The organism is Nonomuraea sp. NPDC049607 (genome assembly GCF_040675375.1).
In the GTDB taxonomy this organism is placed as follows: domain Bacteria; phylum Actinomycetota; class Actinomycetes; order Streptosporangiales; family Streptosporangiaceae; genus Nonomuraea.
Genome location: NZ_JBFAOV010000004.1, coordinates 393,621 through 450,449, shown reverse-complemented (window position 1 = coordinate 450,449; position 56,829 = coordinate 393,621). Strand labels below are relative to the sequence as shown.

Below are 56,829 nucleotides of genomic sequence, written 5' to 3'. Positions count from 1 at the left end.
GCAGGCAGGCGTTCAGCAGCTCCTCCATGCCGGTGCGCAGTTTCCTGTCGCTGCGCAGCTCGCCCATGCGCCTGCACAGGGGCGTCGCCTCGACGGAGACCAGCGTGCGGGCCTGCTCGGGCCAGTCGGTGGCGACGAACTCGGCCCAGAATCGGCGGTGCGTCATCTCCTCGGGCGCGAACTGCCGGGAGGTGGAGTCCTTCCAGTACTTGTCGGCTCGTGCACCGGCGCGGATGTCGCTCTCGACGTCCGCGGCCGTCAGGCCGTCGAACCCGGTCCTGGCCAGCATGGTGTGCACCTCGGCGGCCAGTTCGGCCGCCCAGGACGGTCGCTTGGCGGTCTCGACGATCACGCCCCCGAAGTCCAGGAGCAGCGCCTTGGGACGGATCACGCGGTCACCCCCGCCCGGTCCCAGGAGGAGAGGCGGGCGCCGTCCGCGCCGAAGAGGTGGAGCTGCTCGGTCCAGCAGGGCAGCACGTCGCCGGGCGCGGCCCGCACCGGCGTGTACGACAGGGCGAACAGCTCGGTGTCCAGGACGCGCAGCCGTACCGTCCAGGAGGAGCCGGCCGGCAGCACGGCCTCGACCAGCGCGTCCTCGCTCCAGGCGGCGGCGGGCGGCGCGCCGAGCCGCAGCGCCTCGGGCCGGATGCCGACGGCGGACGGGGTGACCTCCGGGTCGCGCGCCGCCACGAACCGCAGCAGTGACCCGGCCAGCCCGCCGGGCGCGGGCCCGGTGTCCACGATGGCCATCGGCGGGCTGCCGACGAACTCCGCGACGAACCGGTTGGCGGGCCGCTCGTACATCTCCATGGGAGCGGCGAGCTGCTGCAGCTCGCCCTCGTTCATGACGGCGACGTCGGTGGCCATGGTGAGGGCTTCGAGCTGGTCGTGGGTGACGAAGACGATCGTCGCGCCGGACTCCTCGTGGATGCGCTTGAGCTCGGCCCGCATCTCCAGGCGCAGCCGGGCGTCGAGGTTGGACAGCGGCTCGTCCAGCAGCAGCACGGACGGGTTGACCGCGAGCATCCTGGCCAGGGCGACGCGCTGCTGCTGGCCGCCGGACAGCTGGGAGGGGTAACGGTCCATGGCGGCGTCGACGTGCACCATCTTCAGCGCCGCCTCGGCCCGCGCGCGCCGCTCGGGGCCCGGGACCTTGCGCATGCGCAGCCCGAATTCCACGTTGTCGCGCACCGACAGGTGCGGCCAGAGCGCGTAGTTCTGGAAGACCAGCCCCATGGCCCGCTTCTCGGGCGGGACGTAGACCCCCTGCTCGACCGAGTCCAGGACGCGGTCGCCGACGGCGATGCTGCCCGCGGTGGGCTGTTCAAGGCCGGCGATCATGCGCAACGTGGTGGTCTTGCCGCAGCCGGAGGGGCCGAGCAGGCACATGAAGGCGCCGTCGGGGACCACGAGGTCGAGGTTCTTCACCGCGTGGTCGCCGCCGCCGTAGCTCTTGGAGACTGCGCTCAAGGTGATGTTCGGCATCTATCCTCCTAGGCCGGACGCCAGGCTGCTCTTGGTCAGCCGCTGGGTCAGGGAAGTCATGGTGAAGGAGAGCAAAGCGATCATGAGGACGACGCCGTTGGCGAGCTGCGTGTATCCGTAGTCGACCAGGCCGATGGAGAGCGTCGTGAGGAGCTGGGTGCCGGTGGTGGTCAGCATCACGACGATGCTGAGCTCCTTCAGCCCCGAGATGAACGGCAACACGATCCCGGTGACCAGGGCGCCCTTTTGGATCGGGAAGATGATCCGCCGCATCCGGTGCCACCAGGACGCCCCGGCGATCTGCGCGGCCTCCTCCGGCTCCCGGCCGAGCTGCATCATCGCCGCGATGCCCGAGCGCGAGCTGTACGGAAGATGCGTGACCGCCATGACCAGGATCAGCAGGAACGTCGTCCCGTACAGCGCCGGGACGGGCCCGCGGGCGACCGCGAACAGCGACAGCGAGGCGGCCGCGAAGGCGATGCCGGGGATGAGGTACGGCAGGAACGACACCTGGCGCAGGAACCCGGCGATGCGCGGGGCGGTGCCGCGGACCACCACGTACCCGATGAGCAGGCCGGCGACCGCGCAGATCAGCGAGGCCAGGCCGACGATGCGCAACGAGTTCCAGGCGGCCTGCCACAGCTCGGAGCCGCGCAGGATGCCGTGCGGGAACCCGACCGCGCCGGGGAGCCGGTCGGCGATCCAGTAGTCGAGCGTCAGGGTGGACAGGTCCAGCGGCGTGCGGGTGAGCGTGGACAGCAGCAACGTGAGCACCGGGATCAGCACGCTGACCACGAACACCACCGCGCCCAGCGCGAACGCCGGCCAGCGCCAGCCGCGCAGGTCGCCCAGCCGGTCCATCGCGCCCTTGCCGCCCACGGTGACGAACCTGCGCTGCTCGCGCATCAGCCGCATGTCGGTGAAGACGATCAGCACGCCGATGATCACGATGACGGTGGCGAGCACGGAGGCCACGCCGGTGCTGCGGTCCCTGATCGACTGGAACAGCCCGGTGGACAGCACCTGGTAGTCGGCGGGCAGGCCGAGCACGTACGGGGTGCCGAACGTGCCGAGCACCCGGCCGACCACGAGCAGCACGGCCGAGGAGAGCGCGGGCAGCATCAGCGGCACCACGATCCGCCGCACGACGACGCGCCGCGGCGCCCCGAGGATCCGGGCCGAGTCCTCAAGCTGGACGTCGATCCTGCGCAGCGCGTTGCCGACCAGCAGCAGCACGAACGGGTAGTAGTGCAGCCCCAGCGTGACGATGATCGGCAGCGGTCCGTAGGCCAGCCAGTCGGGGGTGCGCACGCCGGCCGACTCCAGGAAGCCCACCTGCCCGCCGGCCCGCGCGTTCTTGAACAGCGTCAACCAGGCCAGCGAGAACGTCCACGACGGCAGCATGTACGGCACCACCAGCGCCCCGGCCAGCCACTTGCGGCCGGGCACGTTGGTGCGGGTCACCAGCCAGGCCATCCCGCCGCCGAGCAGCAGCGCGAACAGGACGGTGCCGACCGCGACCACCAGCGTGTTGACCAGCGGCCCCCAGAACAGCAGACCGCTGATCTGCGAGCGGAAGACCCGCCACAGGTAGTAGCCCGTCCACTCCCCCGGCTGCTGGCCGGCGTGCAACTCGTCGCCGAACTGGAGGCGGACGGCGTCCGACAGGACCGCGATCAGAGGGGCGACGACGAGGTAGGCGAGCAGGACGACGAGGATCAGGCCGAGCGCGGCGGTCGGGTCGTGCCGCAGGACCTGGAGGCGGTAGCGGAGTCGGCGCCGTCTCGGCGGGCGAGGCGGCGGTTCCGTCTTGGTCAGAACAGCCATGGGTCTTCCTTCGGGGGGTCTTCAGTGGCTTCGTTTGAGCATGGCGTCGGCGAGGGCGTCGGCGGCCTCGCCGAGCCGCCGGCCCACGGCGTCGAGTCGGGAGAGCAGTTCGCGTTCGCGCAAGGTGTCCATGTCCAGCGGGCCGGCGAACAGCTCGGTGAGCCGGGCCTGGTGGAGCTGGCGGACGCGGCTGCGGGACTTGCGGGTGGCGAGCACGGCCACGGTGACCGAGCCGGGGTCGCCGGTGATCTTCAGCAGGGCGCGGTCCAGCTGGTCCAGGCCGTCGATGACGGCGCCCAGCGGCTCGGTGGCGAAGGTGAGGTCGGCGGGCCCGAACAGGTCCGCCTCGCGCACGAAGTCGCGTAGCTGGTCCAGCACGTCGTCGATCGAGCGGGAGAGCCGGAACAGGTCCTCCCTGTCGATGGGGGTGGCCAGGACCCGTCTCAGCGCCCGGACGAGCTCGGCCCGCGCCGCGTCGCCCTCGTGCTCGACCTCGGCCATCCGGGCGCGGGCGGCGGCCTGACCGGTCGCGCCCGAGGCGGCCGAGCAGGCCAGCACGGCTCCCTCCCTGGCCACGGCGACCTGGCCGCGGACGAGGTCGATCACCCGGCGTCCCGACCGGCCGCGCAGGTCGTCCCAGACGCGGGCGAGCCGGCGGCTCCTCCCGCTGCTCACAGCAGCCTCAGGCCGAGCCCGGCCAGGGCGCCCAGGGCCATGGACGACGGCAGCGTGACCAGCCACGCCGTACCCATGTTCAGCACTCCCTGCCATCGCACCCTCCTGCTTCCTTCGCTTGCCACCACGCCGACGACTCCGGCCGTCACGGACTGGGTCATGCTGACCGGGCTGCCCAGGGCCGAGCTGCCGAGGACGGCGCCGGTGGCCGCCGTCTCGGCCGACAGCACGTGCAGCGGCCGGGTGACGACCAGGCCACGGCCGACCCGCTCACCCACCCGGGGCAGCGTGGTGAGCGCCCCGGCGAGGAACAGCGCCACCAGCACGGCCATCCACCCCGGCGCGACCTGCACGGGCCCGACCCGGCCGAGTCCGTTGCGGCCCACGTCCACGGCGACGCTCACGACGGCGATCATCTTCTGGCCGTCGTTGACGGCGTAGGCCAGGCATTGGGCCGCGTAGGCCACCAGGTGGGCGGCCAGCACCAGCCCCGGCATCCGGCGCGAGGACGGCACCCGCCTGGACGCGGTCCCCAGCAGGTAACCGAGCCCCAGCCCGACCAGCGGCGCGCACGCCCCGATCGCCAGGACCGTGACCAGCCCTGCCCAGGCCACCGGCAGCCCCGCGCCGAGCCCGGCGCCCGCGATCCCGCCGATCACCGCCAGCGTCAGGCTGGTGGGCAGCCCCTTGCCGGTCAGCACCGCCACCACCACGACGGCGATCGCCACGCCGGCCAGGAACACGGCCGCGCCGCTCCTGGAGTCGAGCCCCGCGAGCCCCTCGGTGAAGGTCCGCGCGACCGCGACGCCCAGCACGTACGGCCCGGCGAACAGGACCACGACGAGCAGCGCGGCGGCCGCCCAGCCGGGCGTGCGCGGGAAGCGCAGGCCGAGGCCGATCAGCGTGGCGCCGTCGTTGGCCCCGCTGATCAGCACGAACAGGGTGGCCACCGCGGCGAAGGCCAGCGTCCAGCCCATCAGAGGTAGGGCCGCTGGTCGCGCTTGGCCTCGTCGTAGCGCTCGCGCGCGGCCCGGACGTCGGGCAGCCCGGACACCTCCGCGACCGGCACGTCCCACCACGCCTGCGCGCCGGGGCCGCCGCCGGGGACGGGCTCCACGTACACGACGGTGGTCCTGGCCGACTCCTTGGCCTTGACCAGGGCGGCCCGCAGTGACTCGTGGCCGTCGGCGCGCAGCACGTCGGCGCCCAGGCTGGCGGCGTTGGCGGCGAGGTCCACCGGCAGCGGCTCGCCGTCGAGGTCGCCGCCGGGCCCGCGGGTCCGGTACGCGGTGCCGAGCCGCCGCGCGCCCACCGACTCGCTGAGGTTGCCGATGGAGGCGAACCCCCGGTTGTCCACCAGGACGATCACCAGCTTGATCCGCTCCTGCACGGCGGTCGCGATCTCCTGCGCCATCATCAGGTACGACCCGTCGCCGACCAGCACGAACACCTCGCGTTCCGGCGCGGCCAGCTTCACCCCGAGGCCGCCGGCGATCTCGTAGCCCATGCACGAGTAGCCGTACTCGACGTGGTACTGCTCGGGGTCGGCGGGCCGCCAGAGGCGGTGCAGGTCGCCCGGCATCGAGCCGGCCGCGTTGACCACCACGCCGCCCTCGGCGACCTCGTTGAGGATGCCGAGCATGACGGGCTGGGTGAGCTCGGGGCCCGCGTAGGTGTGGCCGATCTCCGACTGCCAGGCGGCGGCCAGGGCGGCGGCCCGGTGGGTCCATTCGGGGTCGGCCCGCCAGTCCGTCTCGTCGAGGGCGCGCAGGGCCTCGCGGGCGTCGGCGACGAGCGTGGCGCCCGCGTTCTTGGCCGCGTCGAAGGCGGTGACGTTGACGTTGAGGAAGGCGGCCTGGCCGAACAGGGTCCTGGAGGCGGTGGTGAAGTCGGTGTAGCGGGTGCCGACGCCGATGACCAGGTCGGCCTCACGGGCCAGGGTGTTGGCCGCGTCGGTGCCGGTGTGGCCGATCGCGCCGGCCGCGCAGGGGTGGTCGTACGGCAGCGCGCCCTTGCCCGCCTGGGTCTCGCCCACCGGCACGCCGTGGTTCTCGGCGAAGCGGGTCAGCTCCGCCCACGCCCGGCTGTACCTGACCCCGCCGCCGGCCACGATCAGCGGCCTGCGGGAGCCGCGCAGCAACTGCTCGGCCCTGGCCAGCGCGGCCGGCTCGGGCACCGGCCGGGCGACGTGCCACACCCGGCGGGCGAACAGCTCCTCGGGCCAGTCGTACGCCTCGGCCTGCACGTCCTGGGGCAGCGCCAGCGTGACCGCGCCCGTCTCGGCGGGGTCGGTCAGCACCCGCATCGCCGCCAGCAGCGCGGACGGGAGCTGCTCGGGCCGGTTGATCCGGTCGAAGAAGCGCGACACCGGGCGCAGCGAGTCGTTGACCGACACGTCGTAGGACCGGGGGTCCTCCAGCTCCTGCAGCACCGGGCCGGGGGCGCGGGTGGCGAAGACGTCACCGGGCAGCAGCAGGACCGGCACCCGGTTGATCGTCGCCAGCGCCGCGCCGGTGACCAGGTTGGTGGCGCCGGGCCCGATGGACGTCGTGCAGGCGAAGGTGGACAGCCGCGCACGGGTACGGGCGTAGCCGACGGCCGTGTGGACCATGGCCTGCTCGTTGCGGGCCAGGTAGTACGGCAGCGGGTCGCGCGTGCCCGCGCCCTGCTCGGCCAGCGCCTGGCCGATGCCCGCGACGTTGCCGTGGCCGAAGATCCCGAGCACGCCGGCGATCAGCCGCTGCTCGACGCCGTCGCGCTCCGACCACTGGTTGGCGAGGAAGCGGGTCAGCGCCTGAGCGGTGGTCAGCCTCATGAGGCACCTCCTTGCACGAGATCGGGCACGCCGCCCTCCAGCAGGCCGAGCGCGGTGTCCACGGCGGCTGCCACGTCGCCGTCGGGCGGGTAGAGCAGCGCCCGGCCGACCACCAGGCCGCGGACGCCGGGCAGGCGCAGCGCCTTGCGCCAGGAGTCGTACATCTCGCCGGAGTCCTGGCCGGAGTCGCCGCCCAGCAGCAGCACGGGCAGCGTCGTGGACTCCACGACGCGTTCCATGTCGCGCACGACCGGGATCTTCAGCCAGGTGCGGGCGGAGGTGGCGCCGAGCCCCTGGCCGACGCTGATGGAGTGGATGACGGCCTCGGGCGACAGGTCGTGCCGCACGGCGCCGTCCTGCCGCCTGGACCAGAACGGCTCGACCATCGCCATCAGGCCGTGCCTGGCCAGGTCGGTGACCGCCTGGCCGCAGCTCGCCAGGGTGGCGGCGGTGGCGCTGTCCTCCAGGGCGATCCGGCACAACATCTTGCCGCCGTCGAGGCCCATCGCGGCGATGGAGGGGGCGTCGTAGGCGGTGAAGCGGTCGTCGAACTCGAACACCGAGCCGGCCACGCCGCCGCGGTTCATCGAGCCGATGACGATCTTGTCGTCGAGGGCGCCGAGCAGCAGCAGGTCCTCGACGATGTCGGGGGTGGCCAGCACGCCGTCCACGCCGGGCCTGGACAGGGCGGTCATGAGCCGGTCGAGCAGGTCGGCGCGGCTGCGCATCGCCATCGGGTGGCCGGCCACGCCGAGGGCGCCGCGGGCCGGATGGTCGGCGGCGATGATGAGCAACTGCTCCCTGCCGTTCCTGAGCGGCCTGCGCCGGCGGGCCGCCGCCGCCTCGGCTATACGCTCCGGCTGCCAGGCGCGCTGGTCGAGCAGCCGCCGGTAGTCCTGCTCACGCATGCGTGGCGGCTCCTTCCGAGAGGGGGGCGGACAGGACGGCCTCGACCTCGTCCGCCGTGGGCATCGCGGGCGCGCAGGCCAGGCGTCCGGCGACGATCGCGCCGGCGGCGTTGGCGAAGCGCAGGGTGCGCTCCAGCGGCCAGCCTTCGAGCAGGCCGTGGCACAGGGCGCCGCCGAAGGCGTCGCCGGCCCCGAGCCCGTTGACCACCTCGACGGGCACGGGCGGCACCCGTACGGTCTCGGTGGCGGTCATGCCGAGCACGCCGTCCGCGCCCTGCTTGACGATGGCCAGTTCGACGCCCGCGGCCAGCAGGGTCTCGCCGGCCGCGCGCGGGTCGCGGGTGCCGGTGGCCACCTCGACCTCGTCGAGGTTGCCGGCCGCAACGGTGACGTGCGCGAGCGCCTCCCGCACCCGTTCGCGGGCGGCGGCCGCGCCGGCCCAGAACATGGGCCGGTAGTCCAGGTCGAGCACGGTGTGCCGGGCGCGCCCGCGGGCCCGCCAGGCGGCCAGGTGGGCGGCGTGGGACGGCTCGGCCGACAGGCCGGTCACGGTGGCCCAGAACAGCCGCGCCTCGGTGACGGCCGTCAGGTCGAGGTCGCCGGGTGTGATCTCCAGGTCGGGCGCGTCCTGGCGGTAGAAGTAGAGCGGGAAGTCGTCGGGCGGCCTGATCTCGCAGAACGTGACCGGGGTCGGCCGGCCTGGCGCGGCGCCGACCAGGCGGTCGTCCACGCCGTACGAGCGCAGCGCGTCGTGGACGAACGCGCCGAACGGGTCGTCGCCGGTCCGCGTGATCACCGCGCTGGAGCGGCCCAGGCGGGCGGCGGCGACGGCCACGTTGGTGGGGCTGCCGCCCAGGTACTTGCCGAACGTCTCCACGTGGCGCAGCGACACGCCGCTCTGGAGCGGGTAGACGTCCACGCCCACCCTGCCCATCGTCAGCACGTCGAGGGCGCTCATGCCAGGCCCCGCAGGAACGCCACGCCCGCCCGTACGTCGTCGGCCGGGCCGGCGCCCGCCGCGGGCTCGGCGTCGAGGACGACGTCCTGCTCCATGACGTACCAGCCGTCGTACCCGGCGGCGGTCAGGCGTTCGACGATGCCCCGGACGTCCACGTCGCCGAGGCCGAGCCGGCGGTAGATCCCGGCGCGGACGGCGTCGGTGTAGGTCAGCTCGCCGGCCCGGACGCGTCCGGCGAGCGCGGCGTCGACGTCCTTCAGGTGCACGTGGGCGATCCGCTCGGGGGCGCGGGTGACGAGGTCGAGCGGGTCGCCGCCGCCGATGAGCAGGTGGCCGGTGTCCAGGCAGAGCGGGACGGCGCTGCCGCCGAGCACCCGGTCCACCTCCTCGCCGGTCTCGACCATGGTGCCGACGTGCGGGTGCAGGGTGAGCGCGCGGCCGTCGCCCTTCGCCTCGTGGAAGGCGCGGTCGAGGTTGCCGAGCAGGGTGCGCCAGCCGGCCTCGTCCAGCTCCGGACGGGCGTCGTAGCCGTCGGCGCCGGTGGCCGCGGCCAGCACGACGACCACGTCCGGGGCGAAGGAGGCCCAGGTGGCGCGGAGTGCGGGCAGCGGGTCGTGGGCGGGGTCGTGCAGGACGGCGGGGACGAATCCGCCCACGGCGCGCAGCCCGTACCGGCCGAGCAGGTCGCGGTCGGCGGGAAGGAAGCCCTCGGGGCCCAGTTCGGTGGCGGTCAGGCCCAGCTCGGCCATCTCGGCGAGCACCCGGTCGGCGGTGAGCTGGTGTCCCCATCCGGGCACCTCGCACACGCCCCAGGAGATCGGTGCGGCGGCGATCCTCACTTGGCCACCTCCAGCACGCGCACCGGGCGGCCCTCGCGGCGCGCCAGGTCGGCGGCCTCGGCCAGGTAGAGGGCGGCCAGGGCGTCGCGGACGGTGCAGGGGCTCTCGCTCTCGCCCCTGGCCATCGACAGGAACGCGCCCATCTCGGCGACGTAGGCGGCCTCGAACCTGGTCTGGAAGTCCGGCCACGGCGGCCCGTCCGGGCTCAGGCCCTCGGCCGAGCGCAGCGGGGTGCGGTCGCCGAGCCCGACGGCGCGGGTGCCGAGCGTGCCGGCCAGCTCCATGCGCACGTCGTAGCCGGCGCCGTTGTAGCGGGAGCCCTGGAGGGTGACCAGCGTGCCGTCGTCCATGACGATCAGGGCGGCGCTGTTGTCGACGTCCCCGGCGGCGGCGAAGTACGGATCGCCGCGATTGGCGCCGACCGCCTGCACGACGTCCGCCTCGCGGCCGGTGACCCAGCGCAGGATGTCGAAGTCGTGGATGTGGCAGTCGCGGAAGATGCCGCCGGACTGGGCGACGTACTCGGCGGGCGGGGGCGCGGGGTCGCCGGTCAGCATGTGGACGCGGTGCAACTCGCCGAGCTCGCCCGCCAGCAGCGCCTCGCGGGCGCCCCGGTACCCGGCGTCGAAGCGGCGCTGGAAGCCGATGTGCACGCCGATCCCGGCCCGTTCGACGGCCTCGGCGACCCGTAACGTCTCCCTGACGGTCGGCGCGGCCGGCTTCTCGCAGAACGCCGGCACCCCCCGCTCGCACGCCAGCAGCAGGGCCTCGGCGTGGGCGGAGGTCGGCGTCGCGATCACCACCGCGTCCGCGTCGAAGGGGTCGCCGGTCCGGGCGCCGAGCCGCCGCGCCACCTCCTCCGCCCTCGCCGTGTCCACGTCGGACACGACAAGCTCGTCAACCAAGGTGGACAGCGTTGTGGCATGGAACATGCCTATACGTCCAAGGCCCAGCAGACCCACACGCATGATCGCTCCTCATCCAGGGGGGCCTCCAGTTCTAGATGAACAGGAGATGAACAGTCAAGGGTTTGTCCTGACATAAGGATGAACTGTCGTAGCTGGGCGGCAAGGCCGTAGCTGGATCCCCACGTAAGAATGTCTTGACAAATTATTCACGTGACGTTCATCGTGAGCACACAATGGCGCCGGTCGGGGCTGGCGCGGCGCCTGCGAACCCGAGAGGCAAGAGGAGTGACGCCATCATGAGGCGTACCGGGAAGATCATCTCCATGGCGTTGCTGGCGACCGCCGCCGTGGCGTGCGCGCCCTCCACCGCAGGCGGAGGACCGTCGGCGGCGGCGACGGCCAAGGCGCTGCCCGGCCCGTCACTCGATGCGAACTTCGACCTGGAGGCGCTGGTCTCCGCCGCGAAGAAGGAAGGCAGCGTCCTGGTCTACGACTCCAGCGGCGACATCGAGGAAGTGGCCAAGGCGTTCACCGCGAAGTACGGCATCGCCATGGAGGGGGTGAAGTCGGACACCCCGCAGACGGCCGAGAAGATGACCAGGGAACACGCCGCCGACAACGTCACCATCGACGCGGCCATGTACGAGGACGGCGGCGTCCTGGTCGGCCAGCTCGCGCCGCAGGGCGTCACGCAGACCTGGATCCCCGCGGACCTGAAGGACCAGATCCCGGCCGAGAACCAGAACCCGCTGCTCGCGCTCTCCAAGGCGACGGTCTTCGGCTACAACACCAAGCTCTCCCCCGGCGGCTGCCCGGTGAAGAACGTCTGGGACCTGACCGACCCGGAGTGGTCCGGCAAGCTGGTGATGCAGGACCCGCTCGGCAAGCCGACCGTGCTGTCGTTCTTCACCCAGCTCGACGCGTACGGCAACCAGGCGCTCGAACAGGCCTACCAGGCCAAGTACGGCAAGCCGCTGAAGACCGAGGAGAAGAGCGCCGCCCTGGAGTGGATCAAGCGGATGTCCCTCAACAAGCCGGTGCTGACAGGCTCGGACGAGGACATCTCCGCCGCGGTGGGCGCGCCGGCCGCCACCGACAAGAAGATCGGCTTCATGTCGATCTCGAAGTTCCGCAACAACGAGGACAAGGGCTACCATCAGGCCGCCTGCGAGGGGATGACCCCCTTCGTCGGGTTCAGCTACCCGAAGTACGCGGCGATCGCCACCAAGAGCAAGCACCCGAACGCGGCAAAACTGTTCGTGCACTTCATCATGACCGAGGAAGGCGTCAAGCACGAGATCGGCGAGGGCGGTGTCTCGGGCAACAGCACGGTCAAGCCGATGGTCACCCCGCCCGGCCTGTCCGACTGGCAGGGCCAGCTCTTCCACACCGACCCCGAGGGCCTGCTCGGCGACCTGCGGAACCGCCAGACCATGTCCGACTTCTGGCGCGTCAACCGCAGCTAGCGCGGCCGAGGACCGCCCGGCCGGGAGCCTCCGGCCGGGCCGTTCGGCATGCCCTGGCTCAGGTGTAACACTTAATGTCCTGACATAAGGATGACGTATTGATTTCTTGTAAAACTGTCGTTACGTTCTGGGGCAACATCAACACCCCGAACGAGGAGGCGCAATGCGTCCCCTGTCCAGGCTCTCCCTGGCAGCCCTGATGTTGGCCATGGTTGGCGGGACCGCCTTACCCGCGGCCGGTTCCGGCGTGGCGACCGTGTATCCCGAAGTCGAAACCCCCTCCCTCTACGACGACGCGGCCGGCGGCGACGCCAACGGCGACGACCCCGCGATCTGGGTGGACCCGTCCGACTCCGAGGACAGCGTGGTGATCGCCACCGCCAAGAAGGGCGGCCTCTACGTCTACGACCTCGACGGGCAGCAACTTCAGCACCTGCCGGCGCCCGCCGCCCCAGGGCCGGACGACGAGGCGGGCCGCTTCAACAACGTCGACGTCACCTACGGCTTCGGCGGCAGGGACCTGGCGATCGTCTCCGACCGCGGCCGGGACACACTGCGCATCTACTCCATCTCGCACGGCCACCTCACCGACGTGACCGACCCGGCCGCGCCGTTCGTGTTCAACGCGACGCAGCAGCAGGTCAACGACGCGGAGACGGCCTACGGCCTGGCTGCCTGGAAGGACTCCACCGGCACGTACGCGCTGGTCAGCCGCCGCCACAAGACCTCGGTCGGCCTGGTCAAGCTGCTCGCCAAGCCGGGCGGCAAGATCGGCTACCAGCTCGTCAGGACACTGACCCTGCCCAACTCCTTCACCCTGCCGAACGGCCAGACCTGGTCCCCCTGCCTTGAGCCGGACGAGCAGGCACAGGTCGAGGGCATGGTCGTGGACCAGGAGCGGGACGTGCTCTACGCCGCCCAGGAGGACGTCGGCATCTGGCGCGTGCGCGCCGACCTCACCGGCACGCCCGTCCTGGTGGACAAGGTCCGCGAGTACGGCGTCCCCGGCACGTACGACCCCGCGACCGAGGAGTGCACCCCCGGCGCCGACCCCGGCTACGGCGGCAAGCACCTCACCGCGGACGCCGAGGGCCTGACCATCTACTACCGCGAGGACGGCAAGGGCTATCTGCTGGCCTCCAGCCAGGGTGACAACACCTTCGCCGTCTACCGCAGGGAGGGCTCCAACTCCTACCTCGGCCAGTTCCGCGTCGGCGAGGCGAACGGCATCGACGGCTCGGAGGTGAGCGACGGCTCGACCGTGCTCAACGTGCCGCTGGGCGAGTTCGACGAGGGCCTGTTCATCGCCCACGACGGCGTGAACACGCCGGCCACGGCGGACCGGGAGAACACCAACTTCAAGTTCGCCGACTGGGGCGACATCGCCGACGGGCTCGACCTGGACGTCGACACCGACGGCTGGGACCCGCGCGACTGATCCAGGCCGCTCAGCGGTCCCGCGAACCGGGGCGCCGTCCGATAGGGCGGCGCCCTTTCGGCGGTTCGGGCGTCCCTGCGTTGATTTGGGCATTGCTGAGCCGGGCGGAGAGAATGGGCTTCGCGTGCGGAGGAGGAGCGTGACCGAGAGTCAGTCGCTGGACAGCCTCGCCCGCCGCCTGGAAGAGGTGGTCGGCGAGCTGCGCGGCATACCCGTGGACGTCGAGCGGCTGGAGGACGCCGAGCTCGTCCGCCGGCACATCCTGCGCGCCACCCGCTCGGCGGCCGAGCTGCGGGCCATGCACCCGGTGGGCTCGCCCGAGCAGGGACGCGACGAGCAGCGCAGCAGGCGTACCGTGCTCGACGCCCTGGGGCACGGGCTGGCGATGCGCACGATCGTCCATTCGAGCATGCTGGACGACCCGCGCAAGGCCGCCCGGATCAAGGAGCTGCACGCCGCCGGGGACCTGCACCGGGTCATCGACGAGCCGATCCAGCAGCTCCTCATCTTCGACCGCTCGGTGGCGTTCGTCCGGATCACCCCGATCGCTCACACGCCGGGCGCGCTGATGATCAGGCAGCAGGGGCTGATCGCGGCTCTCATCGACCTGTTCGAGCTGTCGTGGGCGCGGGCCAGGGAGGTCACCGAGCCGGCGTACCAGCTGTCGCCCCGGGAGCGGGAGGTGCTCGCGCTGATCGCCGAGGGCCGTTCCAACAGCGCCGTGGCCCGTGCCCTGTCGATCACGGAGGCGGCCGTCGGGAAGCACGTGGCCTCCGTGTTCACCAAGCTCGACCTGCCCGCGACCGAGGACGACAACCGCCGGGTGCTGGCCGTGCTGGCCTACCTGCGCGGCGTGGCGCGCTAGGGCCATCCCGCACCACGCGGCGGTGGGGTAGGGACAGGGCTACCCCGTACTCGGTCCAGCCCCCGCGCGGGCGGATCGCGGCGGGCGCTTCGATGGACGTCATGCAGAGAATGACTGGATTGCTGGTCGGCGCGGTGTTCGGCGCGGTGTTCGTCGTCGTCAACGCGCACGACCCCCTCGGCCCCGTGACCGCGAACCTCCTGCGGGGCGCCGCGTGCCTGGCGGCGGCGGCCGTGCTCGCGATGTGGTTCCGCGCCGCGCGCGCGGGACGTCCCGCCCCGTCCGGACGGCGGGGCATGTTCGGGCCCGGCTACCTGGCCGTGGTCGTGGTCGAGGCGGTCCTGCTGTTCGGCGGGCTGCGGGTGCTGGCCGCGCTCGGACGTCCCGAGGAGGGGAACGTGGCGTGGGTGGCGTTCGTGGTGGGCGCGCACTTCGTCGCGCTGGCGCCGATCTGGAAGGACTGGAGCATCGCCGTGCCGGGCGTGGCGCTCACGGTGCTCGGCGTCGGCGGTCTCGTCCTGGCCGGCACGCCCGCGCTGGCGTGGGTGCCGATTGTCAGCGGGGTGCTGTCCGGCGTCGTGCTCCTGGCCGGCAGCCTCACCCTCGGCCTGCGCGGGACGGCACGAGTGGCGGCCTGACCGTCCGGCGGGCGCGCCTCCTCCCCTGGCACAGACCCTCTGATACTCTCTGTGCTGAATTGATTACTTTCTGTCGCTAGGGGAGCTAGTGTGAAGGTCGCCTGCGTCGGCGGTGGACCCGCCAATCTGTACTTCTCGATCCTGATGAAGACGGTCGACCCGTCCCACGAGATCACCGTCCATGAGCGCAACCCGGCCGGGGCGACCTACGGCTGGGGCGTGACCTACTGGGACGACCTGCTCAAGAACCTGCGCGCCGCCGACCCCGAGTCCGCGGACGTCATCCGCGAGAACTCGATCCGCTGGGACAGCTGGGCCACCCACATCCAGGACCGCGCGACGGTGACGCTGACGGAGTCGGACGAGGGCTTCGGCATCTGCCGTCACCGCCTGCTCGACATCCTCGCCGACCGCGCCCGCTCCCTCGGCGTGCACATCGAGTACGGCCGCGAGATCGCAAGCCAGGACGAACTGGACGCCGAACTGGTCGTGGCCGGCGACGGCATCAACAGCGCCCTGCGCGAGCCGCACGCCGACCACTTCGGCACCGAGGTCGCGGTCGGCCGCAACCACTACATCTGGCTCGGCACCACGAAGGTCTTCGACGCCTTCACCTTCGCCTTCGTCGAGACCCCGCACGGCTGGATCTGGTGCTACGGCTACGTCTTCAGCGAGGACCACAGCACGTGCGTCGTCGAGTGCTCCCCCGAGACCTGGAAGGGGCTCGGCCTCGACCAGGCCGCCGAGGCCGACGGCCTGGCGCTGCTGGAGAAGCTCTTCGCCGACATCCTCGACGGCCATCCGCTGATCGGCCGGGCCCACACCGACGGCAGCGCGTACTGGCTGAACTTCCGCACGCTGACCAACCGCACGTGGTATCGCGACAACCTCGTCCTGATCGGGGACGCCGCGCACACCACCCACTACTCCATCGGCGCGGGCACCGCCCTGGCCTTCGGGGACGCCGCCTTCCTGGTCAACGCGCTGAACCAGGAGCCGGAGCTGGACGCCGCGCTGGCCCGCTACGACCGCGAACGCCGTGCGGCGATCCGCCCGCACCAGAAGTCGGCCCGCCTCAGCGCCCAGTGGTACGAGAACCTGCCGCGCTACATCGACCTCCCGCCGGTCGAGTTCATCGCGCTGCTCGGCCAGCGGCACTCCCGGGTGCTGCCGCACCTGCCGCCCCGGCTGTACGTCCGGCTCGACCGCGTCCTCAGCTGGTTCGGCGGGGGCGGGTTCGACAGGAGCGACCAGGAAGCGCCGCCCGAGTGAGGATCAGGGGAAGTCCTTCGGGTTCACGGGGCTCGTGCGCGCGTTGCCGCCCCTGATCGGGTTGAGGGTCAGGGTCCAGATGGTGTACTGCGTGGAGGTCGTGCGGAAGCGCAGCCGGTCGTTGAACTTCTGGTAGCTCGCGGCCCTGGTGAAGCGGCCCTTCGAGGTGCTGAACCGGTAGCCGGTCGTGAAGTAGATGCGGTACGTGCCGTCCCTGACGTCCCGGATGCGGGCCGTGGATCTGGCGCGCACGTAGATGCTGACGGCCTTGGTCCTGCCCTTGACGATGGTGACGACGCCGTCCTTCGACGTGCCGTTCTTGATCTTGAGTGTGCCGCGGCCGCCGCTGAGGCGGTCGTAGATGATCCGGCCGTTGGCCGGGCGGGAGGCCGCGGCGGCCTGGACGGCGGAGGTGGTCCGGGCGGCGGAGGCGGTCTGGAGGCCCGCCGCGGTGGCGCCGGCCGGGGTGGTGGTCAGCAGCGTGCCGGTCAACGCGACGGCCGCCACGACCCCTGCGCGTAACGGGGTCGCTTCGAGAAGTCTCTTCACCATGGTCTTCTCCTTGGGGGGACATGGTCAGACTGATCGCGTACCCGTGTATATCAGGACAGAAAGCTTCTACGCTCGTAGACTTTAAGGCGTCCGTTCATCTCCGAGAGGCGGCACGATGAGCCACGTCCCCGTCCCCTATGACCCTGAGCTGGCGGAAGGTCTCGCGGCGTTCCTGACGGCGGTCGAGAGCGTGCCGCTGCGCGCGGACACCATCCTGCGCAACCGCGAGATCTTCGCCGGGCTCATCCCGCCCATGGAGGAGATCGTCGCCGGCCGTCCCGTCGAGTGGTGGGACGTGGACGTGCCCGGCCCCGAGGGCGCCCCCGACGTCACCCTCACGGTCGTCCGTCCCAAGGGCGGCCCCGCGCCCGGCGCGGCGGCCGTGTACGAGATCCACGGCGGCGGCATGATCCTCGGCAGCCGGTTCTTCGGCATCGAGAGCCTGATCCAGGCGGCCCTGGAGCACGGCATGGTCGGCGTGACGGTCGAGTACCGGCTGGCCCCCGAGAACCCGGCGCCGGCGGCGGCCGAGGACTGCTACGCGGGCTTCGTCTGGACCGCCGCGCACGCCCGGGAGCTGGGGTTCGACCCGGGCCGCCTGGTCGTGTCCGGCTTCAGCGCGGGCGGCGGGCTCACCGCGTCGGTCGGCATCATGGCCCGCGATCGGAACGGCCCGTCCGCCTCCGGCCTCTACGTCGGCGCGCCCATGATCGACGACCGGAACTCGACCGTGTCGAGCCTCCAGTACGACGGCATCGGCGCCTGGGACCGCAACAACAACGACACCGCCTGGACCGCCCTGCTCGGCGAACGGCGCGGCACCCCGGACGTGCTGCCGCACGAGGTTCCGGCGCGGGCGTCCGACCTGTCGGGGCTGCCGCCGGTCTTCATCGAGGTCGGGGCGGCCGAGGTGTTCCGCGACGAGGCGGTCGAGTTCGCCGGCCGCATCTGGGCGACCGGCGGGCAGGCGGAACTGCACGTGTGGGCGGGCGGCCACCACGGCTTCACGGGCACACCGGGCGCGCGCGTCTCCCGCGCCGCCCTGGAGACCAAGCACTCCTGGTTCCAGCGAACCCTGGATCTCTGACCCCACCGCGGCGGCCCCCGCCGGGCCGTGCCGCCGGGTGCCGGAGGCTGGAAGACGGGGGTTCAGAGGGTGAGGGTGCGGCGGAGCCAGGAGAGGCGGGTGGCGAGGGCGGCGCGGGTGATCTCGTGGTCCGGTGCGAAGATGTCGAAGCCGTGGAAGGCGCCGCTCCAGATGTGCAGCTCGGCCTGACCACCCGCGGCCCAGATCCGCGACGCGTACGCCACGTCCTCGTCGCGGAACAGCTCGGCGGCCCCCGCCTCGACGAACGCGGGCGGCAGCCCCGACAGGTCGGCGGCCCGCGCCGGGGCCGCGTAGCAGGAGACGGCGGCGTCCGGGTCGCCGGCCCGGTCGCCGAGCAGGGCCTGCCAGCCCAGCAGGTTCAGGGCGCGCGGCCAGGTGCCGAGGCCGTCGTACTGGTGGCTGGAGACGGTGGTGTTGAGGTCGTCCAGCATCGGGCACAGCAGGAGCTGCCCGGCCAGGTGGGGGCCGCCGCGGTCGCGGGCCAGGAGGGCGACGCCGGCGGCCAGGCCGCCTCCGGCGCTGCCGCCCATGACGACGACGCGTCCGGGGTCCACGCCGAGTTCGGCGGCGTGCTCCGACATCCAGGCCAGCCCGGCGTAGCAGTCCTCGACCGGCGCCGGGTGGGGGTGCTCGGGGGCCAGGCGGTACTCGACGTTGACGGCGACGACGCCCAGTGCCTCGACGAGCGCGACCAGGCGCGGGAAGTCCATGGCCCGATGGCCGGTGATCATGCCGCCGCCGTGGATGTTGAACAGCCCGGGTACCGGGGCCGCCGGGCGGCGCGGGCGCAGCACGGTGACCTCCAGGTCGGGCGCGCCGGCCGGGCCGGGGACGAACCGCTCCTCGGCGTCGATCTCCCGGTCGCCGATCACCTCGGCGACGGGCGGCATGGGCATGGCCGCGCCGGCCGCGCGCATGAGGGGGATGGTCTCCAGGGTCGGGGCGGGGCCGTCGGGCCGGGGCATGCCGTCCAGGACCGCGGCCAGCGCCGGCTCGAAGGGGACGGGGGTGGGGGGCATGGTTCTCCTGGTCACTGCGGGGCTGCGAAGGCGAGGGCCCGTGCCGGGTTCTCGACCATGATCATGTGGATGGCCTCGGCACTGACGCCGAGGCGGCGCAGGGCGGGCAGGAAGTGGCGCGGGATGTAGTCGTAGCCCTTGCCGCCGTACCTCTTGAGCTGGATCTTCTGGCAGACGTCGTGGCCGAGCACGATCTGCCGCGCGTAGCCCCGTTCGACCAGGTCGGCGATGCCGCGCAGGACCTTGTGGTCGCTGCCCAGGACGAGGTGGCCCCACGGGCTGCCGGGCGCGGCCAGGAAGTCGAACTCGACGAACACGCCCCGGGCGAGCAGGCGTTCGGCGAACTCGGGGCCGGACAGGACGTCCACGCAGTGGCCCAGGACGACGTTGCCGGGGGCGACGCCCTCCTCCTGGAGGATGTCGAGCACCCGGAACTTCTCCTCGCCGACGCCGCCGACGTGGAAGGTGACCGGCGCGCCGGTGACGCGGGAGGCCCGTCCGGCGGCGCGTACGCTCTTGAGCTCGCCGTCCGTCAGCGGCGCCGACTCCGCGCCGACCTCGCCGATGATGCCCGCGCGGACGCCGGTGCCGTCGGCCCCCAGCACGACGTCGCGCACGATGACGTCGGCCAGCTCGTCCACGGTGCGCCCGGCCATGTCGGCCGGATGGAACGTCGGGGTGTACCAGCCGCCGCCCATGACGATGTGCAGCCCGCTGGCCCGCGACAGCCGCAGCAGCGCCTCCGGGTCCCGGCCGAGGCCGATGGGCGAGACCTCGACCATGGTGCGCCCGCCGCTGTGGGCGAAGGCGAGGGTCTCGGCGAGCATCTCGTCGAAGTCGCCCAGCAGGTCGTTGTCGGCGTTCGGGCCGCCGTGGCGGACGCGCGCGAGGGTGTCCAGGGTGAGCGGCTCGGCCGCCGCGGGCGCGTCCTCGCCGGGGCGGCGGGACCGGGCGGGCCTGCGCAGGTCGACGAAGATGTGCTCGTGCATGGACGTCTGCCCGAGCAGCGCCGGGTCCACCGGGCCGGCGACGGTGAGCGCCTGTCCGGCCAGGTTCGGGATGGGGAAGGGGTAGCGGCTCACGAGCCCGCCTCCTCGGTCCTGAGCGCGAGCAGCCGCCTCGGGTTGCGCACGGTGACGGTCTCGATCAGCTCGTCGTCCGCGCCGAGCATCCGCAGGTACGGGACGAACTGCCGCAGGACGAACGCGTACCCGCCGCCGCCGTAGGCGAGGAGCTGCGACTTGGCGCGTACGTCGTGCGAGAGCAGGAGGCGTCCGGCGTGGCCGCGGCGGGCGAGTTCGAGCACGGCCGCGGCGACGTCCTGGTCGTCGGAGACGCTGAGCGCGGTGGGCAGCCTGCCGAGCTGGTCGAACTGCACGAAGACGCCGCGTTCGAGCAGCGGTTCGAGCTCGTCGGGACGCGGGGAGAGCGCGTCGCAGTGCCCGACGGCCACCCGCGCGAGGTCCGCGCCCTCCTCGGCGAGCAGGTCGAGGACGCGCTGCTGGACGGCGGGGTCGTCATCGCGGGCGAGCGAGACGGCGGCGCCGGTGGCCGCCGACGCGCGGGCCGCCGCGACCAGCAGCGCGCGCTCGGCGGGCACGCCGGGGTCGAGCGCGGCCAGCTCGCCGATGACGCCGGCGCGCACGCCGTCCACGCCCTCGGTGAGGTCGCGGAGCAGCTCCTCGGTCAGCTGCTCGGCGGCGTCCCCGCCGGTGGGGAGGCCGGTCCGCGCGGGGTGGTGCCGGCCGCAGCCCATGACGACGGTCAGGCCGGTCGCCTCGGCGAGCCGGCGCAGCCCGGCCGGGTCGCGGCCGAGCCCGTCGGCCGTGAGGTCCACCACCGTGCCACCGCCGGCCTCGCGGAAGGCGGCGAGCTCGGCGGCGGCCAGGCCCGCGTCGCCGAGCAGCAGGTCGTCCCGGTTGACGGCGCCCATGCCGACCTCGCCCAGCAGGTCCATCGTGAGCGGCGCGCGGTAGAACCGCAGCGTGCTCGCCGCCGTCGGACGGACGCGGCCGGCACGGGCCCAGGCTTCGGGCGTGTCGTCGGTCGGGGCGAAGTCGCTCAGCAGGTGCTCGTGCGGCAGGACCGCGCCCAGCGAGGCCGCTGGGACCTCGCCGGTGACGGCCACGACCGTGGAGTCGGTGGTGGACACACGAGCAATATAGCCCCAGAACGTCTACAAGTGTAGATAAAAGCCTCAGGCGACTCCGTCCACCATCCGGGGGACGCCGAGCGGGTTGGCCTCGCGCAGTTCCGGCGGCAGGAGGGGGTCAGGGGTGTCCTGGAAGCACACCGGGCGCAGCCAGCGCTCGATCGCGGTGCCGCCGACCGAGGTCGAGGTGCTGGTCGAGGCCGGGTACGGCCCGCCGTGCTGCATCGCGGGCGCGACCGACACGCCTGTGGGCCAGCCGTCCACGACGACCCGTCCGGCCAGCCCGGCGAGCCTGGCCACCAGGCCGGCCGCCGCGCCCTCGCGCTCGTCGGCCCCCAGGTGCACGGTCGCCGTGAGGTTGCCGGGCAGCGCGTCGAGCACCGCGTCCCGCTCGGCCTCCGAGCCGTACCTGGCCACGACGGTGACCGGCCCGAAGCACTCCTCCAGCAGTTCGGCGTACGCGTCCCCGTCCGCGAGCCGTCGCGCCGCCACGGTCAGCACGCCCGGCCGGACGGCGAGCGGCGCGGCGTCGTCCTCGCCCGCGGGCAGCGCCTGCGTGACCCCGGGCAGCAGGGCGCGGGAGCGCACGCCGTCCAGGAAGGCCGCCCGCATGCGCGGGTCGAGCAGCGGTCCGGCGGGGACCGCGGCCGTGACGACGGCGTCGAGCACCGCGTCGCCCGCCGGGCCCGCGGGCAGCAGGACCAGGCCCGGCTTGACACAGAACTGGCCGAGCCCCTGGGTGTAGGAGGCGGCCAGGCCCGCGCCGATCTCGGCCGCCCTGGTCCCGGCGGCCCGCTCGGTCACCACGACCGGGTTGAGGCTGCCCAGCTCCCCGTGGAACGGGATCGGCCGGGGACGGGCGGCGGCCAGGTCGTGCAGCGCCCGCCCGCCGCGTACCGAGCCGGTGAAGCCGACTGCGGCGGTCAGCGGGTGCCGGACCAGCTCCGGACCCGCCTCGAAGCCGTGGACCAGGCCCACGACGTCGGCCGGCAGCCCGGTCTTCTCCGCGGCGGCGCGCAGCGCGCGGGCGGTCAGGACGCTGGTCGCCGGATGGTCCGGATGCGCCTTGACGACGACCGGGCAGCCGGCGGCCAGCGCGCTGGCGGTGTCGCCGCCCGGCACGCTGAAGGCCAGCGGGAAGTTGCTCGCCGCGAACACCGCGACCACGCCCAGCGGCACCTTGTAACGCCGCAGGTCGGGACGGGGGGCCGGGCGGGCGGCCGGGTCGGCGTGGTCGATGATCACGTCCAGGAAGGCGCCCGACTCGGCCACGTCGGCGAAGGCGCGCAGCTGGTAGCAGGTGCGGGCCAGCTCGCCGGTGAGCCGTACCCGGCCGAGCGCCGTCTCGGCGTCGGCGGTCGCGATGATCTCCTCGCCGCCCTCCTCCAGCAGCGCGGCGGCGGTACGCAGCAACTCGGCGCGTACGGACCGGTCGGCCAGCGCCGGGGCGGCGGCGGCAGCGGCGCGTACGGCGCGGTCCACGTCCTGCGGCGTCGACTCCGCCGCGACGCGCCCGCGGGACTCCCCGGTACGCGGATCGACGCTCAGCACGTCACTCACGGTCTTGTCCTCTTTCGTCTTCGTCGGGAGTTTCGTCGGCGAGGGCGGCCAGCTCGCCCAGCGGCACCGGGGCCGCCAGGCTCCGGGTGGACAGCGGGCGCAGGTCGGCCGCCGTGCTCTCGCGGCGGCTCAGGCAGGCCGCGACGCCGGCGGTGGCGAACCCGCACACCCGTCCCTGGCACCAGCCCATGCCCGGCCTGGCCAGCATCTTCAGGGTGCGCGGGTCGTCGGCCCCCAAATCGTCGTGGGCACGGCGAAGGTCGCCGTAGGAGACCTCCTCGCAGCGGCAGACCAGCGTCCCGTCCCGCAGCCAGGTCGTCCAGGCGTGCGGCACGGGGTAGGTCCGGTGCATGGCCGCGGCGAAGCGCCGTCCGCGGGCGATCGACCGGCGCAGGCGGCCCATCAGCGCCGGGTCGGCGCGGCGGCCCAGCGTACGGGCCAGGGCCAGGGCGCTCAGCCGGCCCTCCTGCCGGGCCAGGACGGCGCCGCCGACGCCGGTCGCCTCGCCGGCGACGTACAGGCCGGGGACGCCGGTGCGCTGGAAGGCGTCCACGATGACGACGAGCGAGCCGTCGACGTCCTTCCTGGTGTCCGCGCCGAGCATGAGCGGCAGTTCGAGCGAGGGCGTGAAGCCCCAGCCGAGCGCGACGAGGTCGACGGGGACCTCGCTGACCGGCCCGGCCGGGCGGCCGTCGCCGCCGATCCCGCTGAGCCGGACCGCCTCGACCCGGTCCTCGCCCAGGATCTCGGTGACCACGGTCCTGGTGCGGTACGGGACGCGGTGGCGGGCCAGCAGCGCGGCGTACTGGAGCGCCTCCAGCCCCTTGGCGGGCACCGACGCGGCGCCCCGGAGGTCGCGCAGCCACCCGAGCGTGGCGTTGGCCTCGGCGACGGCCGCCACCCGCGCCCCGGCGGCGGCCAGGCCGGTGGCGACCGGCAGCAGGAACGGCCCGGTCCCGGCGACCACCGCGCGGCGGCCCGCCAGGGTGCGCTGCCCCTTGAGCAGGGCCTGCACTCCCCCGGCGGCCATCACGCCGGGCAGGTCCCAGCCGGGGACGGGCAGTTGCCTGTCGTAGCCGCCGGGGCACAGGATCAGCGCGCGGGCGGTCACCGTCGTGCCGGCGGCCCCCTCCTCGGGGACGGTCGGCGTCGTGCGCAGCGTGAACGTGCCCTCGCCGTCGCGGGTGGCCAGCCAGACCTGGTGGCCGGGCAGGTAGCGGACCCGTCCGGCGGCGGTCAGGGCGCGCAGGCGGTCGCGGAGCCGGGTGAAGACCGGCCAGCCGTGGTGTCCGGCGGCGTCGCCGGGGCGGGCGTGGCGTTCGTCGTAGTGCCGCCAGAACTGGCCGCCGGGCTGGCCGGCGGCGTCCACGAGGGCCACCCCGAGCCCGGCCTCGGCGGCCTCGACGGCGGCGGCCAGCCCGGCCGGCCCCGCGCCGACCACGGCGACGTCGTACGGCTCACGCATGATGCCCTCCCCGCTCGCCGGCATCCTGTTCGCCGTCTTCCTGGGCGGGGGTGTCGTCGCCGAGGCGCATGCCGTCGCGCGCCGGGACCAGGCAGGCGCGCAGGTCGGGGACGCCGTCGACGGTGATGAGGCAGTCGAAGCAGATGCCGATGCCGCAGAACAGGCCGCGCGGCCGGCCCGCCCCGCGGGTGGTGCGCCAGTCGAGGATGCCGGCCGCGACCAGGGCGGCCCCCACGCTCTGTCCGGGCTCGGCGGGGACGCTCTCGCCGCGGAAGGTCATCTGGTGGGTCATCGGGGCGCCTCCTCGGTCGCGGAAGACCCGGTCCCGGAGACGCCGGTCGGGGGCGCCCCGCCGCCGAGGGCCTCGGTGTCAGAAGCCTCCGCGTCAGGGGCCTCGGCGTCGGGGAAACGGTCGGGGGCGAACGGGGTGAGGTCGAGGTCAGGGGTGCGGCCGGTGAGGGCCTGGGCGATGAGCTTGCCGGTGCCCGCCGACAACCCGATGCCCGCGCCCTCGTGCCCGCAGGCGTGCCACAGTCCGGGCGCGCGCGGGTCGGGCCCGATCACCGGCAGATGGTCCGGGCAGTACGGCCGGAACCCCAGGTACGTGCGCATGGCGCGGACGTCCCGCAACATCGGGAACAGCGCGATCGCCTTGGCCGCCAGCGCCCCGGCCGCCGCCGGGGAGAACGTGCGGTCGAAGCCGACGCGCTCCCGGGAGGCGCCGATGAGGATCGTGCCGCTGCCGGTGCCCTCCACGACGGGCGAGGTCTGCAGGGCGGCGTCGGAGCTGGCCACGTCCCCGACGTACTCGGCGGCGTAGACCTTGTGGCGGATCGTCCGGGGCGGCATCGGCTGGGTGACCAGCACGAACCCGCGCCGGGGCAGCACGGGCACGTCCACCCCGGCCAGGGCGGCGAGGTCGCCGGCCCACGTGCCGGTCGCGTTGAGCACCGCCCCGGCGGGCAGGTCGCCGGACGTGGTGCGCACGCCGGTCACGCGGCTCCCGTCGCGCAGGAACCCGGTGACGCCGGTACGGGTACGCACCTCGGCGCCGTGCGCGCGGGCCAGGCGCAGCAGGTGGGCGACCACCAGCATGGGCTGGACCTGGGCGTCCTGGGGGTAGAAGGCGGCACCGGCGAGGCCGGGCGCGAGGTGCGGCTCGTAGTCGCGCAGCTCCTGCGCGGCCACGTCGCGCACCTCGACGCCGTGGCGGCGCTGGTGCTCGCCCAGCTCGCGCAGCGAGGCGAGGCCGGCCCCGGACGAAGCGACGACCAGGCCGCCCTTGGCCTCGAACTCCCACGACCCGGCGTGCTCGGCCAGGTCCTCGCGCCACACCCGCTGGGAGTGGAGCGCGAGGTCGAGCTCGGGCCCGGCCTCCTTGTCGGACACCAGCAGGTTGCCCTCGCCCGCGCTGGAGGTGCCGCCGGCGATGGCCGCGCGCTCGACGACCACCACCCGCAGCCCGGCCAGCGCGGCGAAGTAGGCGCTGGCCGCGCCCACCACGCCCGCGCCGACCACGACCAGGTCGGCGCTCACCGGGTGCCCTTCGCGCCGCCCGCCCGCGGGCCGGACCGGCTCACAGCAGGAACCCCGCCGGGAACGGGTCGGTCGGGTCGAGGTGGAACTGCGAGGTGCCGGTGACCCAGGCGCGGCCGGTGATCGAGGGCAGCACGGCGGGCAGCGGGCCGACCGTGGTCTCGCCGAGCAGCCGCCCGGTGAAGCGGGTCCCGATGAACGACTCGTTGACGAAGTCGTCCCCGAGGGCCAGCTCGCCCCGGGCGTGGAACTGGGCCATGCGGGCGCTGGTGCCGGTGCCGCACGGCGAGCGGTCGAACCAGCCGGGGTGGATGGCCATGGCGTGCCTGGACAGCTGCGCCGTCGAGCCGGGGGCGGCCAGGTAGACGTGGTGGCAGCCGTTGATGTCGGGACGTTCGGGGTGGACCGGGCGGTCGTGCTCGTTCACGGCGTCCATGATCGCCAGCCCGGCGGTCAGCAGGTCGCCGGCGCGGGCCCGGTCGAAGGGCAGGCCCAGGTCGGCCAGCTCGACGAAGGCGTAGAAGTTCCCGCCGAAGGCCAGGTCGTAGGCGATCTCCCCGAAGCCGGGCACCTCGACTTTGCGGTCCAGCGCGTACGCGAAGGAGGGCACGTTCTGGATGGTCACCGAGGTCGCCGCGCCGTCCTCGACCGCCACGGACGCCACCACGAGCCCGGCGGGCGTGTCGAGCCGGATCGTGGTGACCGGCTCGACCACGGGCACCATCCCGGTCTCCACCAGGACGGTCGCCACCCCGATCGTGCCGTGGCCGCACATCGGCAGCAGCCCGGAGACCTCGATGAACAGCACGCCGTAGTCGGCGTCCGGCCGGGTCGGCGGCTGGAGGATCGCCCCGCTCATGGCGGCGTGGCCGCGCGGTTCGTACATCAGCAGCGTGCGGACGTCGTCGCTGTTCTCCATGAACCACAGCCGGCGCTCGGCCATGGTCGCCCCCGGGATCGTGCCGACGCCGCCGACGATCACGCGGGTGGGCATGCCCTCGGTGTGGGAGTCGACGGCGTGGAAGGTGCGGCGTGATCTCACTTGTAGCCCTTTTCCAGGACGGTCTCGGTGTCGGCGGTGATGCGGGCGACCAGTTCGGGCGCGAGCGGCAGGCGCGGCGGACGGCAGGCGCCGCCCTTGCGCCCGGCCAGGTCCATGGACAGCTTGATCGACTGCACGAACTCGGGCTTGGAGTCCCAGCGCAGCAGCGGGTGCAGGTCGCGGTAGACGCGCAGCGCCTCGGGCAGGTCGGCGGGGTCGCCCGAGGTGGCCAGCCGGTACAGGCGGGTCGTGGACTCCGGGATCATGTTCGGGTAACCGGCGATCCAGCCGACGGCCCCGGCGAGGCCCAGCTCCAGCAGCACGTCGTCGGCCCCGATGAGCAGGTCCAGGTCCGGCGCCAGCTCGGCGATCTCGTACGCCCTGCGCACGTCCCCGGTGAACTCCTTGACGCCGACGACCAGGCCCTCGTGGAACAGCTCGGCCAGCAGGGCGGGGGTCAGGTCCACCTTGGTGTCGAACGGGTTGTTGTAGGCCACGACCGGCAGCCCGGCCTTGGCGACCTCCCGGTAGTGGGCGACGACGGCCTCGCGCGGGGCCCGGTAGGCGTTCGGCGGCAGCAGCAGCACGGACGTGGCCCCGGCCTCGGCCGCCTGCTCGGCCCAGCGGCGGGCCTCCATGGCGCCGTACGCGGCCACGCCCGGCATGACGCCGAACCCGGCCGGAGCGGCCTGGACGGCGGTCTCGACGACGCGGGTCCGCTCCTCCGGCGTGAGCGTCTGGTACTCGCCCAGCGAACCGTTGGGCGTCACACCGTCACAGCCGCCCGCGGCCAGGAACCGAACGTGTTCGGCGAACCCGTCGTAGTCCACGGAGAGGTCGTCGTGGAAGGGCAGGGCCGTCGCGACGTGGATGCCGCGCCACGGTGTGGCGGAGGTGGTCATGCTGAGGTCTCCTCACTGGGGATTTTCGAGATTATGCGGTGTGATGTCACGGTGATGTCACAGCGGCTACCTACCCGGCGGCCATCCACTTCTCCAGGCCGTCGGCGTCCAGGGGCAGCGCGGCCGACAGCACGTCGGCGCCCTGTTCGGTGACCAGCAGGTCGTCCTCGATCCGGACGCCGATCCCGCGCAGCTCCGGCGGGACGGTGAGGTCGTGCGCGTGGAAGTACAGGCCGGGCTCGACGGTGAGCGCCATGCCGGGGGCCATGACGGCGTCCTGGTAGGACTCCTGGCTCGCCCGGCCGCAGTCGTGCACGTCCAGGCCCAGGTGGTGGCCGACGCCGCAGACCAGGTAGCGGCGGTGGTGCTGCCCGGCGTCGGACAGCGCCTCGTCCACCGAGACCGGCAGCAGGCCCCAGTCGGCCAGGCCGTGCGCGACGACCTCCATGGCGGCGTGGTGGAAGTCGCTGAAGCGGCGGCCGGGGGCGACCGCGGCGAGCGCGGCCCGGTGGGCCCGTTCGACCAGGTCGTGCACCTGCCGCTGGGCCGGGGTGAAGCGGCCGGAGACGGGGAAGGTGCGGGTGACGTCGGCGGTGTAGCAGCTCTCCGCCTCGACGCCGAGGTCGAGCAGCAGCAGTTCGCCGGGGACCACGGGGCCGTCGCAGCGCACCCAGTGCAGCGTGGGCGCGTGCGGGCCGCCGCCGACGATGGAGGGGTAGCCGGGGCCGTTGCCGTACGCGCGGGCGTACCGGTCGAAGGTGCCCTGGAGCCACCGCTCGCCGCGCCCGGCGACGGCGGCGGGGATCTCGCGGACGACGGCGGCGAACCCCTCGACGGTGCGGTCCACCGCCTCGCGGAGCTGCCCGATCTCCCAGTCGTCCTTGTACATGCGCAGCTCGGCGAGGACCCGGCGGGCCTCCTGGTCCTCGGTGACCTCCATGGTCAGCTCGGCCAGCGGCCGGACCCGGACGCCCAGCGCCTTCGCCCAATCCTCCGGGCCCGGCGCGGCGCCCACCCACAGCTCGCCGTACCTGGAGTCGGCGAAGAACGCCGGATCGCCGGGAACGGCGGGCGGCGGCAGGTAGAGGGTGGCCTCGGCGCCCTCCAGCACGACGACGGCGTTCTCGATCTGGCAGCCGGTCAGCCAGACGAAGTCGCTGGCGGCGCGGAAGTCGTAGGCCATGTCGTTGCTGCGGATCGGGGCCTGCCCCGCGGCCAGCACGACGGTCCGGCCGGGCAGCGCCTCGGCGAGCCTGGCCCGGTGGACGGCGGCGGCCTCGGCCGCTCCGGGCACGACGGGCGGTGTGCGGTCGGGGGTGCCCCAGCCGGTGTTCATGTACGCGGTGAAAGCGGGGATCTCGGACAGCCTCGGGGGCCTGCCGTCACGCACCGATGACTCTCCTTCCATAGGGCTCAGTAATGTGTGGCATTGCACTGAACACTAGGACGACGGAAAGCCGCCGCCAAGAGGTGACCGGAAAAATCCGCATTCTGTGACAAACGCTCGGCTACTCTTCGGGGGCCACGCGATCAACGCACACCGCTGTCATCACACACAGAGCCCCGCGGCGGGACAAGCGCGGCGGGACGAGAGACGGGAAGAACGATGACCTCTTGGATCCTCATCGTCGCCGGCGTGCTGCTGGCCCTGGTCGGCGGGCTGTGGGCCCTCCAGGGGCTGGGCGTGGTGGGCGGCAGCGTGATGACCGGCGACGCCACCTGGGCGGTGATCGGGCCGCTGGTGCTCCTGGTGGGCGTCGCCGTCGTGGTGATCGGCCTGCGCCTGCGGCGTTCGCCGTCCCGCTGAGCGCGGCGGGCGACCCGCTCACGGACAGAGCCGAGGGCGATGCGGGCCGTGCGCTCGCGGGGGTCAGGTCGCGGATGACCTGCGACAAATAGCCTAGAATCCGACAGATGTCCCCCGCCCCCACCCGGCTGGCCTGGTTGGACGCCCTGCGGGGGCCGGCCGCGCTGGCCGTCACCGCGCACCACGCCGGCTGGTCCTTCGTCCCCGCCGTGTGGGCGGTCGTGGACCGCAGGATCGACCTCGGCACGTGGGGCGTGTTCGTGTTCTTCCTGGTCAGCGGCTACATCATCCCGGCCTCCCTGGAACGGCGCGGCGACCTGCGCGCCTTCTGGACCGGCCGGGCCCTCCGCCTCCTGCCGCTGCTGCTGGCCGCCCTCGGCCTGGCCTTCCTGCTCGGCCTCGCGGGCCTGCTCCCCCTCGACCCCCGCCTCGGCGAACGTCCCGCGCCCCTGGTCGCGCTCGGCAACCTGACGATGTTGCAGGAGCTGCTCAACCTGCCGCCCGTCATCGGCGTGACCTGGACGCTCTCGTACGAGATGGCGTTCTACCTGATCAGCGTGGGGCTGTTCGCGACCGGTCAGGCCCACAGGTCGGCGGGGATCGCCGTGTCCCTGGCGGCGCTGGCCGTGCCGGCGGGGCTGCTGCTGCCGGGCGCGTCGATCAACGGCGGGGCCGACCTGGTCGCCGCGCTGCTCGCCCTCGCGGTCGTCGCGGCGATCGCGGTCACCGTCCTCGGACGCGGCCGGGCCCGTACGGCGGCCGCCGTGGCGGGCGGGCTGCTCGGGCTGGCGCTGGTGGTCCTGGGCAGCCGGGCGGGCACCTGGCAGGGCGTGATCATCCTGGCCGCGATGTTCGCCGGGACCGCCGTTCACCGCGCCGAGCAGGGCACGATCTCCTGGCGGACCGCCGGTCTGGCCGCGCTGGCGGTGCTGGCCTGCGGGATACCCGCCAAGGACGACCCGGGCTGGGCGCCCGCGCTCGTGCTCGCCTTCGCCGTGTTCGGGCTGGGGCTGGCGTTGCGCCACAGGGCGTTCCCGCGGGTGCTGACCCGGCTCGGCGTGATCAGCTTCTCCGTCTACCTGCTGCATCCCCTGCTGCTGCGCCCGCTGCCGAACCTGCCGCTCTACTACGTGGTCCTGATCCCGCTGTGCCTGGTGACGTACCACGTGGTCGAGGCCCCGGCGCAGCGGCTCGGCCGCCGGTTGATCGCGTCGCGCACCCCCCTCCCAGAAGTGGGGACCGACGCCGCGGGCGGGCACCCCCCAGCCCCCGCCCGCGCGTCCGGTGCCGCGAGCGGGTCCCGCTCGCGGAGGTGGCCGCCGTCGTCAGGCGACCACGAGTGACTGCGCCCTGAACTCCCTTCCGGCCACGATCTCGGAGACGAACCCGTCGGGTCCGACGGGACGGTCGCCGATCAGCGTGACCCGGTGCAGCGTGCGCGGCACGTCGAGGTGGTCGAGGTCGGACGGGGCGAGGTGGGCGGTGGCCCGGTTGTCCCAGAAGGCGACGCTGCCGGGACGCCAGCGGAACCGCACGGTGTACTCGGGCCGGGTGAGCTGCTCGTACAGCAGGTCGAGAATGCGGCGGCTCTCCACGGCCGACAGGCCCACGATGTGGTCGGTGAAGCCGGGGTTGACGAACAGCGCCCGCTCACCGGTCTCCGGATGCACCCGCACCACCGGGTGCACGGAGATCAGCAGGTTGTCGTTGATCCGCTTGACCAGCTTGCCGTCCTCGTCGGCGGACTGGTAGCCGGCCAGGAAGCGGTGCTCGGCGCGCAGGCCGTCCACCAGGTCGCGCAGCGGCGCGGACAGGCCCTCGTAGGCGGCGACCAGGTTCGTCCACTGGGTGTCGCCGCCGAACTCCGGCACGGTCTCGGCCCGCAGGATCGAGGCGGCGGGCGGGTTGACGGCGGCGGTGACGTCGGTGTGCCAGCCGGAGAAGTAGGAGTAGCGCCGCCGCTGGTAGAGCTCGCGGTAGTTGACGCCGTAACGCTTCTCGTACCGGCGGGGGTCGATGGTGAGGATCTGCGGGAACTCCTCGGGCGGCGCGTCCTCGTGCGGGTGGGCGTGGGTCAGCTCGCCGAACTGGCGGGCGAAGGTGATCTGCGCGGCGTGGTCGAGCTCCTGCCCGTGGAAGAACACGACCTTGTACGCGAGCAGGGCCTGCCGGATCTCCTCGACCACGGACGGGTCGAGCGGGTGGGCCAGGTTGACGCCGCTGATCTCGGCGCCGATGTGCCCGGCGACGCGCCGGACGGTGAGAACGCTGGTGGTCGACATGGTCGGGCCACTCCTCTGAGCTTCGGGGAAGGTCTGGGGGAAGGACGCTCGGGCGTCCGAGGAGAGCGGGGACCCGGAGGTCACCGCATGGCACAGAGCGCGCTCGCCTGCCGCCGGAGGTCGACGTGGAGGCGGGCCACCAGAAGGCTCTTCACGCCTTTGATCCTGCGCGAAATTTCCCACAAAAGCAATAGGTAATACATGAAAGGCGGCTCAGCTCCGGCCGGGGCCGCCGTCCGTCATCGTGATCCGGCCCGAGTACGCCGACGTGCCGTCCGGGTTGAGCTGGAGGATCGGGATCTCCTTGGTCTGGCGGGCGCCGCCTTCGACGATCCTGATCGGGCCGCTGGCGCCCTCCACCGCCACCGTGCCGCTGGTCAGCATGTTCGCCATGTCCTGCGGCGAGGGCACGTCCGGCTCCCGGGCGAACGCCTTGACCGTCTCCAGGGCCACGAACATGGCGTCGTGGTGCACGATGGCCATGCCGTCGCCCAGGCTCTCGTGCGGGAACACGCGCGGGAAGGCGTCGGGGTCGTCGCCGGCGAACCTGGCCCTGATCGCCGTGAGCACCTCGCCGCCGGGCAGGGTGAGGCCCGCCGGGTGGGCCAGGGCCGTGTAGAAGAGCCGGATCCTGGTGTCCCCCCACATGTTCAGGTCGGCCTTGCGGTTCATCTCGCTGGCGTCGTCGCCGGTGATCACGGTCATGCCGGGCCGGACGCACCGGTCGCGCTGGCTGAGCGCCTGCATCAGCGCGGGAAGCTGCTCGCTGCGCCCGGCGTACAGGACGGTGTTCGCGCCGGAGTTGCAGACCCGCTCGGCGATGACGTCCAGCACGGTGCCGGAGAACCGGGTCGAGGAGTCGAACGACAGCTCCATCACGCGTTCCCGGTCGGCCAGCGAGCCGGTGTAGAACCGGGCGAGGGTCTTGACGTAGCTGTCCGCCGGGTTGAGGTCCTTGATCACAACCGCCTTGAGCCCGGGGTTCACCTTCCTGGCGTGCACCACCCCGGCCCGGGCCTGTTCGCTGTTCAGCGCCGCGACGCGGGCCAGCCCGCGGACCCCGGTGAGCTCGTCGGAGGTGATCACCGCCGAGACCATCGCGTACCCGCTGCCGCTCAGGCTCTCCACCGTCCTGCGGGTCGTGCCGGTGCTGGCGCCCAGCCCGGTCACGGCCACGATGTGCTCGTCCGCGGTCCGGGCCTTGATCGCCTCGACCGTCGGCTCCCAGTCGTCCGGCCCGTCGCTGCCGACCAGCAGCCGCACGTACGGCGGCGAGGACGGCTGCCGGTTGCGCCACACCTGCGCCAGGTGGATGCCCTCCAGGCCGTGCCTGATGCTCTCCCTGTTCAGGCCGATGTCGGTGAGGGAGCCGGTCATCGGGAACATCGCCACGACGGTGACGTATGCGCCCGGGTGGTTCTTCTCCACCTCGGCGTTCTCCGCGGCGATGCGGTCCATGACCGGGGCCAGGTCGGGGCCGAAGGCGCCGCTCTCGTCGGTGAGCCTCGACGTCCTGACGGAGAACCCGAGGACGACGACGACCGCCACGACGAGCACGCCCGCCAGCGCTCTTCGCAGGAAGACGCGGTTGCGGCGGTCCCGCGCCCACTTCGCGCCGACCTCCGCGGGGGCCGGCTCGCCCGTCCCGGCCCTGCCGGGGTCGTCACCGTCGTCGCTCATACCTGTCGGCCTCCCGTAACAAGATCGCCGGACTGGTGGCGGACCTCCTGGCCAGGTCCCGCAACCCGCGCGCGACCTGCTCGGCCCGGCTCCCCGACGGGTCGAGCAGCGGGTCGAGCCAGAACCAGCGGTCCACGACCAGGGTCCTGACCACGACGAGCCAGTCCCCGCGCTCGCGCGGGCCGGCGGTCGCCACCAGGGAGTCGTACAGCTCGTCCAGAGGGGTGACCAGCGGCAGCCGGTTGGGGGCCGTGGTCACCTCGTTGAAGCCGGCGAGCCATTCCGGCAGGCGGCTCTGGCCGTCCTCGCGCACGTCGAGCCGGTCGAAGAGGCGGTGCAGGTGCCCGGCCACGTGGGTCAGGTGGCCTTCGGGGTCGTCCCGGCCGACGAGGGCCAGGCGGTGGTGCAGGCTGCGCGTGTTCTCCTCGCCTCCGGGGCCGAGGTGGAACCGTTCCAGGTCGCGGTGCACGTCGTCCCAGCGGCCGGTGACGGCCAGCCGGTGCAGCAGCAGCCGCCGCAGCCACGGGTGGATGACGGTGACCTGGGGGCCGCGCGTCCCTTCGTAGCGGCCGTGCGGGTCCCGTTCCTCCGGACGGCGGGCGAGCCAGAGCAGGTCGGCCAGCTCGTTGCGCAGGTTCGGCGCCCGGCCGGCCCGCTTGAGCAGGGCGCTCTCGGCGTCGTCCACGTTCCTGGCCGCCGCCCAGTCGGTGAGCTCGTCCAGGTGGGCCAGGTGCAGCCAGTCCGGCCAGCGCAGCAGGTCCTCCCGGCACACGACGGCGCGGAAGGCGTCGTCGTCCTGGGCCGTGGCGGCCAGCCTGCCCAGGCGCCGGGTCACCGCCGGATGGCCGCCGGTCAGCTCCTGGACGGCCGAGGCGTAGGCGCGCGACCTGTCGGCCGGCAGCGGCGGCATCAGCACCGGGTACCACCACGGCTGCTCGCGCGCGTCGTAGCCGTCCCGCCAGTCCCGGTAGCCCGCCTCGGCGAGCGTGGGCGGGTAGGCGGCGCCCGGGACGACCGTGCCGGGACGCGCCCACGAGCCGCCCATCGGCAGCCACTGCTTCGACTCCGCCACCACCAGCAGCGGGTCGGCGCCCTTGGCCGGGCCGAGCGCCTTGAGCAGGGCCCGGCCCGCCGCGGTCTCGGCCCCCTCCAGCAGCAGCAGGCAGCTCCGGGCGTGGCGGTGGCTCTTGGACCAGGAGTCGGTGAGGTCGGCGACGAGGGCCCGGCACAGGATCGACCCGGCGGACCCGGCCGGGTCTCCGGCGTGGCCGTCCCGGCGCCTGGCCAGGTCGATCACGTTGCCGTTGGCCATCTGGGCGGCCAGCCACGTCCTGCCCTTGCCGTTGAGCAGCCTGACCACGCGGCGGCGCTGGCCCCGGGCGGCGTACTGGAGCACCGAGGTGAGCACCGAGGTGAGGGCGGCCAGCGGCTCGGCCCCCGGGATGCGGCCGAGCAGGTCGCGCAGCAGGGCCAGGGCGTCGGACAGGCGTTCGGGGTCGCCGCCGTCCACGAGGTCGTCCAGTTCGCCGGTCAGCTCGTTGTCGGAACGGTCCCGCGGGTCCAGGGCGAGCACGTGCAGCGCGAAGACCACCCGGGGCAGCCTGACGCTGGAGGTCTCCATCAGGTCGTGGGCGATGCGCTCGACGGTCTTGACCACCGGCGCGTCGCGCAGCCCGGGCAGCCGGAAGTCCACCCGCACCCGGGGGGACTCCGGCCTGGTGACGCTCTTCCAGACGCGGGTCAGGCACACCTCACGGTCGGTGCCGTCCGGCCCGAGCAGCACGATGACCGGGAGCCGGTCGCCGCTCCCGAGCGGGAGACATTCCTTCGTCACCAGGCGAAGGTGAGCGTCGTCGAACGAATCCGCCATTGGAGCAACCTGCCGGGTCGTCGTCAGCTGGTGCGTACCCGAATGAGCATCAATGAGCACCACCCCGCGGACGCTCCTTTCCATCATAGAAACGAAGCGTCGAACGACGCGGAGAAATCCGCATTAATCCGGAACCTCCGGCCGAGGCCGGAGGTTCCGCACGGGGTTCAGGGATGCGGGCGTTCGTCCACCACCTGGAGCACCTTCCCGGTACGCGGGTGCGTCACCAGCTCCGACGGCCGCACCCATTCGACGGTCAGCGGGTGCACCAGCCCCTCGGCCACGGACTTCGGGTAGAGCGGCTTGGCCGCGTACACGGCGTCCACGAGCCGCTGGGTCAGGCCGGGCGGCGGCTCCTGCGCGCAGGCCAGGCGGAGCAGCAGGCCGTCCTTGCCGTCCCAGCGGCGCTGGACCATCTGCATCGCCGACATCGCCCGGTCCGGGTCGGCGGCGACGAGCACGGCCCGGACGGCCTCGCTGGACATCGCCACCGTCTCCACCCTGGCCCCCTCGGACGTCCGTCCGACCAGCCGGAACGCCCGGCACTCGGCGTCGGTCCACTCCCCCAGGTCGCCGACCGGGTAGCGGATGACCGGCATCAGCGTCCTGAACAGGTTGGTGACGACGACCCGGCCGCGCACCCCCGGCGTGCTGATCGGCTCGCCGGTCACCTCGTCGATCAGCTCCACCAGCGTGCGGTCGGGGAACGCCTCGTGCACCCGCACGTCCGCGCCCGCCACCGGCCCGCCGATCAGCCCGGCGTCCACCGAGGCGTAGCCGAGCGAGGCGATCGCCGCCCCGGGGAAGGCCTTGGCGAGCTGGGGACGCAGGTCGTCGAAGAGCAGGTCGCCGGCGAACAGCAGCAGCTCCACGGTGTCGGCGCTGCGCCCGCGCGCGATCACCGCCTCGGCCACCTTGCCGAGCTTCATCGGCGGCCCCGCCAGCACGTGGACGCCGAACAGCTCGATCAGGTCGGCGATGTAGCCGTCCGGGGCGTGGCAGGCGATGGGCAGGCGCACGTTCTCCACGGGGGCGTTGTGCAGGGCGTGCTCGATGTAGAGGAAGCCGCCGTACATCTCGCCGGCGGAGAACAGGTTCGCCACCCGGTGGCCGGGCCGCAGGCCCGCCTTCACCATGCCGGCGCCGAACGCGGTCACCGAGTCGGCGTGCTCGGAGCGCGTCCACGGGGAGAACTTGGGCGCTCCGGTGGTGCCGCCGGAGGCGTAGACGCCGGCGTCGGTGAGAGGGCCGGTCAGCAGCCGATTGTCGGGGTAGGTGTTGGCGGCCCAGAAGGCGTCCTGGTCGATGATCGGCAGCGCGGTGAGGTCGTCCACGCCGTCGGGCAGGTCGCGGTAGGTCTCGGCGTAGAACGGCGAGTGCCGCCGGGCGAAGTCGATCAGGTCACGCAGGGACTTGGCGGGCATGTGTCACTCCTTGGGGTCGTCGGTGCTCAGATTCGGCTGTGGGCAAGGCTGGGGACCCGCGCCAGCACCCTGCGGCGGTAGAACCACCAATTGGTGGCCAGAAAGACGGCGTAGGCGCCGATGAACACCTGGAGGGCGGGCGCGACGGAACCGGATCCGGCCAGCGAGACCGCGAAGCCGCGCGGGATGAGGAACCCGCCGAACGCGCCGATCGCCGAGGCGATGCCGATGGCCGCCGCGGCCTCGCGCCTCGCCCGCAGCCGCACGTCCGCCGACCCGTGCCGGGCCTGCGCGGTGAAGATGGCCGGGATCATCCGGTACGTGGACCCGTTCCCCGCCCCCGAGGCGACGAACAGCAGCAGGAACGCGCCCAGGAAGAGCGGGAAGCTGTGCCGTCCGAGCGCGGCCAGCGCGGCCACGGCCCCGGCGGCCATGACGACGAACGACCACGAGGTGACCCTGGCCCCGCCGTACCGGTCGGCCAGCCAGCCGCCGACCGGCCGCGCCAGCGACCCGGCCAGCGGCCCGATGAAGGCCAGGTACGGCGAGGCGGACTGCGCGAACACCGACTTGGCGACCAGCGGGAACGCCGCCGAGTATCCGATGAACGAGCCGAAGGTGCCGATGTAGAGGAAGGACATGACCCAGGTGTGCGGACGCAGGAACGCCCTGCCCTGGGTGCCGAAGCCGGTCCTGGCCACGGCCAGGTTGTCCATGAACAGGTACGCGCACAGTGCGGCGGCCACGATGAGCGGCGGCCACACCAGCCCCGCGTACGCCAGGCCGCCCGCCGCCACCAGCGGGATCAGCAGCTGCACGACCGCCACGCCCAGGTTCCCGCCGGCCGCGTTCACGCCCAGCGCGAACCCCTTGCGCCGTTCCGGGTAGAAGTAGGAGACGTTGGCCATGGAGGAGGCGAAGTTGCCGCCGCCGAGCCCGGCCGTGGCCGCGGCGACCAGGAACATCCAGTAGGGCCTGGCCGGATCGGTGACCAGCCAGGCCAGCAGCCCCGTCGGCGCCAGGAGCAGCAGGGCGCTGGCCACGTTCCAGTTGCGCCCGCCGAAGGCCGAGACCGCGAAGGTGTAGGGCAGCCGCAGCGTGCTGCCGACCAGGTTCGGCACCGCGACCAGCCAGAAGAGCTGGTCGACGGTGAACGGGAAGCCCGCCTTCGGCAGCAGGACGACGACGGCGCTCCACAGCAGCCACACCGCGAAGCCGAGATGCTCCACGAAGATGGAGAAGATCAGGTTCCTGGTGGCGACGCGGCGTCCGACGGCCGCCCAGAAGCCTGGGTCCTCGGGTTCCCAGTGCTCGATCCAACGCCCGGTTCGTCTGTTCTGCCCGGTCATGGCGCCTTCCTTTCGTCGGTGGGACGGCCGCCGACCACGACGCCGTGGCCGCGGAACTCGGCGACGATCTCGCCGGCGGGGCGGCGTACGGTGACGTCGTAGACGCCGTGCCGACCGTGTCTTGCCCGTTCCGTGGCCTCGGCCACCAGCACGTCGCCCGCCGCGGCCGGGCGCACGAACGTGACCTGGGCGCTATGGGCCAGCATGACCGGTCCGCGGCTGTTGCAGGCGTGGTCGAAGGCGGCGTCGGCGAGCAGGAACAGGTAGCCGCCGTGGGCGACGCCGTGCCCGTTCACCATGTCCTCGGTGACGCGCATGCGCAGCCGGGCCCGGCCTCCGGCCGCCTCCTCCAGGGCGATGCCGAGCGCCCGGCAGGCCGGGTCCGGGCCGGTCACGGCGCGGCTCCGATCCAGGTCCTGGCCATGATCCGGACGGCCGAGCCGTCGGGGTCGGCGAGTTTGCGGGCCACGTACTCCGACACCCAGGGGCTGGTCGGGATGCGGAAGGGCGGGTCGTCGGCGGTCAGCGCGTCCACGACGACGTCGGCCACCTGCCAGGAGGACTGGCCCGCGCCCTCCCAGCCGGGGCCGCACACCCAGTCGAGGTAGGCGTCGAACGTCGGGGCGTACGGACCGGAGGCGGCCCGGATCGTCTTCCTATTGATGTCAGGAAAAATCCCGAACTGGGTGTCGGAGACGAAGCCGGGCACGACCACGCTCACCCGCACCCCGTGCTCGGCCGCGACCGGCGCCAGGCTCTCCATGAACCCCTCGACCGCCGCCTTCGCCGCCGCGTACGCCTCGTTGAACGGCTGGCCCACGACGCCGTGCACGCTGCCGATCGTCACCAGACGGCCTCCGGCGGCCCGCAGCAGCGGCATCGCGAGCCGGCTGACCTCGACGACGCCGAAGAAGTTGACCTCGAAGTTGGCGCGCAGCGCCTCCGCCGTGGACATCTCCATCGTGGGGTCGAAGTTCGACACGCCCGCGTTGTTGACCAGCGCGTCCAGCCCGCCGTACGTCTCGCGCACGCCCCGCAGGCAGGCCCGCGCCGAGGCCGGGTCGGTGACGTCGAGGCGGCGGACGTCCAGGGTGACGCCGGCCCGATCGGCCGCCGCGCGCAGGTCGCCGTCCCGGCCGGGGTCGCGCATGGTGGCCACGACCGTCAGCCCGGCCCGCGCGGCGGCGACCGCGGTGGCCAGCCCGATCCCCGACGAGGTCCCCGTGATCAGCACTGTCGTCATGACGCGCTCCCCGCCAGGTGCGCCCGCGGCTCGGCCCGGTCCATCAGCGCCTGGATGCCCGAGGCGGGCAGGAACGAGAACGCCGCCAGCAGCGTGCCGCCGGCCATGACCGCCTGCGCCGCGCCGAGCACGCCCAGCGCGGGCGTCAGCAGGGTGACCGCCGACCCGCCCGCGAGCGCGGCCAGCGGGATCACCCCCCAGGTCGCCGTGCGGAACGCGGCGTGCATCACGCCCTGGTTCTCGGCGGCCATCCGCGACTGCCGGATCGGCGCGCTGCACACGTTGATGCACGACATGAAGAAGCCGTAGCAGCCGAACGTCACGCCGATCACCGGCGCGGCGGGCAGCGCGGGCGCGGCCAGCACGCCGAGGCCGACCAGGCAGTGCAGCAGGAGCGCCCACGCCATGGTCCGGCCGAGGCCGAGCCGGTCGCTGATCCTCGGGGCGACCAGCGCGCCGAGCACCGCGCCGACGGCCGCCGCCGACATCGCCGCGCCGAACACGCCCACCGAGACGCCGAGCCCCTGGTAGGCCAGCACCGGCAGGACCGTGACGAAGATCGGCCCGCCCGAGTTGAGCACCACCGCGGCCAGCACCACCCGCCGCAGCACCGGATCGGCCCAGTTCAGCCGGAACCCGAGCATCAGCCGCGAGCGCACCGGCACCCGCTCCCCGGTCGTGACGCCCCACGGCTTCATGGCCCGCAGGCACGCCGCCGAGACCAGGTAGGTGGCCGCGTCCACGAGCAGCGAGGCCACGCCGAGCAGGTGGTAGAGGCCGGCCGCGATCGACGGCCCGGCCACCTCCGACACCGTGCTGCTGCCCTCCAGCCGCGAGTACGCCCGCACCAGCCGGTCCTGCGGCACGGTCGTGGGCACGGCGACGAGGTAGCCGATGTTGAAGAAGATGGTCGCGCCGCTGATCAGCGCCACGCACACGAACAGCACCGGCGTCGAGAGCACCCCGCACCAGTACGCGACCGGCATGGCCCCCACCGCCACCAGCCGGACGAGGTCGCACACGACCATGGTCAGCCGCTTGTCCCACCGGTCCACCAGCACCCCGGCGATCGGCCCCAGCAGCGGGATGCCCAGGTACTGGGCCATGGCCACGATGCCCACCTCCAGCGCGGAGGCGTGCAGTACGAAGATCATCAGCGTCGGGACGACGAACACGGTGATCCGGTCGCCGAGCAGGCTCACCGTCTGGCCGCTCCAGTAGAGGCCGAACTCCCTGCCGAGCGACCCCGGCATCCTCACTGCTCCTCCCGGACGACGAAGGACGAGGTCTTGCCGGTGCGGTCGTTGCCGATCAGCGCGTCCACCGCCCGTACGCGGAAGGAGCCGGGATCGTGCTGGAAGGCGGTGCTGAGGGTGAAGGTGGCGGCCAGGAGGTCGCGGCGCAGCCGTTCGGGCAGGTCGGGCGGGGCGTCCGGGCCGGTCAGCAGCAGCACGTCCACGCCGGAGACCCGGCCGCGCCGCTCGGTGACCAGGACCTGGGCCCGCAGCACGCCGGGCTCGCGCTCGGCCTGGCCGACGACGTCGTCCACGTGCAGGCCGAGGCCGCGTACCTGGACGACCGAGTCGCGGCGGCCCAGGATGCGCAGCGCCCTGCCGTCCCGGCCGCACGGGCAGGCGACGAAGCGGCCGGCGTCGCCGGTGCGGTAGCGCAGCACCGGGTTGAGCATGTCCGGGTCGAGCGTGGTGAAGTCCAGCAGCTCGTCGGCGTCGCTGTGGACGAGCTGGTCAGGCAGCGGGTGGAAGACGTCGGCCGGGCAGTCCGGGGTGTTGGTGGCCGCGACCCAGGTCTCGGTGCTGCCGAACATGCCCCAGCGGCGGGCGTCCGGGGCGACCTCGGCCAGGTCCTCGTCGAGCTGCGGATGCCACGCCTCGCCCAGCCAGAGCACCTTGCGCAGGGCGGGCAGGCGCAGCCCGGCGGCCCGCGCGTGGGCGAACCACAACCGCAGCACGCTGGGCGTGCCGCCGAACGCGGTCACCTTCCGGTCGGCGAAGAAGCCGAGCCAGTCGCCGTACTCGTCCTTGCCGACCGAGCCCAGGGCGATGACCCGGCAGCCGGACAGGTCGGCGAAGGCGGCGGCCAGGAAGTGGGCACCCCACATGCGGCCGGCGCCCCAGGCGTTGACGAAGACGTCGTCCGGTTCCAGGGGCCGCCACTCGCGGTGCACGCCCGCCATGTAGAAGCCGGTGGGGGCGTAGCCGACCTTGGGCGCGCCGGTGCTGCCGCCGCTCTGGAAGAGCCAGGTCGCGCCCTGCGCGGCCTTGGGCTCCAGGTGGGCGAGGGCGACGTTGAGGTCGTCCTTGACCAGCGGGGGCAGGGCGGCCAGGTCCTCCAGCGTGAGCACCTTGCCGTGGCCCTCGTAGCGCGGCGCGAGCGCGGGCACGCTCCTCAGCCGCTCCAGCGAGCGCCTCGGGACGCTCAGGCGCGGCTCTGCCGCCTCGGGCGTCAGCGAGAACGATTCGGTCATGGGGGTCACCAGCTCTCGGGTTCGTGCGGGAGGCGTTCTTTGAGGAAGCGGGCGTGGCCGTCGCGGTAGGCCGTCCAGCGGGCCCGGGTGACGTCGCGCTGGAGGGTGCGGGCGGGGTCGCCCAGGTCGGGGGCGATCACGCCGTCGGGCTCCAGCTCGGAGAACCAGTAGCGCTCGCCGTCGTGGAGGAAGTCGACGCAGAAGAACGGGATGGGCACCCGCTCGTAGAAGTACGCCGTGGCCGCCGCCAGCTCCGGCGGCACGGGCGGGAACTCCATCGTGCCGCCCCTGCTGGCGTTGGCGACCGGTGAGCCCGGCTCGGGGATGCGCTTCATGACGGCGTACGGCTCGCCGTCCACGACGTAGACGCGGTAGTCCACGGTGCCGTCGCCCAGGTACGGCTGGACCACGAGCGTGGTGTCGCCGCCCTGGGCGAGGCTGGCCAGGCCGCGCAGCTCCTCGGAGTCGCGGGCCAGGTTCACCCCGCCGCCGCCGCACCAGCCGGCGGGCTTGACCAGGGCCGGGTAGGTGAGGCCGGCGATCGCGGCCTCGTACAGGTGCTTGCTGGTGTCCCGGCCGGTGCCGATGCGCAGGGTCGGGATCGGCGGCACGGGCGAGTCCCGCAGCCGCAGGACGGTGGCCAGCTTGTCGTTGGCCACCGGCGACAGGGACGGCGGGAACGGCAGGTAGAAGCCGGCCTCCTCCAGCACCGCGTAGAGGGCGTACTGGTTGAAGACGTCCATGGACTGGTAGGGCAGGGAGTACAGGGCGGTGATGAAGAGCGTGTCCTCGGGGGTGACCGGCTCGTCGTCCACGTAGACGCGGGGGTTGCCGGGGTCCAGCGCGTCCACGGTGACCGAGTCCGGGGAGTTCCTGGTCCAGCGCAGGCCGAGCTCGGCGGCCACGTCCTCGTACAGGTCCCAGAAGAACGGGTGCCACATCGCGGTGGCCCGGGTGGACTCCCGGTCGGGGAAGATCCAGCACATGCGGCGCAACGGGGTCATGACTCTCCCTTCTGGCTCGTCCACCAGCGGCGGCCGGGCTCGGGCAGGGTGTCGATCGGGTCGTAGAAGGGGAAGCGGCGCTCAGGGCCGGGCGGCTCCAGCCCGATCCCGTGACTCCTGGTCCAGTACGAGACGCCGCGTTCCCGGTCGTAGGCGGCGGCCTGGTGCACCCAGCGCTTGCCGACGTAGGGCACGTCGCACACGATCCGGGGCGTGGCGTAGCCGGGCAGGTGGCCCATGATGGCCTCCTGGAGGCTGCGTGCCTGGTGGAGGGGGGTGCGCCAGTGCTCGGCGTTGGGGATCAGGTCGCAGACGTAGAAGTAGTAGGGCAGGATGCCGGCCTCGCCGTGCAGGGCGAAGCACAGGTCGAGCAGGTCGTGCGGGGTGGCGTTCACGCCGCGCATGAGCACGCCCTGGTTGCGCACGTCCCGTACGCCGGCCGCCAGCAGGGCCCCGGCCGCCTCGGCGACCAGCGGCGTCACCGAACGCGCGTGGTTGGCGTGGGTGTGCACGGCCAGGTTCACCCCGCGGGCGCGGGCCACGGCGGCCACCCGGCCCACGCCCTCGACCACGGCCGGCTGGAGCCAGTGCTGCGGCAGCCCGACCAGCGCCTTGGTGGCCAGCCGGATGTCGCGCACGGACTCCAGCTCCAGGAGCCGCAGCAGGAACGCCTCCAGCCGCGGCCACGGCATGTTGGCCAGGTCGCCGCCGGAGACCACCACGTCCCGGACGGCGGGCGTGCGTTTGAGGTAGTCCAGCATCAGCTCCTGCCGGTCCACCGGCCTGAGCGCGAGCCTGGCCTTGACGACCTGCGGCGTGGACGTGCCGACCAGGTCCATCCGGGTGCAGTGACCGCAGTACTGCGGGCACGTGGCCAGCAGCTCGGCCAGCACCTTCGTCGGGTAGCGGTGGGTCAGGCCCTCCACCGCCCACATCTCGGCCTCGTGCAGCGAGTCGCGCTGGGCCCGCGGATGGCTCGGCCAGACCGGGTGCCGGTCGGAGGCGACCGGCAGCAGGTAGCGGCGGACCGGGTTGGCCAGGAACGCCGCCGTGAACGCGGCCGGGTCCTCCGGCTCGTCCGGCGCCATGACGTTGAGGAGCTGGGGCGTGACCAGTATGGACATGGTGGCGAAGCGGGCCACGTCGGCGGCCAGGTCGGCGAGGAAGGCCTCCTGGAGCAGGTCGCCGGTCACGGCGCGCAGCTGCGCCGCGTTCCGCACGCAGTGGGCGCGCTGCCACTGGGCGTCGCGCCACTGCGCCTCGGTGACCTCCCGCCAGCCCGGCAGCCGCCGCCAGTCGGGCTCGGCGAGCGCCCGCCGCGCGTACACGAAGGGGCGGACGCCGCCGGACTCGGCGGTCCCGGGCCCCGCGGCGCCGGACCGGGCACTGGCGGGCCCCGCGGCGTCGGACCGGGCGGTTCCGGTGTCGGCTGAGCGGGCGGTTCCGGTGGCGGCGACGGGGTGGCGGGGGGTGTCGTCGTGTGGGCTCATCCGGCGAACAGCGCCGCGTGCCGGGTGCGGAGCTCACGCTTGAGCACCTTGCCTGTGGGGCCGAGCGGGTAGTCCTGTTCGGTGCGCGCCAGGACCACGGCGGCCAGCGTGGCCAGGCCCGCGTCGGCCAGCGCCTTGTTGGCCTTCTCCCTGACCTCCTCGGCGGTGACGGCGGCGGCCTCGGCCTGCGTCCGTACGACGGCGATCGGCACCTGGCCCTCGGGCCCCGGCACGCCGACGACCGAGCAGTCCTGGACGAGGTCCGCGCAGTCGGCGATCAGCACCTCCTCGACGGGCAGGCTGTAGACCGGCCCGGCCGCGGTGTCGATCACGTCCACGGTGCGGTCGAGGTGGTAGAAGTTGCCCTCGGCGTCCCGGCGGGCGACGTCGCCGGTGAGCCAGAAGCCGTTGAGCTCGAAGCTGCCGGTCAGCCTCTGGTCGTTCCAGTAGCCGGGGGTGCGCGACGGAGTGATCACGCCCAGCAGGCCGACCTCGCCGTCGGGCAGCTCCCGGCCGTTCTCGTCGAGCACGGCGGCCTTGATCACCGCGTCCTGGGGCTTGCCGACGCAGCGGTCGGCGCGCGGCGTCTCGGGGGAGGTGACCTGGCCGAACAGCGCCATGCCCATCTCCGAGGAGCCGAGCCCGTCCACGAACTGGGAGCCGGGCAGCGGCTCGCCGGCGGCCTCGCCGCGCGGCAGCAGCCACGACCTGATCAGCCCCGCGGGCCGCTCGCCGAGCGTGACGAGCCGCCGGATGTGGCCGTAGTGGGCGCTGTCGCCGGTGTTGAACCAGGAGTGCACCCTGGCCGCGCCCCTGACCGGCAGCTCGCCGGTCGCCAGCTCCACGAACGTGCGCGGGAACGAGGCCACCATCGTCGGCTGGAACGCCTCCATCACCGGCTCCACGCCGGCGCGCCGCCAGTCCGACATGATCACGGTCGGCAGCCCGAGCAGGACCGCGGTGAGGAAGTAGCTGAGCCCGCCCGCGTGCGTGTGCGGCATGAGCGACATCAGCCGGTCGTACGGCTCCGCCGGGAAGCGCACCATCCGGAGCTGTTTGCCGTCCCAGAAGCTGCGATGCCCGAGGATGGTGGACTTGGGCGTGCCGGTGGTGCCCGAGGAGTGGATGAGCGCCACCACGTCGTCCGGTTCATGCCGGTACGGGTACTGCTCCGGCAGGCCGCCCGACGCCGCGTCGTGGGCGCGCACCTCGGCGGCCAGGGCGAGAAACCTGGGCCGGGCCCGGGGCGTGTTGCGGTAGGCGAGCTGCAGCCTGGTCGTGTCGTCGGCGACGACGCCGACCACGCCGACGTGCTCCAGGTAGCCGGCCATGACGTCGGCCCGCATGGCGTCGTTGACCATCGCCGGGATTGCGCCGAGCGCGGTGAGCGCCAGGAAGTGCAGCAGCGGCTCCAGCCCCTCGGCCACGACGACGCCCACGGGCTCGCCGGGCCGCACGCCGTTGGCGTGGTACCAGGTGGCGTACCGGTCGCGCAGGGCCGCGAGGTCGGTCAGGCTGTGGCCGCGTAACACGACCTGGCCGCGGTGGTCGGTGTGGTGGCTGTGGACGAACGGCACCGCGCGGTTGGGGTTGGCCGCGAGGGCGTGGTCGAGGAAGTTGCCCGCGCCGAGGCCGGGTTCGGTCATGAAGCCCTCCCGTACGGCCAGGGGGGCGATCGGGGTCCGGTCAGTCATGGATGTGCCTCCAGGTCGCGTCGATCTCCGCGGCCACCCGGTGTCCTGAGCGGATGGCGCCTTCCATCAGGCCGAAGAACTCGGTGCTCGTCTCGGTGCCGGCCCAGTGCACCCGCTGGTGGGGGGTGGTCAGGCGCGGGCCGAGCCGGAGCCAGTCGCCCGGCCCGAACAGCGCCGCGTAGCAGCCCCGGCTGTAGTCGTCGCCGAGCCAGTCGGTCACGTGGCAGGCGTCCGGGGCGGGCAGCCCGGGGAACAGCCGCGCGACCTGGGCCCGCGCCCGCCCGGCCTGCTCGCGCGGGGGCAGCGCGGCGAACGCCTTGGCCTGCGCGCCGGTCACGAACCCGGTCAGCACGCCCGCCGAGCCGCCCGCGGGCGAGTCGTCCACGGTGGACAGCAGGGGGCCCTCCGCGCTGACCGACCAGCCCGAAAGGCCCTGCTCGCGCCAGAGCGGCGCGGGGTAGACCAGGTGCACCTTCACCGCGCAGCCGGGCGCCGTACGGGGGCCCGACCGCGGCGCGGGCAGGCCCGGCCGGAACTCCATGGCGTCGGCGAGCGACGGCGGCACGGCGACCACCACCGCGTCCGCCCTGGCCGAGCCGGTCGCGGTGACGACGTCCACGCCGGAGTCGTCCTGGTGGACCGCGCGCACCGGCTCGCCGAGGCGCACCCGGTCGCCGAGCCGGGCGGCCAGGCGCAGGCACACCTGGTGGGCGCCGCCGTCGATCCGGTCCTCCTGCGCGCCGCCCGCGAAGGCGTTCAGGTAGCGCAGCCCGCCGCCCGAGCGCAGGTAGAAGGCCAGGTGCAGGACGGACACGTCCGCCGGGTCCGCGGCCATCATCTCGCCGGCGAACAGCGGGAAGAACAACCGCGCGTCCGGATGCGTCAGGTGTGCCTCGGCCCAGTCGGCCGCCGTGGTGGCGTCCAGGCGGGCGGCGTCCGGGGTCAGCCAGGGCGCGTCGGGGCGGACGGCGGCGGCCAGTTCCTCCAGCGCGTCGAACAGGCCGCCCAGCGCGACCGCCGACAGAGGCGGGAAGCGGCCGGTCACCGGCTCGCCGCCGAGCGCGAACCTGGCCGCGCCGCCCACGGTGGCCGGGGTGGTCTTCAGGTCCAGCTCGGCCAGCAGGGCCGTCAGCGCGGTGTGCCGCTCCCCCAGGTACGCCGCGCCCGCGTCGGCCCAGCCGCCGGGGGCGACCTCGATGCCGTGCGTACGGCCGCCGACGCGGTCCCTGGCCTCGATCACGGTGACCTCGGCGCCGGACGCGGCCAGGTCGGCGGCGGCGGTGAGCCCGGCCAGGCCCGCGCCCACGACGACGACCTTCAAGCCCGGCGCCTTGACGCCCGCCTCCCTCAAGCCCGGCGCCTTGACGCCCGGGGCCCTCGTGCCCGGCTCGCTCATGCCAGGCTCGCGATCTTCTTGGCCAGGGCGGCCGGGGTGGGCGCGTCGAGGAAGTCGTCGAAGTCGAGCTCGGCGCCGCAGTCGCGGGCGATCGCGCTCAGGACGCGGGTGGCGAGCAGCGAATCCCCACCCAAGACGAAAAAGTCGGAATCATCCGTTATTTCGGGGTTTTCCAGTACCCGCCGGAAGATGTCAGAGACGGCGGTGACGTCCACGTACATGATCTCCTTCAGTTGGTGGTGTAGCGCCGGTGCGAACCGGCGCGGTCGACCTTGCCGCTGGTGGTGTAGGCCAGTTCGGGCACGACGGTGATCCGGCTGGGCACGAGGTGGCACGGCACCCGGTCCCGCAGGTAGTCCCGGACCTCGGCGGCCAGCCCGTCCTCGGTGTCCCGGCCGGGCTGCGGGCGGGGCACGACGTACGCGGCGAGGGTCGTGTGATCGGCGACCGTGACACCCGCCACCGCCACCGCGCCCACGCCCGGATGGCCGGCGATGTGCGCCTCGACCTCGGCCGGGTCCACCCGGATGCCCCGGATCTTGAGCTCGTGGTCGAGCCGGCCCTCGTGGACGAGCGCCCCGCCCCCGGTCACGGTGACCCGGTCGCCGGTGCGGAAGAACCGCCCGGACTCCGTCCCGGGGGTGACGAAGCGGGCGGCGGTCGCCTCGGGCAGGGCCAGGTAGCCCAGCGCCAGGGCCGGCCCGCCGACCAGCAGCTCCCCCTCCTCACTCACCCGCTGCACGACGTGCGGCAGCGCCCAGCCGATCGGCACCCGCTCCCCCACCGCCGTGCCGCCCGGCTCCGTCGAAGCCCGCTCCCCCGACGCCCGCTCCCGCGCCGCCGCGCCGCGCGCATCCCCCGGCGCCCGTTCCCCCGCGTCCCCGGGCGCCAGGGGGCCGTGCAGGTCGACGGCGTGCGTGATGAGGGTGGTCTCCGTGCAGCCGTAGGTGTTGAGCAGCCGGATGCCGCCGGTGTCCAGGGCCCGCCAGTCCGCCAGACGCGGCGGGCTCACGGCCTCGCCGCCGATGATCACCAACCGGACGCACGCAGGCAGCGCGGCCCGCTCGTCCACCAGGTGCCCTACCAGCTCGTGCCAGAACGCCGTAGGCAGGTCCAGCACGGTGACCCGCTCGTCGGCGACCGCGCGCAGCATCCGGCGGAACGACCCCGAATGCGCGCCGTCGTGGAAGACCAGCGCCGCCCCGCCGGTCAGCGCGGGCAGGATCTCCTCCAGGCAGGTGTCCCAGTTCAGCGAGGCGAACTGGAGCACCCGGTCGGCGGGGGTGATCCCGAACAGCTCGCGCAGCGCCCCGGTCACGACGGAGATCGCCCGCCTGGGCGTCACCACGGGCTTGGGCGCGCCGGTCGAGCCGGAGGTGAACAGGATGTACGCGGGCGTGTCCGCCTCGACGGCCGCGAGCTCGTCGAGCTCGTCCACCGGTCCGCCGTCCGGCTCGACGCGATCGGGCGGCTCGATCACGCGCACGCCGTCCGGGGCCCACGCGCCGGGTCCGGACGCGATCAGCGTGCGGCAGCCGGCCGCCGCCAGCACCGCCTCCCGGCGGGCCCGCGGGTGCGCCGGGTCGACGGGCACGTACGCGCCGCCCGCCGCGAGCGTGCCCAGCAGCGCGGCCACGGTCCCCGGCGTGCGGGACGTCAGCACGCCCACCGCCCCGGGATCGGGCCCGAGCCGCCGGGCCGTCGCGCGGACCCGGGCGGCCAGCTCGGCATAGGTGAGGGTGCGGCCGGCGTGGACCAGGGCCGGACGGTCCGGGTGGCGCTCGGCCGTCCGGGCGAACTCCTGGAGAACGTCGTGGTGCGGTTCGGACAACGCTGCCTCTTCCCCGGGGTGACGCGGCGACGCCGGCCGCACGGCCCGCGCGTCTGTCAGCCCGTGTCAAGCGAATGTGGGGCGAACCAAGCGAGATCGCGTTCAGAGTGCAGCAGGCCGCTGCACGGGGGCTTGATGGCGTCAGGATTTCGGCTGTACTGCCTGTCATGTCTGCTGTACGGCGGCCTGCGACGTGGCAAAGGGGAAATACGACATGTCAGACGAAACAACACGGGCAGGTCTGGCGGACGTACTGAAGATCGGGCTCCTGGGGGCGGTGCGAGCCTGGCGGGGGCGCCAGGAGATCCCGCTCGGGCCGCCCCGGCAGCGGGCGGCGCTGGCCCTGCTCGCGCTGGACGCGGGCCGGCTCGTCTCGGTGAACCGGCTGATCGAGGGCCTGTGGGGCGAGCGTCCCCCGGCCGGGGCGCGCAACCTGGTGCAGGGGTACGTCTCCCGGCTGCGCCCCGCCCTGGCCGCGGCCGGCGTCACCATCGCCTACCGCCCGCGCGGCTACCAGCTCGGCCTGGACCCCGGACAGGTGGACGTGCACGAGTTCCGGACGGCGGTCACCCGCGCGCGGGCCGGGGAGACGGCCGAGCGGCAGGCCACCGGGCTGCGCCGCGCCCTGACCCTGTGGCGGGGCGAGCCGCTGACCGGCGTCTCCGGCGGCGAGCTGCTGGACCGGCTGCGCGACGCCCTGGCCGAGGAACGCCTCGCAGCCGTCGAGGAGTGCCTGGACGCCGAGGTCCGGGCGGGCCGCGCCGCCGTGCTGGTCCCGGAGCTGATCGCGCTGGTCGCCGAGCACCCGTTCCGTGAGGGGCTGGTGGGCCTGCTCATGCTGGCGCTGTGCCGGGCCGGCCGCCGCGTGGACGCCCTGGAGCGGTACGACCGCACCCGCCGCCGCCTCACCGAGGAACTGGGCCTGGACCCCGGCCCCGAGCTGCGGCAACTGCACCAGCGCATCCTGCGCGGGAACGTTCCGCCGATCAGGCCGTCCGATTCCCGGGAAACGGTGACGCCCGCCCAGCTGCCGCCCGGCCCCGGCCAGTTCACCGGGCGGACGGCCCAGCTCCGGCTGCTCGACCCGCTCGGGACCGGCGGCGACCCGGCCTCCGGCGGGACGTCGATCGCGGTGCTGACCGGCGCGGGCGGCTCGGGCAAGACCGCCCTGGCCCTGCACTGGGCCCACCGCGACCGCCACCGCTTCCCCGACGGCCAGCTCTACGTGGACCTGCGCGGGCACTCGGCCGAGCGGCCGCTGCTGCCGATCGAGGCGCTGGGCCGCTTCCTGCGCGGGCTCGGCGTGCCCGCCGAGCGCGTGCCCGGCACGGTGGAGGAGGCCAGCGCGGCCTACCGCAGCCTGCTGGCCGACCGGCGGGTGCTGGTGGTGCTGGACAACGCCGGCAGCGAGGAGCAGGTCCGCCCGCTGCTGCCGGGCGGCCCGCGCTGCGCCACCGTGATCACCAGCAGGGACCGCCTGGACGGCCTGGTCGCCCGGGACGGCGCGATCCCCGTCCCGCTCGGCATGTTGTCCACCGGCGAGGCGGTCACGCTGTTCGGCGGCCTCCTCGGCGGCGAGCGGCTGGCCGCCGAGCGGGACGCGGCGCTCGACCTGGCCAGGGCGTGCGGCCGGCTGCCGCTGGCGCTGCGCATCGCCGCCGCGGGCATCCTCGGCAGGGCCGACGGGGACGCCGCCGGCGGCATCGCCGGCCAGGTGCGCCGGCTGACCGGCACCCGATTATCGGCCCTGGCGGTCACCGGAGATCCGCACGCGGCCGTGCGCGGCGCGTTCGACCTGTCCTACCACCGCCTGGATCCGGCGGCACGGCGGCTGTTCCGGCTGCTCGCGCTCGTCCCGGGGCCCACGTTCACCGCGGGGGCGGCCGGCGCGCTGGCCGGGACCGTCCCGGCCGAGGCCGACCGGCTGCTGTCCGGGCTCGCCGCCGCGCACCTGGTCGAGGAGCCGGAGCCGGGCCGCTACACCTTCCACGACCTGATGCGGGAGTACGCCCGCGAACGCGTGCTGGCCGAGGAGTCCGCGCCGGGGCGGGCCCGCGCCCTGGACGCGCTGATGGCCTGGTACCTGCGGATGGTCCGGGAGGCCGGCGACGTCGCCTATCCCCACCTGCTGCGCGCCCCCGCCGACGGCTCCCGCCGTCCGGTCGCCTTCACCGGCGCGACCGCCGCGCTGGCCTGGCTGGACGCCGAACGCGCCAACCTCGTCGCCGCCCTCCGGAACGCCCCCGGCCACCCGTACGCCTGGCGGCTCATCGACGCCATGAACGGCTACCTCGACCTGACCGGCGGCCAGCCCGGCTGGACGGACGTGCTGCGGGACGCCCGGCAGGCCGCCCGCGCGGCCGGCGACCACCTGGGCCAGGCGGCCGTCGGGCACTGCCTGGCCTCCACGCGGTGGCGGGCGGCCGAGCTGACCGAGGCGGTCGAGGAGTTGCGGGGGGCGTTCACGGCCGCCGAACTGGCCGGCTGGCCGGAGGGCAGGCTCGCGGCGCTGGCCGCGCTCGGCGTGGTCCACCTCCAGCAGGGCAGGCTGGGCGCGGCCCGGCGGCTGCTGACCCTGGCCGTGGACGGCTCCCGGCGCTCCGCGCGGGTGGGGGCCGCGCCGCTCGTCCACCTGGGGCTGGCGCTGACCCAGATGGGCCGGCTCGGCGTCGCCGAGGAGCACCTGAGCGAGGCGTTGTCGCTCTGCCGCGACCGCGGGCTGCCGGCGACCGAGGCCGCCGCGCTGGCCGGGCTCGGCGCCGTGCTGCGGCTGACCGGGCGGCTGGGCGAGGCCGTCCGGTGCCTGACGGCGGCGCGCGGGCTCGGCGCCGCGATCGGCGAGCGGTACCAGGCCGACCTGTGCAGGGAACTGGCCGACGTGCACCTGGACGCGGGCCGGCGGGCCGACGCGCTCGGCTACGCCGAGGAGGCGCTGCGGCGGGCGCTGGCGGTCGGCGATCCCAAGCTGGAGCTGGACGCCCTGATCGGGCTCGGCCGCATCCGCAGCCAGACCGATCCGGGAGCCGCCGTCGGGCAGCTGAACGCCGCGCTGGAGCGGGCCCGCGGCATCGGCGCCGCCGTGGGCCAGGCGGACGCGCTCGTGGGGCTGGCCGTGGCGCGCACCGGCCTGGACGAGCACCTGGCCGCCATGCGCGACACGCTGGCCGGGCTGGGGCTGGCCAGGAAGGCGGGCGCGGTGCTGGTGCAGGGCGCGGCGCTGGCGGCGTGCGCGGAGGCGGCGCTGGCGGCCGGCGACACGGGCGCGGCCATCTCGTACGCCGCCCGCGCGGCCCGCGTCCACGCCGGCAGCGGCTACAAGCTGGGCGAGGCGCGGGCCCTGGTGACGCTGGGACGCGCCCACCGCCGCATCGGCGACGAGCCGGCCGCCGTACGTTGCCAGGACCGGGCCGGAGACCTGTTCACGGCGGTCCTCGACCCGCCACCGTCCCGCCCGGCCGAGGTGGCCGCGGGCCGATGACCGGCCCGGCCGCGAACGCCGTGCCCCGCCCGGGGGCGAGGTCAGCGGAGGACGCCGTGCCCCGCCGGTGGGTGCGGTCAGTGCAGGACGCCGTGCTCCGCGGCCCAGGCGGCGACCTGCGTGCGCGAGCCGAAGCCCAGCTTGAGCAGGATGTTGGCGACGTGCCGGGCGGCGGTGGCCGGGCTGATGAACAGCTCCTCGCCGATGGCCCGGTTGGACAACCCCCGGCTGATCAGCACGACGATCTCCCGCTCACGCGGCGTGAGCACCGACGCCGGGCCCGCCGGAGGCCGGGACGCCCCCTGGGCGGGCCGCTCGCCCGCCAGGCCGTAGCGCAGGGCCTCCTCCTCCGTCATGCCGCCGCCCATCGTCCACCAGAGCTGGACCTGCCCCTCACCGGCCTCCGCACGGGCGCGGGCGAGCAGCGGCTCTGGCGTGGCCGAGGTCCAGACGGGCAGCCCGAGGCGGTCCTCCATGGCCCTGGCCGCGGCCCAGAGGCGTACGGCGGGTTCGAGGTCGTGCTGCCCCTCGGCCAGCACGGCCAGCGTGACCAGCACGGAGATGATCGGCAGGTGCTGCCCCATGGACCGGCTCAGCGTCACGCACCGGGCCAGCCGCTCCCTCGCCCGCTCCGCCTCGCCCTGGCGGGCCAGGACCGCGCCGAGCAGGCCGAGACTGGTCGCGAGGACGGGCTTGGCCGCCATCTCCTCGGCCAGCTCGGCGCACTCCTCCAGGTGGCGGCGGGCGGTGTCGAGGTCGCCGAGGAAGTCGGCGAAGCGGCCCAGCTCCAGGTGGGCCCTGGTGACCCCCCACAGGTGGCCGAACCGGGCATAGACCTCGATGGCCTCCTCGCCCCTGGTCAGCGACTCGCGCCGCTGGCCGTGGAAGGCGGCGACGCCGGACAGCAGCAGCCGCGCCGACGCCTCGATCAGGCCGTTGCCGACGAGCAGCGCCAGTTTCAGCGCCTCCTCCCCGCGCTCGGCGGCCAGGGCGAGGTCGCCTTTGGTGCCCTCGTACATGCCGGCGATCACGAGGGTGAACGCCAGCATGAAGTCGTCGCCGGTCGCGCGGCGCAGCTCAAGGGCGCGGGCGGCCGACTCGCCGCAGGCGGCGGCGTCCTGCTGCTCGTAGGCCAGGTTGGCGTGGTGGAGCAGGGCCTCGGCGGACAGGTCGCCGAGAGTACGGGCGGCGGGCAGCGCGAGCAGGCTCTCGTACCAGCGGCGGCCCTCGGTCAGCTCGCCGAACCCGGCCCACAGCGGCATGTAGCCGCACGCGAGCCGCAGGCCCGGCTCGGCCAGACCGGACTCGACGGCCCAGGACAGGGCCTCGCGGGCGTTGCCGAGGAGGTCCTGGAGCGCGAGCAGCCGGGCGTAGCGCTCGGGCCAGGTCAGGCCGGGCGTGGCCCACACGTCGCGGCCGTGGTGGTGGGCGAGGTCGGCCAGGCCGTGCAGCAGCCGGTCGCGCAGGTGCCGGGTCTCGCCCGCCGACTCCAGCTTCCCGGCGGCGAACTGGCGGGCCGACTCCAGCAGCCGGTAGCACGAGCTGCCCTGGTCGAACAGGACGAGCGACTTGTCGACCAGGCCGCTGAGCACGTCGAGGACGTGGGCGGCGGCCAGGCTCCGCCCGGCGCAGACGGACTCGGCCAGGTCGAGGGTGAACGGCCCGCTGAACACCGCGAGCCGCCGGAAGAGCACCTGCTCCTGCGGCGCGAGCAGGTCGTGGCTCCATTCGAGGGTGGCCAGCAGGGTGCGCTGCCGGGCCGGCGCCGTACGGCCGCTCGCCGTCAGCAGCCGGAACCGGTCGTTGACCCGGTCGGAGATCTGGCGGGGGGACATCGCGGCGGTCCTGGCCGCGGCCAGCTCCAGGGCCAGCGGCAGGCCGTCGAGGGCCTGGCAGAGCCGGGCGATGTCGCGGGCGTTGGCGCCGGTGACCGCGAGCCCCGACCCGGCCGCCCGCGCCCGGTCGAGGAAGAGCTGCACGGACTCGACCCGCTCGACCTCCTCGGCCGCCTCCGCCGGGCCGGGCACCGCCAGCGGCGGCACCCGCCACACCAGCTCGCCGGGGATCTTCAGCGGCTCCCTGCTGGTGACCAGCAGCCGCAGGTCCTCGCAGGAGGTCAGCAGCCGCTCGGCCAGCTCGGCGCACGCCTCGACCAGATGCTCGCAGTTGTCCAGGACGAGCAGCGGCTTCTTGCCGCGCAGGAAGTCGACCAGCGTGTCCAGCAGCGGCCGCACGCCCTCCTCGTGCACGCCCAGCACCTTGGTGATCTCGTGGACCAGCAGGTCGGCGCGGGTCAGCCTGGACAGCTCGGCCAGCCAGACCCCGTCGGGGAAGGACGGGACCAGCCGGGTGGCGATCTGCAGCGCGCACCGGGTCTTGCCGGTGCCCCCGACGCCGCTGAGCGTCAGCAGCCTGACCTCACCGACCAGCCCGCACAACTCCTCCAGATCCCGCTCCCGCCCGATGAACCTGTCGGGCTCGGCGGGCAGGTTGTGTCTGAGCAACGTCACCATGATCCTCATGTGTCTGGACCCCAGGATTGGCACCCAGTGTGACACCGCCCTCACGAGCTGTCAGAGGTTTGCCCCAAGCGCGGGACCGGGGGCGCCGACCGGGACGATCCGCAACCGCGCGTCGATCAGCAGGGTGACGTCGTGCTCGGCGATGATCCTGCGGCATTCGGCCGGGTCGGGCTCGTGCGCCGCGACCAGCCGGGCCCCCGCGCCGAGCACCATGTCGTACGCCCGCAGGTCGGCCCCGGCGACCAGGACGACGTCGGCCGCGCTCACCCTGCGGGCGGTGGTGAGCCGGGCGGTGGGCTCGATCGGCCCGTCGGCGCCGAGCAGGCTGTCGAAGCCGGCCGTGCCGGGGATGCCGGTGAAGGAGTAGACCTGCCGGATGTCGGCCTCCAGGGCGATCGCGTCGGCGTCGTCCCGGTCGGTGATCATGATGCGGGCGCCGGCGGCGGCCGGTCCGCCGGGGATGGACACGACCACACCGCCCGCGGCGAGCACGGCGTACCCGGCGACGGGGAGGTGGCAGCCGCCGCGCAGCAGCACGACCACGGGGTCGCCGGGGCGCAGGCCCCGCCGGCGCAGGCCCTGGGCTGCCTGGCGGGCGCGGACGGCCAGCGTGCCGTACGTGAGCGTGGCGCCGCTCGCGGCCTCGGCGACCGCCACGCGCGGGCCGAGAGCGGCCGCCCGCAGCAGGACCGTCTCCGTCCAACCAGTCATGGCTCAAGGGTAGGAAGGGGGTGGGCGGGCGGCATGGTCCAGAGTGTGTAACCGAATGTGTAATCCCGTCGCGCCCATACCCGATTGCGCATGGCTTGAGCCCGCGCGGGGGCGGCGCGCGTACCTCCTGACGGCAGATCCCGGTTCCGGTTTCGGAGGTACGTCATGCACCGCAGAGTCGTCCTGCTGTCCGTCGTCGCGCTCGCCGTGGCGGGCGCGCCGGTACCCGCGCAGGCGGGAACCACGTCCGCCCCCGGGCCCGTGGGCTGGTCGGGGGCCGGCACGTCGTCCGAGCGCAGGACCGTCACGGAGTACTGGACGCCGGAGCGCATGCGGGCGGCCAGGCCGCTCTCCGCGCCCGCGCCGCGCCGCAGGACGTCCTCCGACGGGCCGACGCAGGGCTCGCCGTGGGCGTCCCGCGGCGTCACGGGCTCCCGTCGGATCACGACCTCCTGGACCGGCGGTGGCGGCGCGGCCGCCGCCACGGGCGCCGGGGGCACGGCGGCGGCCGGCCGGCAGGCGGCGCCCGTGCAGAACAGTCCCGGCCAGGCGTGGGCCGACGGGGGCGGCGTCGTCCGCACGGTCGGCCGGGTGTTCTTCACCACCGCCGAGGGAGGTACGGCCTCCTGCTCGGGCACCGCCGTGACCAGCGCCAACCAGAGCGTCGTGATGACCGCGGGCCACTGCGTCAAGCTGAACGGCGCCGCCCACCGCAACTGGGTGTTCGTCCCGGGCTTCGACGACGGCCGCCGCCCGTTCGGCACGTGGGTGGCCACCCGGGTGCTGACCACCCAGCAGTGGAACACCAACGAGGACATCAATTTCGACGTCGCCGCCGTCGTGGTCGCGCCCTTACAGGGACGCACGCTCACCGACGTCGTCGGCGGGCAGGGGGTGGCCTTCAACCAGCCCACCGGACGGCAGATGTTCTCCTTCGGCTACCCGGCCGCCGCCCCCTTCGATGGCTCTGACCTGGTGTTCTGCAGCGGAAAGGCGTTCAAGGACCCGGTCAGGACGCGCGACCAGGGGCTGCGTTGCGCGATGACCGGCGGGTCGAGCGGCGGGCCGTGGTTCGAGGGGTTCGACACCTCCACCGGGCTCGGCTGGCTGAACTCCGTCAACAGCTTCAAGTA

The 56,829-nt window shown here is 73.8% G+C and carries 49 protein-coding genes (2 of these 49 running past the window's edge); 10 read left to right on the top strand and 39 right to left on the bottom strand.

Annotation, left to right across the window (positions count from 1 at the left end; translation table 11 throughout):
* The 10 genes in view from AB0J97_RS11945 to AB0J97_RS11900 are tightly spaced (at most 21 nt apart) and all read right to left on the bottom strand, a layout consistent with a single transcriptional unit that may run on beyond the window.
* A protein-coding gene (locus AB0J97_RS11945) for an HAD family hydrolase (protein ID WP_364087362.1) crosses the window boundary here: on the bottom strand, nt 1-391 show its 5' portion. It extends 374 nt beyond the left edge of the window; 391 of the gene's 765 nt are visible here — the first part of the coding sequence; it begins with the start codon at nt 389-391; its stop codon lies off the left edge, out of view.
* Nucleotides 388-1,485 carry an ABC transporter ATP-binding protein gene (locus AB0J97_RS11940; protein WP_364087360.1) on the bottom strand — a complete coding sequence of 366 codons (1,098 nt, stop codon included), beginning with the start codon at nt 1,483-1,485 and terminating at the stop codon, nt 388-390. The genes AB0J97_RS11945 and AB0J97_RS11940 overlap by 4 nt, the downstream gene beginning before the upstream one ends.
* A complete protein-coding gene (locus tag AB0J97_RS11935; RefSeq protein WP_364087358.1) occupies nt 1,486-3,312 on the bottom strand; it encodes an iron ABC transporter permease in 1,827 nt (608 codons plus the stop codon). It lies immediately after the preceding gene.
* A gap of 21 nt (nt 3,313-3,333) precedes the next feature.
* Nucleotides 3,334-3,987 (bottom strand): DUF47 family protein, encoded by a 654-nt coding sequence (locus AB0J97_RS11930; protein WP_364087355.1) that lies wholly within the window; start codon nt 3,985-3,987, stop codon nt 3,334-3,336.
* Entirely contained in the window at nt 3,984-4,964 is a 981-nt protein-coding gene (locus AB0J97_RS11925) for an inorganic phosphate transporter (protein WP_364087353.1), read from the bottom strand. Before AB0J97_RS11925 ends, AB0J97_RS11930 begins: the two co-directional genes overlap by 4 nt.
* Nucleotides 4,964-6,802, bottom strand: a complete 1,839-nt coding sequence (gene iolD / locus AB0J97_RS11920; protein ID WP_364087351.1) for a 3D-(3,5/4)-trihydroxycyclohexane-1,2-dione acylhydrolase (decyclizing) — start codon at nt 6,800-6,802, stop codon at nt 4,964-4,966. Before iolD ends, AB0J97_RS11925 begins: the two co-directional genes overlap by 1 nt.
* Nucleotides 6,799-7,710: a deoxyribose-phosphate aldolase gene (locus AB0J97_RS11915; RefSeq protein WP_364087349.1), complete on the bottom strand. Its 912-nt coding sequence runs from the start codon at nt 7,708-7,710 to the stop codon at nt 6,799-6,801. Before AB0J97_RS11915 ends, iolD begins: the two co-directional genes overlap by 4 nt.
* Nucleotides 7,703-8,668, bottom strand: coding sequence for a 5-dehydro-2-deoxygluconokinase (gene iolC / locus AB0J97_RS11910; protein WP_364087347.1), 966 nt, complete (start codon nt 8,666-8,668; stop codon nt 7,703-7,705). The genes AB0J97_RS11915 and iolC overlap by 8 nt, the downstream gene beginning before the upstream one ends.
* Nucleotides 8,665-9,507, bottom strand: a complete 843-nt coding sequence (locus tag AB0J97_RS11905; RefSeq protein WP_364087345.1) for a TIM barrel protein — start codon at nt 9,505-9,507, stop codon at nt 8,665-8,667. Before AB0J97_RS11905 ends, iolC begins: the two co-directional genes overlap by 4 nt.
* Nucleotides 9,504-10,475, bottom strand: coding sequence for a Gfo/Idh/MocA family oxidoreductase (locus AB0J97_RS11900; RefSeq protein WP_364087343.1), 972 nt, complete (start codon nt 10,473-10,475; stop codon nt 9,504-9,506). Before AB0J97_RS11900 ends, AB0J97_RS11905 begins: the two co-directional genes overlap by 4 nt.
* 236 nt (nt 10,476-10,711) lie before the next feature.
* Here AB0J97_RS11900 and AB0J97_RS11895 point away from each other — a divergent pair, with 236 nt between their 5' ends.
* The 5 genes from AB0J97_RS11895 (at nt 10,712) to AB0J97_RS11875 (ending at nt 16,094) form a co-directional block, all read left to right on the top strand.
* Nucleotides 10,712-11,881, top strand: a complete 1,170-nt coding sequence (locus AB0J97_RS11895) for an ABC transporter substrate-binding protein (RefSeq protein ID WP_364087341.1) — start codon at nt 10,712-10,714, stop codon at nt 11,879-11,881.
* A 163-nt stretch (nt 11,882-12,044) separates the two neighbouring features.
* Nucleotides 12,045-13,319 (top strand): phytase, encoded by a 1,275-nt coding sequence (locus AB0J97_RS11890; RefSeq protein ID WP_364087339.1) that lies wholly within the window; start codon nt 12,045-12,047, stop codon nt 13,317-13,319.
* A gap of 139 nt (nt 13,320-13,458) precedes the next feature.
* Nucleotides 13,459-14,184, top strand: a complete 726-nt coding sequence (locus tag AB0J97_RS11885; RefSeq protein WP_357707993.1) for a helix-turn-helix transcriptional regulator — start codon at nt 13,459-13,461, stop codon at nt 14,182-14,184.
* Nucleotides 14,185-14,285: 101 nt separating this feature from the next.
* Entirely contained in the window at nt 14,286-14,822 is a 537-nt protein-coding gene (locus tag AB0J97_RS11880; protein WP_364087336.1) for a hypothetical protein, read from the top strand.
* Between the two features lie 90 nt (nt 14,823-14,912).
* On the top strand, nt 14,913-16,094 hold the full coding sequence (locus AB0J97_RS11875; protein WP_364087334.1) for an FAD-dependent monooxygenase: 1,182 nt from the start codon (nt 14,913-14,915) through the stop codon (nt 16,092-16,094).
* Between the two features lie 3 nt (nt 16,095-16,097).
* Here AB0J97_RS11875 and AB0J97_RS11870 read toward each other — a convergent pair whose 3' ends face one another.
* Nucleotides 16,098-16,646, bottom strand: a complete 549-nt coding sequence (locus AB0J97_RS11870) for a hypothetical protein (RefSeq protein WP_364087332.1) — start codon at nt 16,644-16,646, stop codon at nt 16,098-16,100.
* A 115-nt stretch (nt 16,647-16,761) separates the two neighbouring features.
* Between AB0J97_RS11870 and AB0J97_RS11865 the strand changes: the two genes are divergently transcribed.
* On the top strand, nt 16,762-17,733 hold the full coding sequence (locus AB0J97_RS11865) for an alpha/beta hydrolase (RefSeq protein WP_364087330.1): 972 nt from the start codon (nt 16,762-16,764) through the stop codon (nt 17,731-17,733).
* Between the two features lie 62 nt (nt 17,734-17,795).
* On the opposite strand, the gene AB0J97_RS11860 is transcribed toward AB0J97_RS11865, so the two are convergent.
* From AB0J97_RS11860 to AB0J97_RS11815, 10 genes are all read right to left on the bottom strand, one after another.
* Nucleotides 17,796-18,773, bottom strand: coding sequence for an alpha/beta hydrolase (locus AB0J97_RS11860; RefSeq protein WP_364087328.1), 978 nt, complete (start codon nt 18,771-18,773; stop codon nt 17,796-17,798).
* Nucleotides 18,774-18,784: 11 nt separating this feature from the next.
* Nucleotides 18,785-19,855, bottom strand: coding sequence for an aryldialkylphosphatase (locus tag AB0J97_RS11855; RefSeq protein ID WP_364087326.1), 1,071 nt, complete (start codon nt 19,853-19,855; stop codon nt 18,785-18,787).
* Nucleotides 19,852-20,925 (bottom strand): phosphotriesterase, encoded by a 1,074-nt coding sequence (locus AB0J97_RS11850; RefSeq protein WP_364087324.1) that lies wholly within the window; start codon nt 20,923-20,925, stop codon nt 19,852-19,854. Before AB0J97_RS11850 ends, AB0J97_RS11855 begins: the two co-directional genes overlap by 4 nt.
* Before the next feature lie 45 nt (nt 20,926-20,970).
* The gene (locus AB0J97_RS11845; protein WP_364087322.1) at nt 20,971-22,485 is read right to left on the bottom strand and encodes an aldehyde dehydrogenase (NADP(+)); all 1,515 of its coding nucleotides are present in this window, start codon (nt 22,483-22,485) and stop codon (nt 20,971-20,973) included.
* On the bottom strand, nt 22,478-23,950 hold the full coding sequence (locus AB0J97_RS11840; protein WP_364087320.1) for an FAD-dependent oxidoreductase: 1,473 nt from the start codon (nt 23,948-23,950) through the stop codon (nt 22,478-22,480). Before AB0J97_RS11840 ends, AB0J97_RS11845 begins: the two co-directional genes overlap by 8 nt.
* A complete protein-coding gene (locus tag AB0J97_RS11835) occupies nt 23,943-24,242 on the bottom strand; it encodes a (2Fe-2S)-binding protein (protein WP_364087318.1) in 300 nt (99 codons plus the stop codon). The genes AB0J97_RS11840 and AB0J97_RS11835 overlap by 8 nt, the downstream gene beginning before the upstream one ends.
* Nucleotides 24,239-25,486, bottom strand: coding sequence for an FAD-dependent oxidoreductase (locus AB0J97_RS11830; RefSeq protein ID WP_364087316.1), 1,248 nt, complete (start codon nt 25,484-25,486; stop codon nt 24,239-24,241). The genes AB0J97_RS11835 and AB0J97_RS11830 overlap by 4 nt, the downstream gene beginning before the upstream one ends.
* A 40-nt stretch (nt 25,487-25,526) precedes the next feature.
* Nucleotides 25,527-26,528 (bottom strand): proline racemase family protein, encoded by a 1,002-nt coding sequence (locus AB0J97_RS11825; protein ID WP_357707978.1) that lies wholly within the window; start codon nt 26,526-26,528, stop codon nt 25,527-25,529.
* On the bottom strand, nt 26,525-27,430 hold the full coding sequence (locus AB0J97_RS11820; RefSeq protein ID WP_357707977.1) for a dihydrodipicolinate synthase family protein: 906 nt from the start codon (nt 27,428-27,430) through the stop codon (nt 26,525-26,527). Before AB0J97_RS11820 ends, AB0J97_RS11825 begins: the two co-directional genes overlap by 4 nt.
* Nucleotides 27,431-27,500: 70 nt before the next feature.
* Nucleotides 27,501-28,820, bottom strand: a complete 1,320-nt coding sequence (locus AB0J97_RS11815; protein ID WP_364087313.1) for an aminopeptidase P family protein — start codon at nt 28,818-28,820, stop codon at nt 27,501-27,503.
* Nucleotides 28,821-29,036: 216 nt separating this feature from the next.
* Here AB0J97_RS11815 and AB0J97_RS11810 point away from each other — a divergent pair, with 216 nt between their 5' ends.
* Together AB0J97_RS11810 and AB0J97_RS11805 are read left to right on the top strand one after the other, a co-directional pair.
* Nucleotides 29,037-29,237, top strand: coding sequence for a hypothetical protein (locus AB0J97_RS11810; protein ID WP_357707974.1), 201 nt, complete (start codon nt 29,037-29,039; stop codon nt 29,235-29,237).
* A 107-nt stretch (nt 29,238-29,344) separates the two neighbouring features.
* Complete coding sequence (locus AB0J97_RS11805) at nt 29,345-30,580, top strand: acyltransferase family protein (protein ID WP_364087310.1); 1,236 nt, start codon at nt 29,345-29,347, stop codon at nt 30,578-30,580.
* Here the strand turns inward: AB0J97_RS11805 and AB0J97_RS11800 are convergent.
* The 16 genes from AB0J97_RS11800 to AB0J97_RS11725 form a co-directional block, all read right to left on the bottom strand.
* Nucleotides 30,563-31,519 (bottom strand): TauD/TfdA family dioxygenase, encoded by a 957-nt coding sequence (locus tag AB0J97_RS11800; RefSeq protein WP_364087308.1) that lies wholly within the window; start codon nt 31,517-31,519, stop codon nt 30,563-30,565. The two genes, AB0J97_RS11805 and AB0J97_RS11800, sit on opposite strands and share 18 nt — an antisense overlap.
* 80 nt (nt 31,520-31,599) lie before the next feature.
* Nucleotides 31,600-31,722: a putative leader peptide gene (locus AB0J97_RS11795; protein ID WP_357707970.1), complete on the bottom strand. Its 123-nt coding sequence runs from the start codon at nt 31,720-31,722 to the stop codon at nt 31,600-31,602.
* Nucleotides 31,723-31,732: 10 nt separating this feature from the next.
* On the bottom strand, nt 31,733-33,199 hold the full coding sequence (locus tag AB0J97_RS11790; protein WP_364087305.1) for a hypothetical protein: 1,467 nt from the start codon (nt 33,197-33,199) through the stop codon (nt 31,733-31,735).
* Entirely contained in the window at nt 33,183-35,033 is a 1,851-nt protein-coding gene (locus AB0J97_RS11785; protein ID WP_364087303.1) for a hypothetical protein, read from the bottom strand. Before AB0J97_RS11785 ends, AB0J97_RS11790 begins: the two co-directional genes overlap by 17 nt.
* 203 nt (nt 35,034-35,236) lie before the next feature.
* The gene (locus tag AB0J97_RS11780) at nt 35,237-36,493 is read right to left on the bottom strand and encodes a hypothetical protein (RefSeq protein ID WP_357707966.1); all 1,257 of its coding nucleotides are present in this window, start codon (nt 36,491-36,493) and stop codon (nt 35,237-35,239) included.
* Between the two features lie 26 nt (nt 36,494-36,519).
* Nucleotides 36,520-37,842, bottom strand: coding sequence for an MFS transporter (locus tag AB0J97_RS11775; protein WP_364087301.1), 1,323 nt, complete (start codon nt 37,840-37,842; stop codon nt 36,520-36,522).
* A complete protein-coding gene (gene paaI, locus AB0J97_RS11770) occupies nt 37,839-38,237 on the bottom strand; it encodes a hydroxyphenylacetyl-CoA thioesterase PaaI (RefSeq protein WP_364087298.1) in 399 nt (132 codons plus the stop codon). Before paaI ends, AB0J97_RS11775 begins: the two co-directional genes overlap by 4 nt.
* On the bottom strand, nt 38,234-39,085 hold the full coding sequence (locus AB0J97_RS11765) for an SDR family NAD(P)-dependent oxidoreductase (protein WP_364087296.1): 852 nt from the start codon (nt 39,083-39,085) through the stop codon (nt 38,234-38,236). Before AB0J97_RS11765 ends, paaI begins: the two co-directional genes overlap by 4 nt.
* Nucleotides 39,082-40,338 carry an MFS transporter gene (locus AB0J97_RS11760; protein WP_364087294.1) on the bottom strand — a complete coding sequence of 419 codons (1,257 nt, stop codon included), beginning with the start codon at nt 40,336-40,338 and terminating at the stop codon, nt 39,082-39,084. The genes AB0J97_RS11765 and AB0J97_RS11760 overlap by 4 nt, the downstream gene beginning before the upstream one ends.
* A gap of 2 nt (nt 40,339-40,340) precedes the next feature.
* A complete protein-coding gene (locus tag AB0J97_RS11755; protein ID WP_364087292.1) occupies nt 40,341-41,570 on the bottom strand; it encodes an AMP-binding protein in 1,230 nt (409 codons plus the stop codon).
* A gap of 5 nt (nt 41,571-41,575) precedes the next feature.
* Nucleotides 41,576-42,574: a hypothetical protein gene (locus tag AB0J97_RS11750; protein ID WP_357707958.1), complete on the bottom strand. Its 999-nt coding sequence runs from the start codon at nt 42,572-42,574 to the stop codon at nt 41,576-41,578.
* Complete coding sequence (locus AB0J97_RS11745; RefSeq protein ID WP_364087290.1) at nt 42,571-44,064, bottom strand: lysine 2,3-aminomutase; 1,494 nt, start codon at nt 44,062-44,064, stop codon at nt 42,571-42,573. Before AB0J97_RS11745 ends, AB0J97_RS11750 begins: the two co-directional genes overlap by 4 nt.
* Nucleotides 44,061-45,758: a class I adenylate-forming enzyme family protein gene (locus tag AB0J97_RS11740; RefSeq protein ID WP_364087288.1), complete on the bottom strand. Its 1,698-nt coding sequence runs from the start codon at nt 45,756-45,758 to the stop codon at nt 44,061-44,063. Before AB0J97_RS11740 ends, AB0J97_RS11745 begins: the two co-directional genes overlap by 4 nt.
* Nucleotides 45,751-47,154 carry an FAD-dependent oxidoreductase gene (locus tag AB0J97_RS11735; protein WP_364087286.1) on the bottom strand — a complete coding sequence of 468 codons (1,404 nt, stop codon included), beginning with the start codon at nt 47,152-47,154 and terminating at the stop codon, nt 45,751-45,753. Before AB0J97_RS11735 ends, AB0J97_RS11740 begins: the two co-directional genes overlap by 8 nt.
* Nucleotides 47,151-47,375, bottom strand: coding sequence for an acyl carrier protein (locus tag AB0J97_RS11730; protein WP_357707953.1), 225 nt, complete (start codon nt 47,373-47,375; stop codon nt 47,151-47,153). Before AB0J97_RS11730 ends, AB0J97_RS11735 begins: the two co-directional genes overlap by 4 nt.
* Before the next feature lie 8 nt (nt 47,376-47,383).
* Nucleotides 47,384-48,985 carry an AMP-binding protein gene (locus AB0J97_RS11725; protein WP_364087283.1) on the bottom strand — a complete coding sequence of 534 codons (1,602 nt, stop codon included), beginning with the start codon at nt 48,983-48,985 and terminating at the stop codon, nt 47,384-47,386.
* A 214-nt stretch (nt 48,986-49,199) separates the two neighbouring features.
* Here AB0J97_RS11725 and AB0J97_RS11720 point away from each other — a divergent pair, with 214 nt between their 5' ends.
* On the top strand, nt 49,200-52,463 hold the full coding sequence (locus AB0J97_RS11720; protein WP_364087281.1) for a BTAD domain-containing putative transcriptional regulator: 3,264 nt from the start codon (nt 49,200-49,202) through the stop codon (nt 52,461-52,463).
* Between the two features lie 77 nt (nt 52,464-52,540).
* Here AB0J97_RS11720 and AB0J97_RS11715 read toward each other — a convergent pair whose 3' ends face one another.
* Nucleotides 52,541-54,985 (bottom strand): LuxR C-terminal-related transcriptional regulator, encoded by a 2,445-nt coding sequence (locus AB0J97_RS11715; RefSeq protein WP_364087279.1) that lies wholly within the window; start codon nt 54,983-54,985, stop codon nt 52,541-52,543.
* 51 nt (nt 54,986-55,036) lie between these two features.
* Nucleotides 55,037-55,696: an AMP-binding protein gene (locus tag AB0J97_RS11710; protein WP_357707948.1), complete on the bottom strand. Its 660-nt coding sequence runs from the start codon at nt 55,694-55,696 to the stop codon at nt 55,037-55,039.
* Nucleotides 55,697-55,861: 165 nt separating this feature from the next.
* Here AB0J97_RS11710 and AB0J97_RS11705 point away from each other — a divergent pair, with 165 nt between their 5' ends.
* Nucleotides 55,862-56,829, top strand: partial view of a peptidase gene (locus AB0J97_RS11705; RefSeq protein ID WP_364087276.1) — the 5' portion only. It continues 91 nt past the right edge of the window; only the first 968 of its 1,059 coding nucleotides appear in the window; the start codon lies at nt 55,862-55,864; its stop codon lies off the right edge, out of view.

Excerpts from the sequence above, each read along its gene's own strand:
- AB0J97_RS11715 (WP_364087279.1), bottom strand. The coding sequence starts at position 54,985 with ATGAGGATCATGGTGACGTTGCTCAGACACAACCTGCCCGCCGAGCCC.
- iolD (WP_364087351.1), bottom strand. The coding sequence starts at position 6,802 with ATGAGGCTGACCACCGCTCAGGCGCTGACCCGCTTCCTCGCCAACCAG.
- AB0J97_RS11900 (WP_364087343.1), bottom strand. The coding sequence starts at position 10,475 with ATGCGTGTGGGTCTGCTGGGCCTTGGACGTATAGGCATGTTCCATGCC.
- AB0J97_RS11810 (WP_357707974.1), top strand. The coding sequence starts at position 29,037 with ATGACCTCTTGGATCCTCATCGTCGCCGGCGTGCTGCTGGCCCTGGTC.
- AB0J97_RS11780 (WP_357707966.1), bottom strand. The coding sequence starts at position 36,493 with ATGCCCGCCAAGTCCCTGCGTGACCTGATCGACTTCGCCCGGCGGCAC.
- AB0J97_RS11840 (WP_364087320.1), bottom strand. The coding sequence starts at position 23,950 with ATGCGTGAGCCGTACGACGTCGCCGTGGTCGGCGCGGGGCCGGCCGGG.
- AB0J97_RS11730 (WP_357707953.1), bottom strand. The coding sequence starts at position 47,375 with ATGTACGTGGACGTCACCGCCGTCTCTGACATCTTCCGGCGGGTACTG.
- AB0J97_RS11765 (WP_364087296.1), bottom strand. The coding sequence starts at position 39,085 with ATGACGACAGTGCTGATCACGGGGACCTCGTCGGGGATCGGGCTGGCC.
- AB0J97_RS11750 (WP_357707958.1), bottom strand. The coding sequence starts at position 42,574 with ATGACCCCGTTGCGCCGCATGTGCTGGATCTTCCCCGACCGGGAGTCC.
- AB0J97_RS11860 (WP_364087328.1), bottom strand. The coding sequence starts at position 18,773 with ATGCCCCCCACCCCCGTCCCCTTCGAGCCGGCGCTGGCCGCGGTCCTG.
- AB0J97_RS11735 (WP_364087286.1), bottom strand. The coding sequence starts at position 47,154 with ATGAGCGAGCCGGGCACGAGGGCCCCGGGCGTCAAGGCGCCGGGCTTG.
- AB0J97_RS11790 (WP_364087305.1), bottom strand. The coding sequence starts at position 33,199 with ATGAGCGACGACGGTGACGACCCCGGCAGGGCCGGGACGGGCGAGCCG.
- AB0J97_RS11935 (WP_364087358.1), bottom strand. The coding sequence starts at position 3,312 with ATGGCTGTTCTGACCAAGACGGAACCGCCGCCTCGCCCGCCGAGACGG.
- iolC (WP_364087347.1), bottom strand. The coding sequence starts at position 8,668 with ATGAGCGCCCTCGACGTGCTGACGATGGGCAGGGTGGGCGTGGACGTC.
- AB0J97_RS11865 (WP_364087330.1), top strand. The coding sequence starts at position 16,762 with ATGAGCCACGTCCCCGTCCCCTATGACCCTGAGCTGGCGGAAGGTCTC.
- AB0J97_RS11940 (WP_364087360.1), bottom strand. The coding sequence starts at position 1,485 with ATGCCGAACATCACCTTGAGCGCAGTCTCCAAGAGCTACGGCGGCGGC.
- AB0J97_RS11915 (WP_364087349.1), bottom strand. The coding sequence starts at position 7,710 with ATGCGTGAGCAGGACTACCGGCGGCTGCTCGACCAGCGCGCCTGGCAG.
- AB0J97_RS11805 (WP_364087310.1), top strand. The coding sequence starts at position 29,345 with ATGTCCCCCGCCCCCACCCGGCTGGCCTGGTTGGACGCCCTGCGGGGG.
- AB0J97_RS11720 (WP_364087281.1), top strand. The coding sequence starts at position 49,200 with ATGTCAGACGAAACAACACGGGCAGGTCTGGCGGACGTACTGAAGATC.
- AB0J97_RS11895 (WP_364087341.1), top strand. The coding sequence starts at position 10,712 with ATGAGGCGTACCGGGAAGATCATCTCCATGGCGTTGCTGGCGACCGCC.
- AB0J97_RS11740 (WP_364087288.1), bottom strand. The coding sequence starts at position 45,758 with ATGACTGACCGGACCCCGATCGCCCCCCTGGCCGTACGGGAGGGCTTC.
- AB0J97_RS11925 (WP_364087353.1), bottom strand. The coding sequence starts at position 4,964 with ATGGGCTGGACGCTGGCCTTCGCCGCGGTGGCCACCCTGTTCGTGCTG.
- AB0J97_RS11710 (WP_357707948.1), bottom strand. The coding sequence starts at position 55,696 with ATGACTGGTTGGACGGAGACGGTCCTGCTGCGGGCGGCCGCTCTCGGC.
- AB0J97_RS11800 (WP_364087308.1), bottom strand. The coding sequence starts at position 31,519 with ATGTCGACCACCAGCGTTCTCACCGTCCGGCGCGTCGCCGGGCACATC.
- AB0J97_RS11890 (WP_364087339.1), top strand. The coding sequence starts at position 12,045 with ATGCGTCCCCTGTCCAGGCTCTCCCTGGCAGCCCTGATGTTGGCCATG.
- AB0J97_RS11760 (WP_364087294.1), bottom strand. The coding sequence starts at position 40,338 with ATGCCGGGGTCGCTCGGCAGGGAGTTCGGCCTCTACTGGAGCGGCCAG.
- AB0J97_RS11820 (WP_357707977.1), bottom strand. The coding sequence starts at position 27,430 with ATGACCACCTCCGCCACACCGTGGCGCGGCATCCACGTCGCGACGGCC.
- AB0J97_RS11755 (WP_364087292.1), bottom strand. The coding sequence starts at position 41,570 with ATGACCGAATCGTTCTCGCTGACGCCCGAGGCGGCAGAGCCGCGCCTG.
- AB0J97_RS11880 (WP_364087336.1), top strand. The coding sequence starts at position 14,286 with ATGCAGAGAATGACTGGATTGCTGGTCGGCGCGGTGTTCGGCGCGGTG.
- AB0J97_RS11745 (WP_364087290.1), bottom strand. The coding sequence starts at position 44,064 with ATGAGCCCACACGACGACACCCCCCGCCACCCCGTCGCCGCCACCGGA.
- AB0J97_RS11775 (WP_364087301.1), bottom strand. The coding sequence starts at position 37,842 with ATGACCGGGCAGAACAGACGAACCGGGCGTTGGATCGAGCACTGGGAA.
- AB0J97_RS11870 (WP_364087332.1), bottom strand. The coding sequence starts at position 16,646 with ATGGTGAAGAGACTTCTCGAAGCGACCCCGTTACGCGCAGGGGTCGTG.
- AB0J97_RS11835 (WP_364087318.1), bottom strand. The coding sequence starts at position 24,242 with ATGACCCACCAGATGACCTTCCGCGGCGAGAGCGTCCCCGCCGAGCCC.
- AB0J97_RS11795 (WP_357707970.1), bottom strand. The coding sequence starts at position 31,722 with ATGTATTACCTATTGCTTTTGTGGGAAATTTCGCGCAGGATCAAAGGC.